General features: G+C 65.0%; 56 protein-coding genes (2 of these 56 cut by a window edge). 31 read left to right on the forward strand and 25 right to left on the reverse strand.

Features of this window, described 5'->3' with window-relative positions; genetic code table 11:
- A protein-coding gene (locus tag AC066S_RS00530; RefSeq protein ID WP_478268670.1) for a glycogen/starch/alpha-glucan phosphorylase crosses the window boundary here: on the reverse strand, window positions 1-2,213 show its 5' portion. The gene continues 313 nt to the left of window position 1, outside the view; only the first 2,213 of its 2,526 coding nucleotides appear in the window; it begins with the start codon at window positions 2,211-2,213; its stop codon lies beyond the left edge, outside the window.
- Window positions 2,214-2,398: 185 nt separating this feature from the next.
- Here AC066S_RS00530 and AC066S_RS00535 point away from each other — a divergent pair, with 185 nt between their 5' ends.
- The gene (locus AC066S_RS00535) at window positions 2,399-2,632 is read left to right on the forward strand and encodes a hypothetical protein (RefSeq protein WP_478268671.1); all 234 of its coding nucleotides are present in this window, start codon (window positions 2,399-2,401) and stop codon (window positions 2,630-2,632) included.
- Between the two features lie 21 nt (window positions 2,633-2,653).
- Here the strand turns inward: AC066S_RS00535 and AC066S_RS00540 are convergent, their stop codons facing one another.
- Complete coding sequence (locus tag AC066S_RS00540; protein ID WP_478268672.1) at window positions 2,654-3,517, reverse strand: LysR family transcriptional regulator; 864 nt, start codon at window positions 3,515-3,517, stop codon at window positions 2,654-2,656.
- A 112-nt stretch (window positions 3,518-3,629) separates the two neighbouring features.
- Here AC066S_RS00540 and AC066S_RS00545 point away from each other — a divergent pair, with 112 nt between their 5' ends.
- Window positions 3,630-4,541 (forward strand): DMT family transporter, encoded by a 912-nt coding sequence (locus AC066S_RS00545; RefSeq protein ID WP_478268935.1) that lies wholly within the window; start codon window positions 3,630-3,632, stop codon window positions 4,539-4,541.
- Between the two features lie 124 nt (window positions 4,542-4,665).
- Here the strand turns inward: AC066S_RS00545 and AC066S_RS00550 are convergent, their stop codons facing one another.
- From AC066S_RS00550 to AC066S_RS00565, 4 genes are all read right to left on the reverse strand, one after another.
- A complete protein-coding gene (locus tag AC066S_RS00550; RefSeq protein ID WP_126261053.1) occupies window positions 4,666-5,436 on the reverse strand; it encodes a TIGR02186 family protein in 771 nt (256 codons plus the stop codon).
- Complete coding sequence (locus tag AC066S_RS00555; protein ID WP_478268673.1) at window positions 5,433-6,350, reverse strand: sulfite exporter TauE/SafE family protein; 918 nt, start codon at window positions 6,348-6,350, stop codon at window positions 5,433-5,435. Before AC066S_RS00555 ends, AC066S_RS00550 begins: the two co-directional genes overlap by 4 nt.
- 274 nt (window positions 6,351-6,624) lie before the next feature.
- Window positions 6,625-10,032, reverse strand: a complete 3,408-nt coding sequence (locus AC066S_RS00560; protein ID WP_478268674.1) for a tetratricopeptide repeat protein — start codon at window positions 10,030-10,032, stop codon at window positions 6,625-6,627.
- 342 nt (window positions 10,033-10,374) lie between these two features.
- Window positions 10,375-10,965 (reverse strand): PadR family transcriptional regulator, encoded by a 591-nt coding sequence (locus AC066S_RS00565; protein ID WP_028134028.1) that lies wholly within the window; start codon window positions 10,963-10,965, stop codon window positions 10,375-10,377.
- Between the two features lie 205 nt (window positions 10,966-11,170).
- Between AC066S_RS00565 and AC066S_RS00570 the strand changes: the two genes are divergently transcribed.
- The 4 genes from AC066S_RS00570 to AC066S_RS00585 all read left to right on the forward strand — a co-directional run bounded on the left by AC066S_RS00570 (window position 11,171) and on the right by AC066S_RS00585 (window position 17,065).
- Window positions 11,171-11,554 carry a nuclear transport factor 2 family protein gene (locus AC066S_RS00570; protein WP_126261056.1) on the forward strand — a complete coding sequence of 128 codons (384 nt, stop codon included), beginning with the start codon at window positions 11,171-11,173 and terminating at the stop codon, window positions 11,552-11,554.
- 101 nt (window positions 11,555-11,655) lie between these two features.
- Window positions 11,656-13,446 carry an acyl-CoA dehydrogenase C-terminal domain-containing protein gene (locus AC066S_RS00575; protein ID WP_126261057.1) on the forward strand — a complete coding sequence of 597 codons (1,791 nt, stop codon included), beginning with the start codon at window positions 11,656-11,658 and terminating at the stop codon, window positions 13,444-13,446.
- Between the two features lie 55 nt (window positions 13,447-13,501).
- A complete protein-coding gene (locus AC066S_RS00580; protein WP_135170521.1) occupies window positions 13,502-14,710 on the forward strand; it encodes an acetyl-CoA C-acetyltransferase in 1,209 nt (402 codons plus the stop codon).
- Window positions 14,711-14,851: 141 nt separating this feature from the next.
- Window positions 14,852-17,065: an FAD-dependent oxidoreductase gene (locus tag AC066S_RS00585; protein ID WP_478268675.1), complete on the forward strand. Its 2,214-nt coding sequence runs from the start codon at window positions 14,852-14,854 to the stop codon at window positions 17,063-17,065.
- A gap of 310 nt (window positions 17,066-17,375) precedes the next feature.
- On the opposite strand, the gene AC066S_RS00590 is transcribed toward AC066S_RS00585, so the two are convergent.
- Together AC066S_RS00590 and gstA are read right to left on the reverse strand one after the other, a co-directional pair.
- Complete coding sequence (locus AC066S_RS00590; protein WP_235885175.1) at window positions 17,376-17,684, reverse strand: hypothetical protein; 309 nt, start codon at window positions 17,682-17,684, stop codon at window positions 17,376-17,378.
- 243 nt (window positions 17,685-17,927) lie between these two features.
- The gene (gene gstA, locus AC066S_RS00595) at window positions 17,928-18,542 is read right to left on the reverse strand and encodes a glutathione transferase GstA (RefSeq protein WP_126261060.1); all 615 of its coding nucleotides are present in this window, start codon (window positions 18,540-18,542) and stop codon (window positions 17,928-17,930) included.
- A 126-nt stretch (window positions 18,543-18,668) separates the two neighbouring features.
- Here gstA and AC066S_RS00600 point away from each other — a divergent pair, with 126 nt between their 5' ends.
- From AC066S_RS00600 to AC066S_RS00610, 3 genes are all read left to right on the forward strand, one after another.
- Window positions 18,669-19,166 carry a MarR family winged helix-turn-helix transcriptional regulator gene (locus AC066S_RS00600; RefSeq protein ID WP_126261061.1) on the forward strand — a complete coding sequence of 166 codons (498 nt, stop codon included), beginning with the start codon at window positions 18,669-18,671 and terminating at the stop codon, window positions 19,164-19,166.
- A 99-nt stretch (window positions 19,167-19,265) separates the two neighbouring features.
- Entirely contained in the window at window positions 19,266-20,636 is a 1,371-nt protein-coding gene (locus AC066S_RS00605) for a glutamate--cysteine ligase (RefSeq protein ID WP_478268676.1), read from the forward strand.
- A gap of 206 nt (window positions 20,637-20,842) precedes the next feature.
- On the forward strand, window positions 20,843-21,433 hold the full coding sequence (locus AC066S_RS00610; RefSeq protein WP_478268677.1) for a PAN domain-containing protein: 591 nt from the start codon (window positions 20,843-20,845) through the stop codon (window positions 21,431-21,433).
- 156 nt (window positions 21,434-21,589) lie between these two features.
- Here the strand turns inward: AC066S_RS00610 and AC066S_RS00615 are convergent, their stop codons facing one another.
- The 3 genes from AC066S_RS00615 to tldD are packed head-to-tail and all read right to left on the reverse strand — an operon-like array spanning window position 21,590 to window position 24,372.
- Window positions 21,590-22,156 (reverse strand): nucleotidyltransferase family protein, encoded by a 567-nt coding sequence (locus tag AC066S_RS00615; RefSeq protein ID WP_478268678.1) that lies wholly within the window; start codon window positions 22,154-22,156, stop codon window positions 21,590-21,592.
- Window positions 22,157-22,171: 15 nt separating this feature from the next.
- Window positions 22,172-22,948 (reverse strand): signal peptidase I, encoded by a 777-nt coding sequence (gene lepB, locus AC066S_RS00620; RefSeq protein ID WP_126261065.1) that lies wholly within the window; start codon window positions 22,946-22,948, stop codon window positions 22,172-22,174.
- Window positions 22,945-24,372: a metalloprotease TldD gene (gene tldD, locus AC066S_RS00625; RefSeq protein ID WP_126261066.1), complete on the reverse strand. Its 1,428-nt coding sequence runs from the start codon at window positions 24,370-24,372 to the stop codon at window positions 22,945-22,947. The genes lepB and tldD overlap by 4 nt, the downstream gene beginning before the upstream one ends.
- A gap of 144 nt (window positions 24,373-24,516) precedes the next feature.
- On the opposite strand from tldD, the gene AC066S_RS00630 reads away from it, so the two are divergent.
- Both AC066S_RS00630 and AC066S_RS00635 read left to right on the forward strand, forming a co-directional pair.
- Window positions 24,517-24,747 (forward strand): DUF433 domain-containing protein, encoded by a 231-nt coding sequence (locus AC066S_RS00630; protein WP_478268679.1) that lies wholly within the window; start codon window positions 24,517-24,519, stop codon window positions 24,745-24,747.
- A 52-nt stretch (window positions 24,748-24,799) separates the two neighbouring features.
- Window positions 24,800-25,075 (forward strand): DUF5615 family PIN-like protein, encoded by a 276-nt coding sequence (locus AC066S_RS00635; protein WP_245481508.1) that lies wholly within the window; start codon window positions 24,800-24,802, stop codon window positions 25,073-25,075.
- A 15-nt stretch (window positions 25,076-25,090) separates the two neighbouring features.
- Here the strand turns inward: AC066S_RS00635 and AC066S_RS00640 are convergent, their stop codons facing one another.
- The gene (locus AC066S_RS00640) at window positions 25,091-25,636 is read right to left on the reverse strand and encodes an invasion associated locus B family protein (protein ID WP_126261068.1); all 546 of its coding nucleotides are present in this window, start codon (window positions 25,634-25,636) and stop codon (window positions 25,091-25,093) included.
- A 461-nt stretch (window positions 25,637-26,097) separates the two neighbouring features.
- On the opposite strand from AC066S_RS00640, the gene coxB reads away from it, so the two are divergent.
- The 9 genes from coxB to AC066S_RS00685 all read left to right on the forward strand — a co-directional run bounded on the left by coxB (window position 26,098) and on the right by AC066S_RS00685 (window position 33,200).
- Window positions 26,098-26,952: a cytochrome c oxidase subunit II gene (gene coxB / locus AC066S_RS00645; RefSeq protein ID WP_478268680.1), complete on the forward strand. Its 855-nt coding sequence runs from the start codon at window positions 26,098-26,100 to the stop codon at window positions 26,950-26,952.
- Between the two features lie 86 nt (window positions 26,953-27,038).
- A complete protein-coding gene (gene ctaD, locus AC066S_RS00650) occupies window positions 27,039-28,658 on the forward strand; it encodes a cytochrome c oxidase subunit I (RefSeq protein ID WP_126261070.1) in 1,620 nt (539 codons plus the stop codon).
- Between the two features lie 60 nt (window positions 28,659-28,718).
- Window positions 28,719-29,663 (forward strand): heme o synthase, encoded by a 945-nt coding sequence (locus tag AC066S_RS00655; RefSeq protein ID WP_135170527.1) that lies wholly within the window; start codon window positions 28,719-28,721, stop codon window positions 29,661-29,663.
- Window positions 29,660-29,836 (forward strand): hypothetical protein, encoded by a 177-nt coding sequence (locus AC066S_RS00660; protein WP_028134045.1) that lies wholly within the window; start codon window positions 29,660-29,662, stop codon window positions 29,834-29,836. The genes AC066S_RS00655 and AC066S_RS00660 overlap by 4 nt, the downstream gene beginning before the upstream one ends.
- 5 nt (window positions 29,837-29,841) lie before the next feature.
- Complete coding sequence (locus AC066S_RS00665; protein WP_126261072.1) at window positions 29,842-30,495, forward strand: cytochrome c oxidase assembly protein; 654 nt, start codon at window positions 29,842-29,844, stop codon at window positions 30,493-30,495.
- An 80-nt stretch (window positions 30,496-30,575) separates the two neighbouring features.
- Window positions 30,576-31,472, forward strand: coding sequence for a cytochrome c oxidase subunit 3 (locus tag AC066S_RS00670; RefSeq protein ID WP_126261073.1), 897 nt, complete (start codon window positions 30,576-30,578; stop codon window positions 31,470-31,472).
- A gap of 97 nt (window positions 31,473-31,569) precedes the next feature.
- A complete protein-coding gene (locus AC066S_RS00675; RefSeq protein WP_135166429.1) occupies window positions 31,570-31,971 on the forward strand; it encodes a DUF983 domain-containing protein in 402 nt (133 codons plus the stop codon).
- Window positions 31,968-32,720 (forward strand): SURF1 family protein, encoded by a 753-nt coding sequence (locus AC066S_RS00680; protein WP_478268681.1) that lies wholly within the window; start codon window positions 31,968-31,970, stop codon window positions 32,718-32,720. The genes AC066S_RS00675 and AC066S_RS00680 overlap by 4 nt, the downstream gene beginning before the upstream one ends.
- Before the next feature lie 114 nt (window positions 32,721-32,834).
- Window positions 32,835-33,200, forward strand: a complete 366-nt coding sequence (locus tag AC066S_RS00685; RefSeq protein WP_126261076.1) for a nuclear transport factor 2 family protein — start codon at window positions 32,835-32,837, stop codon at window positions 33,198-33,200.
- A gap of 97 nt (window positions 33,201-33,297) precedes the next feature.
- Here the strand turns inward: AC066S_RS00685 and AC066S_RS00690 are convergent, their stop codons facing one another.
- The gene (locus AC066S_RS00690) at window positions 33,298-34,638 is read right to left on the reverse strand and encodes a histidine kinase (RefSeq protein ID WP_478268682.1); all 1,341 of its coding nucleotides are present in this window, start codon (window positions 34,636-34,638) and stop codon (window positions 33,298-33,300) included.
- 86 nt (window positions 34,639-34,724) lie between these two features.
- Here AC066S_RS00690 and AC066S_RS00695 point away from each other — a divergent pair, with 86 nt between their 5' ends.
- The 5 genes from AC066S_RS00695 to AC066S_RS00715 all read left to right on the forward strand — a co-directional run bounded on the left by AC066S_RS00695 (window position 34,725) and on the right by AC066S_RS00715 (window position 40,118).
- Complete coding sequence (locus AC066S_RS00695; protein ID WP_126261078.1) at window positions 34,725-35,369, forward strand: response regulator transcription factor; 645 nt, start codon at window positions 34,725-34,727, stop codon at window positions 35,367-35,369.
- Between the two features lie 645 nt (window positions 35,370-36,014).
- Window positions 36,015-37,433: a threonine synthase gene (thrC, locus tag AC066S_RS00700; protein ID WP_164719018.1), complete on the forward strand. Its 1,419-nt coding sequence runs from the start codon at window positions 36,015-36,017 to the stop codon at window positions 37,431-37,433.
- Window positions 37,430-38,719, forward strand: coding sequence for a M16 family metallopeptidase (locus AC066S_RS00705; protein WP_126261080.1), 1,290 nt, complete (start codon window positions 37,430-37,432; stop codon window positions 38,717-38,719). Before thrC ends, AC066S_RS00705 begins: the two co-directional genes overlap by 4 nt.
- A 39-nt stretch (window positions 38,720-38,758) precedes the next feature.
- A complete protein-coding gene (locus AC066S_RS00710) occupies window positions 38,759-39,346 on the forward strand; it encodes a GNAT family N-acetyltransferase (RefSeq protein WP_128920349.1) in 588 nt (195 codons plus the stop codon).
- Window positions 39,347-39,467: 121 nt separating this feature from the next.
- Complete coding sequence (locus AC066S_RS00715) at window positions 39,468-40,118, forward strand: hypothetical protein (protein WP_126261082.1); 651 nt, start codon at window positions 39,468-39,470, stop codon at window positions 40,116-40,118.
- A gap of 132 nt (window positions 40,119-40,250) precedes the next feature.
- On the opposite strand, the gene AC066S_RS00720 is transcribed toward AC066S_RS00715, so the two are convergent.
- The 5 genes from AC066S_RS00720 to AC066S_RS00740 all read right to left on the reverse strand — a co-directional run bounded on the left by AC066S_RS00720 (window position 40,251) and on the right by AC066S_RS00740 (window position 42,890).
- Window positions 40,251-40,736 (reverse strand): F0F1 ATP synthase subunit B family protein, encoded by a 486-nt coding sequence (locus AC066S_RS00720; RefSeq protein WP_126261083.1) that lies wholly within the window; start codon window positions 40,734-40,736, stop codon window positions 40,251-40,253.
- A gap of 5 nt (window positions 40,737-40,741) precedes the next feature.
- Window positions 40,742-41,308 carry a F0F1 ATP synthase subunit B gene (locus AC066S_RS00725; RefSeq protein ID WP_126261084.1) on the reverse strand — a complete coding sequence of 189 codons (567 nt, stop codon included), beginning with the start codon at window positions 41,306-41,308 and terminating at the stop codon, window positions 40,742-40,744.
- Window positions 41,309-41,373: 65 nt separating this feature from the next.
- Window positions 41,374-41,604 carry a F0F1 ATP synthase subunit C gene (locus AC066S_RS00730; RefSeq protein ID WP_007599451.1) on the reverse strand — a complete coding sequence of 77 codons (231 nt, stop codon included), beginning with the start codon at window positions 41,602-41,604 and terminating at the stop codon, window positions 41,374-41,376.
- Window positions 41,605-41,657: 53 nt separating this feature from the next.
- A complete protein-coding gene (locus AC066S_RS00735) occupies window positions 41,658-42,407 on the reverse strand; it encodes a F0F1 ATP synthase subunit A (RefSeq protein ID WP_126261085.1) in 750 nt (249 codons plus the stop codon).
- 108 nt (window positions 42,408-42,515) lie between these two features.
- Window positions 42,516-42,890: an AtpZ/AtpI family protein gene (locus AC066S_RS00740; protein ID WP_126261086.1), complete on the reverse strand. Its 375-nt coding sequence runs from the start codon at window positions 42,888-42,890 to the stop codon at window positions 42,516-42,518.
- On the opposite strand from AC066S_RS00740, the gene AC066S_RS00745 reads away from it, so the two are divergent.
- The 3 genes from AC066S_RS00745 (at window position 42,798) to AC066S_RS00755 (ending at window position 44,386) form a co-directional block, all read left to right on the forward strand.
- Window positions 42,798-43,253, forward strand: coding sequence for a hypothetical protein (locus AC066S_RS00745; RefSeq protein WP_478268948.1), 456 nt, complete (start codon window positions 42,798-42,800; stop codon window positions 43,251-43,253). The genes AC066S_RS00740 and AC066S_RS00745 overlap by 93 nt on opposite strands.
- Window positions 43,250-43,771 (forward strand): hypothetical protein, encoded by a 522-nt coding sequence (locus tag AC066S_RS00750; protein ID WP_478268683.1) that lies wholly within the window; start codon window positions 43,250-43,252, stop codon window positions 43,769-43,771. The genes AC066S_RS00745 and AC066S_RS00750 overlap by 4 nt, the downstream gene beginning before the upstream one ends.
- Before the next feature lie 141 nt (window positions 43,772-43,912).
- Window positions 43,913-44,386: a secondary thiamine-phosphate synthase enzyme YjbQ gene (locus AC066S_RS00755; protein WP_478268684.1), complete on the forward strand. Its 474-nt coding sequence runs from the start codon at window positions 43,913-43,915 to the stop codon at window positions 44,384-44,386.
- Between the two features lie 123 nt (window positions 44,387-44,509).
- On the opposite strand, the gene AC066S_RS00760 is transcribed toward AC066S_RS00755, so the two are convergent.
- The 6 genes from AC066S_RS00760 to AC066S_RS00785 form a co-directional block, all read right to left on the reverse strand.
- Window positions 44,510-46,135, reverse strand: a complete 1,626-nt coding sequence (locus tag AC066S_RS00760) for an MFS transporter (protein WP_209311873.1) — start codon at window positions 46,133-46,135, stop codon at window positions 44,510-44,512.
- A 245-nt stretch (window positions 46,136-46,380) separates the two neighbouring features.
- Window positions 46,381-46,749, reverse strand: coding sequence for a hypothetical protein (locus tag AC066S_RS00765; RefSeq protein ID WP_135170535.1), 369 nt, complete (start codon window positions 46,747-46,749; stop codon window positions 46,381-46,383).
- 98 nt (window positions 46,750-46,847) lie between these two features.
- Window positions 46,848-47,171, reverse strand: a complete 324-nt coding sequence (locus AC066S_RS00770) for a hypothetical protein (protein WP_135170536.1) — start codon at window positions 47,169-47,171, stop codon at window positions 46,848-46,850.
- Window positions 47,168-47,569, reverse strand: coding sequence for a hypothetical protein (locus tag AC066S_RS00775; protein ID WP_478268685.1), 402 nt, complete (start codon window positions 47,567-47,569; stop codon window positions 47,168-47,170). The genes AC066S_RS00770 and AC066S_RS00775 overlap by 4 nt, the downstream gene beginning before the upstream one ends.
- Window positions 47,570-47,691: 122 nt before the next feature.
- Complete coding sequence (locus AC066S_RS00780) at window positions 47,692-49,671, reverse strand: sodium:solute symporter family protein (RefSeq protein ID WP_135170537.1); 1,980 nt, start codon at window positions 49,669-49,671, stop codon at window positions 47,692-47,694.
- 12 nt (window positions 49,672-49,683) lie between these two features.
- Window positions 49,684-49,962, reverse strand: coding sequence for a DUF4212 domain-containing protein (locus AC066S_RS00785; RefSeq protein WP_135170538.1), 279 nt, complete (start codon window positions 49,960-49,962; stop codon window positions 49,684-49,686).
- A 268-nt stretch (window positions 49,963-50,230) separates the two neighbouring features.
- Between AC066S_RS00785 and AC066S_RS00790 the strand changes: the two genes are divergently transcribed.
- From AC066S_RS00790 to AC066S_RS00800, 3 genes are all read left to right on the forward strand, one after another.
- Window positions 50,231-50,839, forward strand: coding sequence for a hypothetical protein (locus tag AC066S_RS00790; protein WP_135170539.1), 609 nt, complete (start codon window positions 50,231-50,233; stop codon window positions 50,837-50,839).
- A 72-nt stretch (window positions 50,840-50,911) separates the two neighbouring features.
- Window positions 50,912-53,047, forward strand: coding sequence for a DUF294 nucleotidyltransferase-like domain-containing protein (locus AC066S_RS00795; protein ID WP_478268686.1), 2,136 nt, complete (start codon window positions 50,912-50,914; stop codon window positions 53,045-53,047).
- A gap of 185 nt (window positions 53,048-53,232) precedes the next feature.
- Entirely contained in the window at window positions 53,233-53,913 is a 681-nt protein-coding gene (locus AC066S_RS00800) for a response regulator transcription factor (RefSeq protein WP_478268687.1), read from the forward strand.
- A 1,004-nt stretch (window positions 53,914-54,917) separates the two neighbouring features.
- Here AC066S_RS00800 and AC066S_RS00805 read toward each other — a convergent pair.
- Window positions 54,918-55,284, reverse strand: the 3' portion of a protein-coding gene (locus tag AC066S_RS00805) for a PAS domain-containing hybrid sensor histidine kinase/response regulator (RefSeq protein ID WP_135170542.1). The gene runs 3,143 nt beyond the window's last position; 367 of the gene's 3,510 nt are visible here — the last part of the coding sequence; the start codon falls outside the window, past its right edge; the stop codon is at window positions 54,918-54,920.

A 55,284-nucleotide genomic window follows, 5' to 3' on the forward strand; every position in this document is an offset into this window, starting at 1 on the left:
GCGCGCTGCAGCTTCGGCGAACTGCGGATCACGTCGGAGGCGTCGAGCCCCTGCTTGCGGCGGATCATCACGTCGCCGGCCTCCATGCCGAAGATCGCGATGTTCTCCGCGCCGACATGGTCGCGGATTTCGATATTGGCGCCGTCGAGCGTGCCGATGGTGATGGCGCCGTTGAGCGCCAGCTTCATGTTGCCGGTGCCGGATGCTTCCATGCCCGCGGTCGAGATCTGCTCGGAGAGGTCCGCGGCGGGGATAATCACCTCGGCGAGGCTGACATTGTAGTCGGGCAGGAACACGACCTTGAGCTTGCCGGCGATCGCGGGGTCGTTGTTGACGATTTCGGCGACGTCGTTGATCAGCTTGATGATCAGCTTGGCGTAACGGTAGCTCGCCGCCGCCTTGCCGGCGAAGATCTTCACCCGCGGCACCCAATTGCCGTTGGGATCGTCCTTGATCGCCTGGTACAGCGCGACCGTCTCGATGACGTTGAGCAGCTGGCGCTTGTATTCGTGGATGCGCTTGATCTGCACGTCGAACAGCGCGCTCGGATCGACCTTGATGCCGAGCCGCTCGCCGATCAGGCGCGCCAGGGCCGTCTTGTTGTGGTGCTTGACACTGCGGAATTTCTTCTGGAATTCGACGTCGCTGGCACGGGCCTCGATCAGCGAGAGCTGCGAGGGATCGTCGAGCACGGCCTCGCCGCAGGTCTCGCGCAACAGATCGGTCAGCTTCGGGTTCGCCAGCATCAGCCAGCGGCGGAAGGTGATGCCGTTGGTCTTGTTGGTGATGCGGCCCGGATAGAGATGGTTGAGGTCGTGGAACACGGTCTCGCGCATCAGGTCGGAATGCATCCCCGAGACACCGTTGATGCGGTGCGAGCCGACGAAGGCGAGCTGGCCCATGCGCACGCGGCGCCCGCTCTTCTCGTCGATCAGGGAGACCGAGGCGCGGAAGTCGATGTCGCCGGGGCAGCGCGCCTCGGCGAGCGCCAGGTGCTGCACGTTGATGCGGTAGATGATCTCGAGGTGCCGCGGCAGCAGCCGCTCGAACAGCTCGACCGGCCAGGTCTCCAGCGCCTCGGGCAGCAGCGTGTGGTTGGTGTAGGAGAGGGTGGCGACGGTGATCTTCCAGGCCTCGTCCCAGCGGAAATTGTGCAGATCGACGAGGATCCGCATCAGCTCGGTGACGGCAAGGCTCGGATGGGTGTCGTTGAGCTGCACCGCGACCTTGCTCGCGAGGCTGCGCAGCTGGCCGTCGGAGGCGAGATGCCGCTTCACCAGATCCTGCAGCGAGGCCGAGACGAAGAAATATTCCTGGCGCAGCCGCAGCTCGCGACCCGCCGGGCTCTCGTCGTTCGGGTAGAGGAACTTGCAGATCGCCTCCGCGCGCGACTGCTCGGCGCTGGCGCTGACATAATCGCCCTTGTTGAAGGCATCGAGCTTGAGCGGATCGGGCGAGCGCGCCGACCACAGCCGCAGCGCGTTGACGTGCTGGCCGCGCCAGCCGACGATCGGCGTGTCATAGGCGATCGCCTGCACCGTCTCGGCGGGATGCCAGATCGCGCGGTCGCGGCCCCTGTCGTCGACATGCTCGACGCCGCCGCCGAAATTGATGTCGTAGATCACCTCGGGCCGCTGCAATTCCCAAGGGTTGCCGAAGCTCAGCCATTCGTCCGGATATTCCTGCTGCCAGCCCTGGTTGATGATCTGGCGGAACAGGCCGTAATCGTAGCGGATGCCGTAGCCGATCGCGGGGATCGACAGCGTCGCCATGCTCTCCATGAAGCAGGCGGCGAGACGGCCGAGGCCGCCATTGCCGAGCGCGGCGTCCGGCTCGCATTTGCGCAGCTCCGGCAGCGAGACGCCGAGATCGCCGAGCGCGACCTCGAAGATCTTGAGCAGGCCCATATTGTTGAGCGCGTCGCTGAACAGGCGGCCGATCAAAAATTCGAGCGAGAGATAATAGACGCGCTTGCGGCCGGCGTCGTAGCTGTGCTTCTCCGCGGTGAGCCAGCGATGCACGATGCGGTCGCGCAGCGCCAGCGCCGCGGCCTGGTACCAGTCGTGCTTGGTCGCCATGCCGGCATCCTTGCCGATGGCAAGCCGCAGCTTCGCCAGGATCGCGCCCTTGATCTCAGCCAGCGCGAGTTCGTCGATGGGCTGCCCCGGGGCCGGAAAACTGGTCTGGAACGATGAATCCTGCAAAGCCGTCATTTCCTAGGTCGAACTCTTACCAATCTACGCGTCGTGCCCTTGCACTGGAACTGTGGCCGTGCGGTGCGTGGCGCTAATTTATGCAAGGAACGGGCCGGGTTGGGAACCCGGGCCAGCACGGAGAAACCGGGATTTAGTGCTAGATTACGAAAGAATTCAGCCATCAGTGTGGAGAGGAGGCGATCATGAGACTGTTGATTGAAATCGTCGCTGCAGCCCTGCTCGTCGTCTGCATCAGCGCCTCCAGTGCGGCGTTTGCCGCCGGCACATCCGGCCGCAGCGCCGATGGCCTCAGCTGCGGCTTCACGATCCCGCAAAAGGCGTCGCCCGCAGCTCGCTGCGCTGCGATCAAGCGCCAATGCGGCGGCAAGTTCTACGCGAGTGCGTGCGGCGACAAACTGATGTCTGCGGCGAAATGAGCGCCCTGGCCTCCAGCGGGCTCAAGCCGCCTTCGCCTGCACCGCATCGCAAAACTCGGCGAGACGATCCGCAAGCCGCAGCGTGGCCGGGCTCGCATCCGGCGCCGCCATCAGTGCAACCTCGGTCTTGTTGATCGGCGCAAAACCTTCCTTCGCCGTCAGCACGCGGTGGTCGGGCTGGATCGACATCTCCGACAGGATGCTCAGCCCCATGCCGGCGGCGACCGCGGCCTGGATGCCGGCGAGGCTCGACGAGGTATAGGCGGTGTGCCAGGCGCGGCCCGCGCTTTCCAGCGCATGGATCGCCCCGGCGCGGTAGATGCAGCCGAGCGGAAAGCCGATCAACGGCACCGAGGGAACGTCGACGTCGATCGGATGGCTCTTGCTGGTGACCCAGTGCACCCGCTCCGGCCACACCGCGATCGCGCCGTTCGCGCCGGCCTCGCGCTTGTAGAGCGCAAGGTCGAGCTCGCCGCGCTCGAGATCGCGCGCCAGATGCTTGCTCTGGTCGGCCCGCACGTCGAGCCGCAGGCCGGGATGCGAGCGCGCGAACGCGCCCAATAGCTTGGCCAGCCGGTACGCCGCGAAATCCTCGGGGATGCCGAGCCGGACCGCGCCTTCGCCATCCGGCTGGCGCAACACGTCGCGCGCCTCCTCGGCCAGCGAGAGCAGCCGGCGCGCATAGGAGAGCAGCCGCTCGCCGGCCTCGGTCGGCCGCACGCTCTTGCCGTCGCGATGCAGCAGCACCTGGCCGATGTCGTCTTCCAGCCGCTTGATCTGCTGGCTCACGGTCGATTGTGTGCGATGGACGCGTGCACCGGCGCGGGTGAAGCCGCCGGCCTCGACCACCGAGACGAAGCTGCGCAGCAGCTCGAGGTCGAGCATCGCCGCCTCCATTTGTAAAACAACTGATCGTAAGTTAATCATTTAATTTCCAAATGACAAGCGACGTCCCTAGATCGAGGGCCAGAAGAAAAAAGATCCGAGAATGCCCCTCATGTCGCTCGCCCCCTCGATTTCGGCCCCAAGCACCCGCTTCAACACGCTGCCGCTCGCCATCGGCCTGTTCTGCCTGCTTTGGAGCTACGCCTTCGTTGCCGGCAAGATCGGGGTCACCCATTGCCCGCCGCTGATCCTGCTCGCCGCGCGCTTCTCGCTCGCCGGCATTTTGATTCTGGGCGCAACGCTGATCCGCGGCGAGGCCTTCTCGCTCTCCTGGCGCGATGTCGCGATCTTCGCCGTGCTCGGCATCGCCAACAACGCGCTCTATCTCGGCCTCGGCTACACCGGCCTGCAATCGGTCTCCGCCGGCCTCGGCGGCCTGATTGTCTCAGCCAATCCGGTATTCACCGCGGCGCTCGCCGCGCTGCTGCTCGGCGAGGGCATGACCTGGCGCAAGGCCGGCGGCCTGCTGCTCGGCGTTATCGGCGTGACGGCGATCGTGTGGCATCGTCTCTCGGTTGGCACGGACTCGCTGCACGGCATCCTGTTCACGCTGGCCTCGCTGGCCTCGCTCGTCGCCGGCACCATCCTGTTCAAGCTGCTCGCGCCGAAAGGGTCGTTGTGGATCGGCAATGGCGTGCAGAACCTCGCCGCCGGCATCGCGCTGACGCCGGTCGCGCTCATCTTCGCCGACATTCACGCGATCGACTATACGCCAAGCCTGATCGGCGCCTTTGCCTTCCTCGTGCTCGGCGGCTCGATCCTCGCCTACTGGCTCTGGTTCCATCTCCTGAAAGTGTGCGGCGCCACCGCCGCCAGCGCCTATCATTTCCTGATGCCGCCGCTCGGCATGCTGTTCGCGTATCTCGTCCTCGGCGAGCACGTCGAGGCGCGCGATCTGCTCGGCATCATTCCGGTCGCACTCGGGATCTATCTGGTGACGCGGCCGGCGAAGGCGGCGTCGTGAGGTAGGCCGCTTACGTCTCTTCGTCATGCCCGGGCTTGTCCCGGGCATCCACGTTCTTACGGGTCGCGGCAAAGACGTGGATGGCCGGGACAAGCCCGGCCATGACGGCAAGTGGGCAGCTCCTTCAATCTTTGCGGAACACGATCGACGCCATCCATCCCGACATCAGCGCCATCGCGGCGGTGACGAGGCCGTAGAGCAGCCCGTTCTGCCGCGCGGTGGTGGCGACGAACTGCTCGAAGCCGACCTTGACGATCTCGAACGCGGTCTCGGTCTTGGCGATGAACGCGCCGTTCGCAAACAGCTTGATCTCCACCTCATAGGTGCCGATCGGCACCTCCGCCGGCAGTGGAATGCCGGTGCGGAACAGTGTGGGCGTCAGGAACGTGACGGCGCTTCCATCTTCGCGATAGAGCCCGCGCTGGGTGCGCAGGCGGATGAAGGCCGAGCGGAATGCGTCGTTCGGCACCACGTCGGCAAAATCGCCGCTGACGCGCTGCATCAGCAGCACGTTGTTCAGCCCGATCTGCTGCCGCCGCGCGATCTCGGGCGAGGTGATGGTTTCGAACGGACGGTTGGCGAACAGCGCCAGATAGCTCGGCACCTGCAGGAACTGCCGGTAGTCGGTGTTGATCCAGATCCCGAAGGTGCGTTCTTTCCGCCGCGTCACCATGTCGGCGCGCGGGCCCATCACGGTGACGACGAGATCGTAGGTCGTGCGGTCAGCGGGCGTGGTGGCATCCTTCTCCACCGAGCCGAACAGCACCAGCTCCTCGCCGGAATAGTTCGGCGTCACCGTGACGCGGTGGTTGGAGACCGACACGATCAGCCGCTCGGCGCGCGCAGCCGAGCCGAGCAGCAGGACGAGCAGGAATGCGAGCGCTGCGCGTCTCATCCGCTTACTCCCAGCTCGCGGATGGTGAAGAGGTCTGCGGGCCGGATCACCAGCTCGATCGCGAAGCGGATGCCGACCGAGAGGATGAGCAAGCCGAGCAGCAAGCGCAGCTGCTCGCCGCGGATCTTCTGCCCGGCGCGGACGCCGAATTGCGCGCCTGTGACGCCGCCGACCATCAGGATCAGCGCCAGCACGGCGTCGACGAGGTGATTGGTCACCGCATGCAGCATGGTCGCGACCAGCATGGTGACGAGCGTCAGCACCATCGAGGTTCCGATCACCGTCGAGGTCGGCACCCGCAAGAGATAGATCATGATCGGCACCAGGATGAAGCCGCCGCCGATGCCCATGATGGCGCCGATGAAGCCGATCATGATGCCGACGACCACCACGGGGATCACCGAGAGATAGATCTTCGAGCGCTTGAACCGCATCTTCAGCGGCAGGCCGTGGATCCAGTTGTGCGTGCGTCGCGGCGGCAACGCGCCGCGCCGGGTCCGCATCAGGGCGCGCAGGCCTTCCGAGAACATCAGGCTGCCGACGGTGCCGAGCAGCACCACGTAAGAGAGAGCGATCATCAGATCGAGCTGGCCGAGCGCGCGCAGCTGGGTGAAGGTCCACACGCCGAGCGCCGTGCCGGTCACCCCGCCGCAGAGCAGGACGCTCGCCAGCGCCGGATCGATCGCGCGCCGCCGCCAATAGGACAGCGCGCCGGAAAAGGAGGAGGCTGCGATGTGGCTGGTGACCGAGGCGACCGCGACCGCGGGCGTGATGCCGATGAAGATCAGCAACGGCGTCATCAGGAAGCCGCCGCCGATCCCGAACATGCCCGAGACGAAGCCGACCGCGGCACCCATCGCCAGCACCAGGATGACGTTGACGGGAAGATCGGCGATCGGGAGATAAAGCTGCATCGAAGGACCACGCTCCGGCGAGATGGATCGATTGCGCACATGCCCGCCGGACGGTCGGAACGATTGCCGCGCCCCTCAATAGCGGAATTTACGGGCCGGAGGGACCGGGAATTTCGGGCGTGGTGAATGGGTGGCGCGGCAGCGACGCTTATGCTCCTCACCCTGAGGAGCCTGCGCAGCAGGCGTCTCGAAGGGCGAGGCCCGGATCGGGAGGCGGGCCTGCATGGTTCGAGACGCGCGCTAGGGCGCGCTCCTCACCATGAGGGGAGAGATTTCAATGCGCCGCCGACGCCGAGCGCTTGGCCGCAACCGGCTTCGGCGCCGGCTTGGCGCTCGCCTGCGGCGCGCTGTCCCAGCCGCCGTTCGGGGCCGGAACATTGACGGCATCATCCGGCTGCGGCTCGGCGCTGAAAGTCTGGATCGCGAGCTTGGCGGCGGCGAGCGATTGCGGGTCGAGCCGCTTGGCGACGTCGTCGCGCTTGCCGGACGCGTCCGCGTCGCCCTGCGCGGCCGCCAGGCTAAACCATTTGTAGGACTCGGCGAGGTTCTGTTCGACGCCGATGCCGCGGGCATAGAGAATGCCGAGGTTGAACTGGCTGTCGGCGACGCCGCGATCGGCGGCCTTGCGGAACCACTGCGCCGCGCTCTTGTAGTTAGCGCCGCGTCCGCCGCCGTCGGCATCGAGCACCGCGAGATTGTGCATCGCCTTGGCGTTGCCGCGCTCGGCGGCCTGGGTGTAATAGCGGCGGGCGATGTCGGCGTCCTTCTTCACGCCCAAGCCCTTCTCATAGAGCGTGCCGAGGCGGAAGGTCGCGGGCACGACGCCGGCCTGTGCCGCGCGGTCGTACCATTTGGCGGCTTCGTCGTAGTTGGTCGCAACGCCCTTGCCCTCGGCAAAGCGCAAGCCGATCTCGTAGGCCGCGGTCGGATCGCCCTTCATCGCGGCGCTGCGCAAGGCGGGGCCACCGATGCCGTCGGGCAGCTTCTCGCTTGGCGGCACCTGGATCAGGCCGAGCTTGGCGCGGCTCGAGCCCGACAGCGCGCCGGTGACGTCGCTGTTCGCGGCCGGCGGCGGCACCGCTGCGGCGGGCGCCGGCGGAATTTCAACCGAGGCCGAATTGCCGGCGGGCGCCGGCGCGGAATTGTTCTGGGATTGCCGGCCGATTGGCGTCGGCGAGGTCATCGAGGGCGTGACCTGCTCGGGCGTGGCTGGCTTGTTCTCGATCGCCGGCGGAGGCGACGGGGCCTGCGGCGCGGGCTGACTGGAGGTATTGTCCATGGCCTGCGGCGCCGGCGGCGAGCTGCCGTCAAGCAGGTTCATCGCCATCTTGAAGGTGCCGAGCACGATCACGACCACGCTCGCGCCGACCAGCAGCGAGCGGATCTTCGAGGTGATGGTCGAACCGCCGTCCTTGCCCTTGACCTTGGCGCGATCGGCGCCGGTCTTGGCGCCGCGCGCCGGCTTTTCCGGCTGAGCGGCGGCGGCCTGGGCCGCGCGGCGGGCGGCCGCGATGAAGCTCGACGACGAGACCGGCTCTTTCGCAGCCGCAGGAATGCCGCTGATCGCACTCTCGGAGGCGGCGATGCGCTCCGACGGCGTGGCGGCGCGTCCACCCGGCCGTGTCCCCGGCTCGAGCGGATGATCCGGCGGCAATTCCGGTGCGAGCGCGGCGCGGGCGGGCGCCGTATGCGGCTCCAGGATCTCGCTGATCGCACGCGGCGGCACCGGCGGCGGCGCGGCGGGGGAGGCGGCATGGAATTCACGCGGCGCGGCGACGAAGGCGGCTTGCGCGCTCTGCGCCGCGGCGGGATTCGGCAGCTCGGGCTTCGGATCGTATTTCGGCTGCTGTGCTTGCGGCCGCGGCTCGCGCGCGACAGGCGCGGGCTCCATGGAAGCAGCAATGGGAGCGGCCATCGGCATGGCCATCGGCTGCGGCGCGGCGGCCGGCGGCGCCGTACGCACCGCGCGCAGATCGCCCTCGATCATGGACAGGCGGTCGACGACATGGCCGAGCGCGCTATGGACAGCGTCGAGCGAGTCCTGGGTGCTGCGGTTGGTCTCGACCTGGCTGAAGCGGATGTCGGACAGTTCGCGCTTGACCAGATCGACCACGCCGGAATCGATGGGGGCCGAATTGCGGCTCTCGGCCAGCGCGGAATAAGTCGCCTGCTGCCGCTCCAGGTGCCGCAGGATGTCGTGCAGCCCGTCCTCGACGCGGCTCAGATTGCCGTTGCGCGGGTCGGAGGCGGCTTCGATCCGCTCCAGCAGGTACGAGACGCGCTGTTCGAGATGCGCGAAGGTCGAGGCGGAATCGTTGCCGACCTGCATGCGGTCGAAACGGTCCGACAGCGCGCGGATCGCGGCTTCCAGATGCTCGGTGCTTTCGGACGGCTGCGGCCGCTCGCGCGTTTCCAGTGCCGCGGTGAGCGCGGCGATGCGCTGCTCCAGCACCGCAAAGCTGTCGCCCTGGCCGGAGGCGCGGGTGACCTGGTCGACCTTGGACGACAGCAGCTGCACGTCTTCGGACAGGCGGGCCAGCGCTTCGTTGGAGGCGACGTTGGAGACGATGCCGCGCAGCGCCGCGATCGCGCCCTCGAGCTGATGCACCGTCGAGGGATCGTCATTGGCGCGCAGGATCAGATCGAGCTTGGCGCCGAGATTGCGGATCGCCTCGTCATAGCCGGTGAGCTGCTCGGCCGGCGTCAGCGTGCGCAGCACCTGCTTGATGTCGGACAGCGCGTGCTCGATGCCCGAAAGCACCTGGCCGTCGGTGCCGTTGGACCGCGTCTCGTCGATGCGCCGATGCAGCGAGCGGATCTCGTTCTCGATCGATTCGATCGCGCGCCGCGGCATCGCCTCGGTGATGGCCGTGCGGATCTCGGCGAGCTCGCTGCGGAAGGCGTTGATCGCCTGCTCGGTATTGTCGGGGCGCTGCAGCGATTCGATCTGGCTCGTGATCTTGAGCAGATGGCGCTCGAGCGAGGAGAAATCCGGCCCCGGCGGCGGTGGCGGCGGAGCATAGGCAGGCGCGGGCGGCGCCATCGGAGGTACGTAAGGAGCAGCCGAAGGCGCAATCGACGGTGCGGCGCGCGGCGGCATCTGCCTCGGCGCAAAGCCGTCGAGCTCGCTCTGGCGCGCGGTGATCTCGGCGACGGCGACGTCGAACGAAGCCGGGCTCAAGGGCGGGGCGTTGCGATAGACTTGAGCTGCCGCACGCTCGACCGCATCGGCCTGGCGCTGGCGCGTCTCGACGGGTGAGGGCGCAGGTGCAGGCCGCGGCGCCTGAGGCTGCGGCGGGCGGGAGATTTGCGACAACCGCGCATCGAGCCGCGAGATCGCGTCGTTGAGCTGGCGTGCGACGCCCTGCTCGCGCGAGACATCCGGTCTCGACGAGTCCTGACGCGGCGCCGGCTTTGAAATCCGTTCGATCTGCTGGGTGATCGCGTCGAGCCGCTGGTGGATGTCGGCGACTTCGCGGCTCTCCTGGCTCGGAACGTGGGGGGCTTGTGGGGGTTGCGGACGCTGGTCGTAAGGGCCGCGAAAGTTGGGTGGCGCGGTGTCGCCGAGCGTGGAGTTCAGCCAATCGTTCAGCGACATGCCCGCGCGACGCGCAGCAGCTTCGGCCCGCTCCCTGACGGATGGATCGATGCCGTCCACACTCCACGATACGCGCGAATTCATGACTCTGTCCGGTTCCGACTCCGGCGCCCCACCCGGCGCCTCCAGCCGCCCCACGCGCCCCGGTTGTAAAGACAATCGAATTTGGCGCGGGTCGTCTGCCTCGTAAACCGACTTTTTCCTGTTACGGTAAATAACGAGTTAAGGAACGCGGCGCGGGTGTCTTAAAGTTGGGCGGGGGCCGCCAGCCAGGGAACCACTGCGCTCCCTCCCCCGCTTGCGGGGGAGGGCTGGGGAGAGGGTGTCTCCGCGATGGGACAGTCCCCAAGAGGAGAAAGCCCTCACCCGCGCCTTCGGCGCGACCTCTCCCGCAAGCGGGAGAGGCGAGGGCACCGCCGATGCCGCTCAGCCCTTCCCCTCGCGCTTGCCCTCGTCCAGCGGCACCACGGTGGCCTTGCCGCTCATCGCCGACAGCGCATCGAGCGCCTCTTCGCAGAAGTCGGCCACCATCTGCTCGTGCCGGGCCCCAAGGCGGAGCAGGAGCAGGTTGCCGAGATCGAGCCGGCCCTCGGCGGTGCCGTCGGGAAAGCGCTTCTTCAGGATGCGCTCGTAGTTGGCGTGGCGGTCGCGGTGGTGCTCCAGGCGGGCCATCAGGTCGGTGCGCAGCGGCTCGATGTCGATGCTGTCGAGGGCGTGGAGGCGGACCAGGAGGTCGTCCTTGGTCGAGGCTGGCGTGCTTGGCCGCGCGGCCCAGTGCCGCAGCGCTGTTCGCCCCTCCGGAGTGAGCGTATAAACCAGCTTGTTGGGCTTGCCCGATTGCACGACCTCGCGGCCCTGGATGTGGCCGCGGTCGCGCAGCTTGGAGAGCTCGCGGTAGATCTGCTGATGGTCGGCCTTCCAGAAGAAGCCGATCGAGGAATCGAACGTCTTGGCGAGCTCGTAGCCCGTCATCGGACGCTCCGTCAGGCATGCGAGGATTGCGTCGCCCAGGGCCATGATCGGCCTCCTTCGTCTTCTTCGACCTCGACCAACTCGCTTGACTTTATGCGCATTGGCGCATATGCGTCAATGTGCATATGCGGTGCGCGGGAGACGGGCCGAAGATCCGACCCGAAAAACCCAGCGGAATCAATCGGCACGCTACTGTGCATGGGGTTGTTTTCGCGTTTTCTTGTCCAGGCCTTTAGGGAGGCAGCTGAGAATGACCGGCCTCGATTCCTGGTATGCCTACATGAGGTCTCACGACCGCACCGCGCTCTGGGATCTCCTGCATCCCGATGCCGTGTTCGAGAGCCCCGTGGTCCATACGCCGCAGCGCGGCCGCGACATTACCTTCAAATACCTCTCCAGCGCCGAGCAGGTGCTCGGCGGCCCGACCTTCACCTATGTCGGCGAATGGAAGAGCGCCGATGGCGCCGTGCTCGAATTCAAGACCGAGATCGACGGCATCGAGATCAACGGCGTCGACATCATCACGTTCGACAGCGAGGGACGCATCACGCATTTCAAGGTGATGGTGCGTCCGCTCAAGGCGATCAACATGCTGCACCGCCTGATGGCGGAGCAGCTGGCCGCCCAATCATGACCCTGCCCTGAGGTTGCAGAACCCGCTAAGCTCGCGGGGAAGGCTGCGTCGCAGGAAACACTGAATCGCCACTTTCGAAGGCCCATTGCCGGGAGAACCCCATGCCGATCTACAAAGCCCCCGTCGAAGACGTGAACTTCCTGCTCAACGACGTCTTCCAGATCGACCGCTACGACAATCTCGCCGGCTTCTCCGACGCATCGAGCGACGTGCGCGAAGCCATCCTCGGTGAAGCCGCCAAGCTCGCCGAAGAGGTGCTGCAGCCGCTGAACCGCGTCGGCGATCTCGAAGGCTGCAAGCGCGCGGACGACGGCAGCGTCACCACGCCGAAAGGCTTCAAGGAGGCGTTCAAGCAGGTCGCCGAGGGCGGCTGGCTCGGCCTGTCGGCGCCGACCGAGTTCGGCGGCCAGGGCCTGCCGGTGACGCTCTCGCAAGCCGTCAACGAATTCCAGATCTCCGCCAACATGGCGTTCTCGATGTATGGCGGCCTCACCATGGGTGCGACCGCGGCGTTGATCGTTCACGGCTCGCCCGAGCAGAAGCAGACCTACGTGCCGAAGATGGTGGCGGGCGAATGGACCGGCACCATGAACCTCACCGAGCCGCATTGCGGCACCGATCTCGGCATGCTCCGCACCAAGGCGGTGCGCCAGGCGGACGGCAGCTTCAGGATCACGGGCACCAAGATCTTCATCTCGGCCGGCGAGCATGACCTGGCCTCCAACATCATCCACCTCGTGCTGGCCCGCATCGAGGGCGCACCCGCCGGCATCAAGGGCGTGTCGCTGTTCGTGGTGCCGAAATTCCTGGTCAATGCCGACGGTTCGCCCGGCGCGCGCAACGGCGTCGTCTGCGGCTCGCTAGAGCACAAGATGGGGATCCACGGCAATTCGACCTGCGTGATGAACTACGACAACGCCACCGGCTGGCTGATCGGGGAAGAGAACAAGGGCATGCAGGGCATGTTCGTGATGATGAACGAGGCGAGGCTCGGCGTCGCCGTGCAGGGCCTCGCGCAGTCGGAAGTTGCCTATCAGAACGCGGTCGCCTATGCCCGCGAGCGCATCCAGGGCCGCTCGCTCACCGGCGCCAAGGCGCCGGACAAGCAGGCCGACCCGATCATCGTGCACCCCGACGTGCGCCGCACGCTGCTGTCGATCCGCGCCTTCAACGAGGCCGCGCGCGCCTTCGTGATGTGGACCGCGCTGAAGAGCGACGTCGCCCACCGCTCCGAAGACCCGAAGGATCGCCAGGCCGCCGACGACCACATGGGCCTGATGACCCCGGTGCTGAAGGGCTTCCTGACCGATTACGGCTTCGCCAACGCGGTGCAGGCACAGCAGATGTATGGCGGCCACGGCTACATCGCCGAACAGGGCATGGAGCAGTTCGTGCGCGATGCGCGCATCGCGATGATCTATGAAGGCGCCAACGGCATTCAGGCGCTCGACCTCGTCGGCCGCAAGCTGCCGCGCGACGGCGGCCGCGCCATCATGGCCTTCTTCGGCGAGGTCATGGCCTTCGCCAAGGAGAACGGCGGCGACGAGGCGCTGAAGCCGTTCATCACCCCGCTCTCGGCCTCGCTCGGTCATCTGCAGCAGGCCACGACGTGGCTGATGCAGAACGCGATGGCGAAGCCGGACAATGCCGGCGCCGCCGCAACCGATTACCTGCATCTCTTCGGCTTCGTCGCGCTCGGCTACATGTGGGCGAAGATGGCCAAGGTGACGAATGCCAAGATTGCCGAGAGCGGGGCGACGCCCTATCTCTCGACCAAGCTGGTCACCGGCCGCTTCTTCATGGAGCGGATGCTGCCGGAGACCGCGGCCAATCTCGCGCGCATCCAGGCCGGCTGCGCCACCATCATGGAATTGCCGGCGGAAGCGTTCTGAGCCTGCTTCCGCTGCCCGCTCCCAATCGCATCGAACATCACATCAGGAGGGCGTCATGCCTGAGGCATTCATCTACGACCACGTTCGCACCCCCCGCGGCCGCGGCAAGGCGGACGGCGCGCTGCACGAAGTCACGGCGCTCGCGCTCGCGACCGTGCCGCTGAAGGCGCTGAAGGACCGCAACAATCTGCCGGAAGATTCCGTCGACGACGTCATCCTCGGCGTGGTCGATCCGGTCGGAGAAGCAGGCTCCGACATCGCGCGCTTCGCCGCGCTGAAGGCCGGTCTCGGCGAGGCCGTCCCGGGCGTGCAGATCAGCCGCTTCTGTGCCTCAGGCCTCGATGCGGTGAACTTCGCCGCCGCGCAGGTGATGAGCGGCCAGCACGAGCTGGTGATCGGCGGCGGCGCCGAATCCATGAGCCGCGTCGGCATCGGCGCGTCCGGCGGCGCCTGGCCGATGGATCCCTCGATGGCGGTGCCGGCCTATTTCATGCCGCAGGGCGTCTCGGCCGATCTGATCGCCACCAAATACGGCTTCTCGCGCGACGATGTCGACGCTTACGCCGTGCAGAGCCAGCAGCGCGCGGCCAAGGCCTGGGACGAGGGCCGCTTCAACAAGTCCGTGGTGCCGGTGAAGGACATCAACGGCCTCACCATCCTCGCCAAGGACGAGCATATGCGTCCCTCGACGACGATGCAGTCGCTGGCGCAGCTGCAGCCCTCGTTCACGATGATGGCGCAGATGGGCGGCTTCGACGGCGTCGCAATTCAGTCGCATCCCGAGATCGAGCGCGTCAATTACGTGCACCATGCCGGCAATTCCTCCGGCATCGTCGACGGCGCCGGCGCCGTGCTGCTCGGCAGCAAGGAGGCGGGTGCGAAATACGGCATGAAGCCGCGTGCAAAAATCCGCGCCTTCGCCAATATCGGCTCGGAGCCGGCGATGATGCTGACCGGTCCGGTCGACGTCACCGAGAAGCTGTTCGCGCGATCCGGTATGAAGAAGTCGGACATCGACCTGTTCGAGCTGAACGAAGCCTTTGCCTCCGTCGTGCTGCGCTACATCCAGGCCTTCGACATCGACAGCGCCAAGATCAACGTCAATGGCGGCGCCATCGCGCTCGGCCATCCGTTGGGGGCCACCGGCGCGATGATCCTCGGCACCGTGCTCGACGAGCTCGAGCGCACCAACAAGTCCACCGCCCTCGTCACGCTGTGCATCGGCGGCGGCATGGGCACCGCGACCATCATCGAGCGGGTGTAGGTCCGTAGGGTGGGTTAGCCGAAGGCGTAACCCACCGTGCCACGTCAACAAAGTTGGTGGGTTACGCTTCGCTAACCCACCCTACGAGACCCCCATCAACCGCCGCGCCTGGCATGGCTGCGGCACCGAGGAGCAACCAACATGTCGTACAAGAATTTCAAGGTCGAGACCGACGCAGACGGCATCGCGCTCGTCACCTGGGACATTCCGGGCCGTTCCATGAACGTGCTCGACGAGACCTCGACCAACGAGCTCGATGCGATCGTCAAGGCGACCACGACTGACGCCGCGGTGAAGGGCGTCGTCATCACTTCGGCAAAAGAAGCGTTCTGCGCCGGCGCGGATCTGTCGATGCTCGAAGGCATGAACCAGGCCTACGCCAAGGTCTTCAAGGAGCAGGGCGAGACCGCGGCGAACCAGATGCTGTTCGACCAGAGCCGCCGCTTCTCGCAGGTTTTGCGTTCGATCGAGACCTCGGGCAAGCCGTGGGCGGCCGCGATCAACGGCCTCGCGCTCGGCGGCGGCTTCGAGATCACGCTGTGCTGCCATTACCGCGTCGCCGCGGAGAATCCCAAGACCCGCCTCGGTCTGCCCGAGGTCAAGGTTGGCCTGTTCCCGGGCGCCGGCGGCACGCAGCGCGTGCCGCGCCTGGTGCCGCCGCAGGATGCGATGACGATCCTGCTCAAGGGCGATCCCGTCACGATCGAGAAGGCCAAGGCGCTGAACCTGATCCACGCCATCGTTCCGGCCGCCGATCTCATCAAGGCCGCGAAGGACTGGATCAAGGGCGGCGGCAAGGCGATCGCGCCCTGGGACGAGAAAGGCTTCAAGCTGCCCGGCGGTCCGGTGTTCTCCAAGGCCGGCATGATGATGTTCCCCGCCGGCAACGCGATCTATCGCCGCGAGACCTACGACAATTATCCGGCCGCGCGCGCGATCATGAGCTGCGTCTATGAGGGCCTGCAGCTGCCGATCGACGCTGGCTTGCGCGTCGAGTCGCGCTACTTCACCTCGGTGCTGCGCTCGAAGGAAGCGGCCGCGATGATCCGCAGCCTGTTCCTGTCGATGCAGGAGCTCAACAAGGGCGCCCGCCGTCCGAAGGATGTGCCCGCAACCAAGGTGAAGAAGATCGCCGTGATCGGCGCCGGCTTCATGGGCGCCAGCGTCGGCTATGTCTCGGCACGCGCCGGCCTCGACGTCGTCCTGATCGATCGCGACCAGGAGAGCGCCGACAAGGGCAAGGCGCACGCGCAGAAGGTGATCGAGGAGCAGATCAAGAAGGGCCGCGCCAAGCCTGCGGATGCCGAAGCGCTGCTCGCGCGCATCACGCCGACGGCCGACTATGCTGCTCTGAAGGACGTCGACCTCGTCATCGAGGCCGTGTTCGAGGATCGCAAGGTCAAGGCCGAGACCTTCGCCAAGGCGCAGGAATATCTGAAGCCGGACGTGGTCTTCGCGTCGAACACCTCGACGCTGCCGATCACCTCGCTGGCCGAGAGCTTCAAGGACCAGGGCAAGTTCGTCGGCATCCACTTCTTCTCGCCGGTCGAGAAGATGATGCTGGTCGAGATCATCCTCGGCAAGAACACCGGCGACGTCGCGCTGGCGACCGCGCTCGACTACGTCCGGCAGATCGGCAAGACGCCGATCGTCGTCAACGATTCGCGCGGCTTCTTCGCCAACCGCTGCGTCGGCCGCTATGTCGCCGAAGGCAACGAGATGTTCCTCGAAGGCGTGCCGCCGGCGATGATCGAGAACTGCGCCAAGATGGCCGGAATGCCGGTCGGCCCGCTCTCGCTCTCGGATGAAGTCGCGCTCGACCTCGGCCTCAAGATCATGAAGGCGACGGAAGCCGATCTCGGCCCCAACGCCATCAATCCCGACCAGAAGAAGCTGATGGTGGAGATGGTCGAGAAGCAGGGCCGCCTGGGGCGCAAGAACAGCAAGGGCTTCTACGACTATCCCGAGAAGGGCAAGGGCCAGAAGAGCCTGTGGCCGGGCCTCTCGGCCTTGCAGCCGAAGCAGCTCGACCCCGATACGCTCGACATCGAGGAGCTGAAGCAGCGCTTCCTGGTGGTGCAGGCGGTGGAGGCCGCGCGCACGGTGGAGGACCACGTCATCACCGATCCGCGCGAGGCGGATGTCGGCTCGATCCTCGGCTTCGGCTTCGCGCCGTTCACGGGCGGCACGCTGTCCTACATCGATTTCATGGGCACGAAGAAGTTCGTCGAGCTCTGCCACAAGCTTGAGGCGAAGTATGGCTCGCGCTTCACCCCGCCGAAACTGCTCGAGGAGATGGCGGCGAAGGGCGAAACCTTCTACGGCCGATTCGCGCCGAAGAAGGCGGCGGCCTGACGGGGCCCGCAGCCCCGGATTGCGCTGCACGCCATACGGGCTACGCACAGATGAAAGGCCGGATCATTGATCCGGCCTTTTTTGTTTTCCATCGCCGAATGGGGAGATCGCGCTGGCACCGCTCTTGCTAACGGATCCAACGGATGGCCATTCGCATTGAAAGTGTCCCGCAATGATCCCGACGGTGTCTCAACTCAACGCAGCCGGCGTTGTTGTAAGATACGCTCCCCTGTCTCTGATGGGGCGGCCGTGGCCCCGCCGCAGGCTCTTCAGGCTGCGCAGAAAAATCCCCTCATGGGCCGGCCTGGCCCTACTCGTTCTCATCGTCGATGTGGCGATGGCCGCGCTTGCCTGGGTCGCCGTCGATGTCGTCCTGCATTGAGAGATCGCCTCTGTGGACGTAGAGCGTGGCCGCCAGATAGGCGACCTGGCCGGCAATCAGGCAGGCGGCGACGATTGGAATGCCCGTCAAAAATCCGAAGCCCGAGGTCTGAAGCACTATTGCGGCAAGGATCGCGGTCGCCGGCGAAATCAACAACAGAGTCCAGACACGGAAGAAGAGTCCCGTCGATAATCCGGCGATCATGCTCGCGAGCAAGAGCAGGAATATGGTTGTCACCAGAGCTTCCCGGTTCGCAGGTCCTTATCGCGGTCCATGGCTGAACTTGGGCCAGCTGGATCGCTGTCACAACGATGCTGACCTCCGGCGAGCATATCACGCGGAATTATTGTTAACTCCGACAATGCTCGTAAAATTGATGTCCAGGACATCTCGCACGTCCGGGCTTCCGCAACCGGTTCAAGCAGAAAGAGCCGGATCATCGATCCGGCTCTTCCATCATCTCGCCTGTTGAGTCGCGCCTTACTTCGCCTGGACCAGCCCTTCCTTCTTCAGTGCTTCCTGCACCTGCGGCCGCGCCGCGACGCGGGCCTTGTAGGCGGCAAGGTTCGGCATCGCCGAGAGGTCGAACTTCATCCGGTCTGCCCAGGTCAGCATCGTGAAGAGATAGCCGTCGGCCACCGTGAACTGCTTGCCCATGAGGTAGTCGCGGCCGACGAGCTGGCTGTCGATATATTTCAGCTTGCCCATGACGCGGTCTTTGAAGAAAGCCTTGGCCTCGTCGTTCAGGGCCGGCGCGAATAGCGGACCAAAGCTCTTGTGCACCTCGGAGGTGAGGAAGTTGAGCCATTCAAGCAGCTTGTAGCGCTCCGAACTGTCGCGGGCCGGCGCCAGCGCCTTGGCCGAAGCCTGATCGGCGATCATCTGGACAATCACGGGGCCTTCGGTCACGATCTCGCCGCTGTCGAGGCCCAGCGCAGGCACCTGACCCTTGGGGTTCAGCTTCAGATAATCCTCACCATTTTCGAGCTTCTTGGCCCGAATATCGACCTTGACCAGCTCATAGGGCAGGCCGGCTTCCAGGAGCGCGATGTGGGGGGACAGCGAGCAGGCACCGGGCGAATAGTACAGTTTCATGGAATTTCCTTCTCTTGAAGCTTGGTTCGGCCGAAAGAGCGATTACATGCAACTGCTTGGAATAGTCAAGATTGATGCAGCTGCATCAAATGGGGTAAGAGACGGGCGACGAGCTTGAGCGGGACCATGAAACGCAAACCATCGACCGAGGCGACTGCCGCCTGGATCCGCCTGATGCGGGTGCAGAGCCGCGTGCTCGATTGCGTCGAGCAGGACTTGAAGCGAGCCGGTTTCCCACCGCTGGCCTGGTATGACGCGCTGCTCGAATTGTCGCGGGCGCCGTCGGGCGAGCTGCGGCCGGTGGAGCTCGAACGGCAGATGCTGATTCCGCAATATTCCACCTCGCGCCTGATCGACCGCCTGGTCGACGAGGGCCTCGCCTCCCGGCGCGAATGCAAGATCGACAAGCGCGGCCAATTCGTCGAGATCACGGAAGCCGGCCGCGAGCTGCAGAAGCGGATGTGGAGCGCCTATTCGGCCGCGATCGAGAAATATGTCGGTTCGAAACTGTCCGATGCCGATGCCGTCAAGCTCAGCGATCTGCTCGACCGCCTGGGCTGCTCCTGCGGCGAGATGAAACTGCCGCCCGCCGCCAGCGTCAACGAAAGCACGCCGTCGCGATGACCGCGCGGCACACCCGTTCGTCCGTGCGCCCGGTGGGTTCGCGGACCATCCCCGTCACCCGCGCGCATTCGACCGAAGCGCCTTTGATTAGAGTTTGATATGGCGCGAGACCAGATCGATATGACGCCGCTGCAATCGCGCGACGAACTCGTGGCGTGGTTCGAGGCCGGTTGCAAGGACCCGTCCGAATTCCGCATGGGCACCGAGCATGAGAAGACGCCGTTCACGCTCGAAGGACATCGTCCGGTGCCTTACGAAGGCGCGCGAGGCATCGGTGCATTGCTCGAGGGCATGAAGCTCCTGCTCGGCTGGGAGCCGATCATGGAGAAGGGCAACATCATCGGCCTCTACGACGTCACCGGTGGCGGTGCGATCTCGCTCGAGCCCGGCGGGCAGTTCGAGCTCTCCGGCGCCCCGGTCGAGAATGTGCACCAGACCCAGAGCGAGCTGATGGCGCATCTTGCGCAGGTGCGCGAGATCGCAGCGCCGCTCGGCATCGGCTTTCTCGGCCTCGGCATGACGCCGTCCTGGTCGCGCGCCGAGATCCCGATGATGCCCAAGGGCCGCTACAAGATCATGACCAATTACATGCCGAAGGTCGGCCAATACGGCCTCGACATGATGTACCGGACCTGCACGGTGCAGACCAATCTCGACTTCTCCTCCGAAGCCGACATGGTCAAGAAGCTGCGGGTGTCGCTGGCGCTTCAGCCGGTCGCAACCGCGCTGTTCGCCAACTCGCCGTTCACCGAAGGCAGGCCGAACGGCTTCCTCTCCTTCCGCTCAGAAATCTGGCGCGACACCGACAATGCGCGGTCGGGCATGATGCCGTGGGCGTTCGAGGACGGCATGGGCTTCGAGCGCTATGTCGATTACGCGCTCGATGTGCCCATGTATTTCGTCAAGCGCGGCGAGGAGTACATCGACGTGTCGGGCTCCTCGTTCCGCGCCTTCTTCGACGGCCGCAACAACAACCTTCCCGGCGAGCGTCCGACGCTGTCGGACTGGGCCAATCATCTGTCGACCATCTTCCCGGAAGTGCGGCTCAAGCGTTATCTCGAGATGCGCGGCTCCGACGGCGGTCCGTGGGGCCGGTTGCCGGCGCTGCCGGCGTTCTGGGTCGGGCTGCTCTATGACGACATCGCGCTCGATGCGGCCTGGGAGATCGTCAAGCACTGGACCGCGCAGGAGCGTCAGGCCCTGCGCGACGACGTGCCGCGCATGGGCTTCAAGGCGCGGATCAAGGATCGCTATCTGTTCGAGATCGCCAAGGAATGCCTCGTTCTGGCACATTCCGGCCTGCGCCGGCGGGGACGGATCGACCAGCTCGGCCGCGACGAAACGCGGCATCTGGAGCCGCTCGACCGCATCATCGATTCCGGCCGGACGCCGGCCGAGGAAATGTTGGACAAGTTCAACGGTCCCTGGAAGGGCTCGGTGGAACCGGCCTACGCGGAATACGCGTTCTAAAGCGCGATGCGATTAGGATGAATCATCATCGCGCTTTAGGTTGTTGTTTAAGCATGATCTTTTCGGAAAACCGCTGCGCACTTTTCCGGATCATGCGTTAGGACACTGATCGGGAGTTCAGCCGTTCATCGCCCATACAGGTTTGCGGCGATCAAATGATCGGCTGAAAAAACCTGAGCGTCCTCAATAACTCGAAAGCTGTTCCGATGGGGAAGGGCCACCTGTCCGGCGCCGTCATGGCAGAGGTCCTGGCAAAGGCCCTGGCAAGCGTCGTGACATGTGTCACGCTGCTCTCGCTCGCACTCGCGGGCGTGCCGGCGCGCGCCCAGACCGCGTTCGACCGCCCCGGCGGCGACTATTTCAGCTCACCGGTTACGTCGGGCGATCCGGAAGATTGCGCGCTGCTGTGCGAGCGCGACCGGCGCTGCCGCTCGTGGAGTTTCAACTATCCCGACGTCGAAGGCGGCTCGGCGGTGTGCTGGCTGAAGAACACCGTGCCGGCGCGCGTGCCGGGAAGCTGCTGCATCTCCGGCGTGCGCGGCGCCGGCGTGATCGAGCCGCGGGTCGAGGGCGTGGAGACGTCGATCGACCGCCCCGGCGGCGACCTGCGCAATTTCGAACTGAAGGACGGCGAGGGCGTGGAGGTCTGCAAGGCCGCATGCACCGCCGACAACAAATGCCGCGCCTTCACCTATGCCCGCCCCGGCTACACCGGGCGCGAGGCGCGCTGCTTCCTGAAAAAGGAAATCAAGCCGCCGCGCCGCAAGGCGGGCTTCACGTCGGGCGTGGTGCGGTAGCGCTCGGTCTCGTGCCCCGGACGCAGCTGCCGTAGGGTGGGCAAAGGCGCGAAGCGCCGTGCCCACCATCTTTCCGCGATCGCGAGAAGTGATGGGCACGCTTCCGCCTTCGCGCTGCGAGCTACGGCGGACAAGTCGCTTTGCCCACCCTACATCTCACTCCGCCGCAATCACCGTGAGCTCCGGCCACAGCTCCTTCCATCGCGCGGCTTTCACCGCGTAATTCGCCGCGGAAAAATTCGGTCCTGGATTTGGCCGCGCGATCAGGGCTGCAACGTCGTCAAATCCGTGCGGCGCGTAGACATCGTAGCTATCTCGAGCGCGCCTGATGCCGATCTGCGTGTTCTGCGTGAGGAAGCGGTCGATGCCTTCTCGCGAGCTTCTCAGGGGCGGATAGGGCAGGCCGTGCTTGGCCGGGTACCACAGATGCACGCGGGCCTGGTTGCGGGTCTCGACCTTGATGCCGAGATGCGCGAGCCGCGCCTGCAGCTTGCGGATGACCGCGTCCTCCGCCTCCCACGAGGTGTCGGGATCGAAATAGAACACGTCGTAATCGGCGATGCCGTGGTTGATCGGACGGCGCGTGAGCACGTTCCACACGGTCTGCACCAGGCATCCCGAGACCAGCCAGGCATCGGGAAGGGTGAGGCGATCGAGTTCATCGATGATCGCCACGTTGACGGGATTTCTCAGCGCGAGCGCGAGGAATTCGTCACGGTTCATCGTGAGTGAGAAGTGTCAATGCACGGCGGTGAAGAACCGCGCCAGCCGGAAGCCGGACAGCCAGGTCCACACCGGCTGGCTTCGCATGCCGAGATCCCAGGAGCCGAGCACCGCATCCGCACGGCCGATCAGATTGTCGATCGGCAACAGGCCGACGCCGCCGGAGCGCAGCGGCACGCGGCTGTCGGAGGAATTGTCACGGTTGTCGCCGAGCACGAAGAGGTGACCGGCCGGCACCGTCACTTCCGGCGTGTTGTCGAGCGGGCCGTTGTCGCGCATCTTGAAGATCAGATGCGAGACGCCGTTCGGCAGCGTCTCGACATAACGGTAGGCGGGCTGGTTGCCGCCATTGTCGTCCTCGGCAGCGCCGACGCCGTCCGGCTTGAGCTCGGCGGCGCGGTCGTTGATGAAGAGCTGGCCCTGCCGCATCTGAATGCGATCGCCGGGCAGCCCCACGACGCGCTTGACCCAGGCCTGCGAGCGATCGCCGGGCCAGCGGAACACGACGACGTCGCCGAGCTTCGGCGTTTCCGCGAACACGCGGCCGGTCTCGGGCAGGCTGATCTGGATCGGCAGCGACGAGCTGCCGTAGCCGTAGGGGAATTTCGAGGCGAGCAGCGCATCGCCGATCAGCAGCGTCGGCTCCATCGAGCCCGACGGCACGTAGAACGGCTCGGCAAGCGCGCCCTTGGCGATGAACACGGCGACGACGATGCCGGCGAGCTGAACGATCTGCCCGCCCCAGCCGCTGCCCTTCTGCTTGGAGGTGACAGTCACTTTCTCAACGCTCATGCGCCCGTTCCACCCACGGTAATGCGCTCCATCAGCAGCGACGGCTGGCCGACGCCGACAGGCACGCCCTGTCCGTTCTTGCCGCAGGTGCCGATGCCGGTATCGAGCGCGAGATCGTTGCCGATCATGCGGATGCGATGCAGGTCGGTCGGCCCGTTGCCGATCAGCATGGCGCCCTTGAGCGGGGCCCCTAACTTGCCGTTCTCGATCTTGTAGGCCTCGGTGCACTGGAACACGTACTTGCCCGAGGTGATGTCGACCTGGCCGCCGCCGAAATTCGCGGCGAAGACGCCATTCTTCACCGAGGCGAGGATCTCGCCCGGATCGCGGTCGCCAGCGAGCATGTAGGTATTGGTCATGCGCGGCATCGGCACATGGGCATAGCCCTGGCGGCGGCCGTTGCCGGTCGGCTTCATGTTCATCAGCCGCGCGTTCTGACGGTCCTGCATGTAGCCGACCAGGACGCCGTCCTCGATCAGCACGGTGCGATTGGTCGGCGTGCCCTCGTCGTCGATCGACAGCGAGCCGCGGCGCGAGGCAATGGTGCCGTCGTCGACCACGGTGACGCCCTTGGCCGCGACCTGCTGGCCCATCAGGCCGGCGAATGCAGAGGTCTTCTTGCGGTTGAAATCGCCCTCCAGGCCGTGGCCGACCGCTTCGTGCAGCATCACGCCGGGCCAGCCGGCCCCTAACACGACGTCCATCTCGCCGGCGGGGGCGGGAATCGATTCCAGATTGACCAGCGCCTCGCGCAGCGCGCCGTCGGCGGCGTCGCGCCAATTCCGGCTCTCGATGAATTCGGCATAGCCGGCACGGCCGCCATAACCCTTGCTGCCGCTCTCCTGGCGGTCGCCCTGGCCGGCCACAACGGAGATGTTGACGCGCACGAGCGGACGGATGTCGCGATAGCTCTCGCCGTCCGGCCGCAGGATCTCGACCACCTGCCAGGTCGCGCCGAGGCTGACGCTGACCTGCCGCACCCGCGGATCCTTGTCGCGCAGGTAGGCGTCGATCTCGGCGAGCAGCTTGACCTTGGTCTCGAAGCCCGGTGCGTCGAGCGGATTGTCGTCGCCATAGAGCCGCACATTGGTGTGCGGAGGCGGCGCGGCAAAACTGCCGGAATAGCCGCCGCGCACGGCCGCGACGGCGTCCGCGGCGCGCATCAGCGCCGGCAGCGAGACGTCGGAGGAATGCGCGTAGCCCACGGCATCATCCTTGACTGCGCGTAGGCCAAAACCTTGCGAGGTGTCGTAGGTCGCCTGCTTCAGCCGCCCATTGTCGAACATCAGCGCTTCGGTCTGGCTGTACTCCAGGAACAGCTCGCCGTCGTCGGCGCCGGAAAGCCCGCGCGCGACCTCGTGGCGAACCTGGTCGCGGTCGAGATTGGCGCGGTCGAGCAGGGAAGTCGTGGCAGGATTGGTCATGCGTCCGTCCATTAGCCGAAGATCTAGGGCAAGATAATGGTTTCGGATCGGTTCCGCGAGGGGCGGGGCGTCACATTACGGAAACGATAGGATGGGGCGAGACGCCACGCCGATGCTGCATCCGGCACGGATCAATGCTAACCTATGCCCATGGATTACCGAGACATCATTTCGATTGAGCCCGGCAAGCGTGGAGGGCGTCCATGCATCCGCCACATGCGGATCGCCGTGGCGGATGTGCTCGGTTGGCTGGCTGCCGGTCAGTCCCATGCTCAGATCCTCGATGACTTCCCTGAATTGACCGAGGACGATATTCGCGCTTGCCTGGCTTATGCCGCCGACCGCGAGAGGCGATTGGTGACTGCGCCGATATGAGGCTGCTGTTCGATCAGAATCTCAGCTTCAAGCTTGCCAGATCGTTGCCGACCTGTTTCCGCAATCCAGTCACGTTCGGTCTCACGGGCTATCGGAGGTCGCGGACCGTGCACTTTGGGAGTTCGCGAAGGCAAATGGCTTTGCGATCGTGACTCAGGACGCCGATTTTGCCGAACTGGCCGCTCTCCTGGGCCCTCCGCCTAAGGTGATCTGGCTCCGGACGGGCAACCAAATGACTGCGGCGATCGCCGACCTCCTTCGCCGACACGCAGAGACGATTCAGTCCTTCGAGCGCGATGACGGCACGGCATGCCTTGAGATCTACTAGGCCGCCGCCGTATCCCTACGGCAGCTTGTCATAGCCCTCGCCGAGGCCGTTCAGGCTGAGCGGGAAGCCGATGCCTTCTTCCGGTGTCTCGAAGATGATGAAGGTGGCGGTCTTAGCGCTGCGGAGCTGGCCGAGCAGCTTGTCGTCCATGACGACCTCGGCGACGCAGCCATTGGGCAGGCAGCGGACGAAGCCGGCTCGGCCGACGTCCTGGTTGTCGAGCTTGAGGCCGAGACCGGAGGGCAGCAGCACACCCAGCGGCGCCACCACGCGCATCAGGCGGCTCTTCTGGTCGGCGGTCTTCAGCACGATCACGGTCAGGCCGGCATTGGAGCGGTCTTCCGCCACCACGCTCTGGATCAGGGCGCATTGCTCGGTCTGGGCGCCGGGCGGCGTGTCGCAGCGAATCTGCCAGTCGCCATGGACGGAGCGCACCGCGCCCTGCGCATGGGCAAGGCCGGGGAGCGCCAGGAGGACGAGCGCAGCCAGCAGGGCAGTCAGCGCCGGGAGGCGGTTAGGCTGCCTTGTGGCCGGCCTTGCCATCGATTTCGAAAGCCCCATCGGGTCGGTCCCTCTGCTCGCCTTCCTCGCTCGCGCTTGGCGGACTCATCTGGCGGACTGATACGGGAATGACGGCGTCTTGAAGGCGATTGCCAAGCAAATTCCGCGCCGTCTCGCACCGCCGCCGCCCGCACGAATCAGGTTCCTGCGCGGCCATCTGCCAGTGCCTAACGCGGGCAATTCCGCTGTCAAGCGGCAGCATCCCGGCCAACGGTATTTTTGTCCGATGTTACTAGGAATTATCCTGCGGGTGATGGCTGGCAGATCAGGTTCAAGACTGCATTGCGATAGATCAAGAATTATGGTTTGAGAGGCTAGATTTCGGCGTTCTAGCGATCTGGCCCGAATTCCTCTTAGAGGTATTCTTGCGCGGCGGTTTGTCAGGCGGGCGGATCGAATAAGCGTTGCCCGGACACAGGGGAGCGCACTTGGGGTGATTTCGTAAGGGGAGCGCGAACGGCATGAGGATGTCGATGGGTCGGGTGGGCCAGCATCTGCTGGGATTGGCCACCATCGCCGTGGTGGCGGCTGGCGTCACGCTGGCGACGGGTGGCGCGGCATTCGCCGAGGTCGGGCAGCCGGCTCCGTGGGAGTGGACGCTCCAGCAGTCCGGTTCTCCGGTGATGGACAACATCGTCTGGTTCCACAACTTCCTGTTCGTGCTGATCACGCTGATCACGCTGTTCGTTCTGGCGCTGCTCGTGGTCGTGGTCGTCAAGTTCAACGCGCGGGCCAATCCGGTGCCGTCGCGGACCACTCACAACACGCTGATCGAGGTGGCCTGGACGCTCGTTCCGGTGCTGATCCTGGTCGGCATCTCGGTGCCGTCGTTCCGGCTTCTGTTCCTCCAGCTCGACATTCCGAAGGCTGACCTGACCGTCAAGGCGACGGGCAAGCAGTGGTACTGGTCCTACGCCTATCCCGACAACGGCAAGTTCGAGTTCGACTCGCTGATGGCCCAGGACAAGCAGCCTCGCCTGCTCGGCGTCGATAACGAGATGGTGGTTCCGGTCAACAAGGTGATTCGGGTCCAGACCACGGGCGCGGACGTCATCCACGCCTTCGCGCTGCCGGCTTTCGGCGTCAAGATCGACGCCATTCCGGGTCGGCTGAACGAGACCTGGTTCAAGGCCACCAAGACCGGCATGTATTACGGCCAGTGCTCGGAATTGTGCGGCAAGGATCACGCCTTCATGCCGATTGCGATCCGCGTGGTCAACGACCAGGAGTTCGCCTCCTGGGTCGAGGCGGCCAAGAAGAAATTTGCGAGCGGCGGCGCCAGCACCTACGCCTCCGCGGCCGGCCCGACGCAGTAAGCGTCGGGTGACGGCTTGAGGCACTGGAAGCGATATAAGGGCGGGACCTCCAAAGGTCCGAATGGGACGCAAGGCAGGATTTGAAAATGGCAACGAGCGCAGCGGCACACGGCGATCACGCCCACGGACATGACGAGCATGCCCATCCGACCGGATGGCGCCGCTACGTCTATTCGACCAACCACAAGGACATCGGCACGATGTACCTGGTCTTCGCGGTCATCGCCGGCGTCATCGGCGCCGCGATGTCGATCGCGATCCGTGCCGAGCTGATGTATCCGGGCGTGCAGGTCTTCCACGAGACCCACACCTATAACGTGTTCGTGACCTCGCACGGTCTGATCATGATCTTCTTCATGGTCATGCCCGCGATGATCGGCGGCTTCGGCAACTGGTTCGTGCCGCTGATGATCGGCGCGCCCGACATGGCGTTCCCGCGCATGAACAACATCTCGTTCTGGCTGCTGCCGGCGTCCTTCGCGCTGCTCCTGATGTCGACCTTCGTCGAGGGCGAGCCGGGCGCCAACGGCGTCGGCGCCGGCTGGACCATGTACGTGCCGCTGTCGAGCTCCGGCCATCCGGGCCCGGCCGTCGACTTCGCGATCCTGTCGCTGCATCTGGCGGGCGCCTCGTCGATCCTCGGTGCCATCAACTTCATCACCACCATCTTCAACATGCGCGCGCCGGGCATGACCCTGCACAAGATGCCGCTGTTCGTGTGGTCGATCCTGGTGACGGTGTTCCTGCTGCTGCTGTCGCTGCCGGTGCTCGCCGGCGCGATCACCATGCTGCTCACCGACCGCAATTTCGGCACGACGTTCTTCGCGCCCGACGGCGGCGGCGACCCCGTGCTGTTCCAGCATCTGTTCTGGTTCTTCGGCCATCCCGAGGTGTACATCCTGATCCTGCCCGGCTTCGGCATGATCAGCCAGATCGTCTCGACCTTCTCGCGCAAGCCCGTGTTCGGCTATCTCGGCATGGCCTACGCCATGGTCGCGATCGGCGGCATCGGCTTCGTGGTGTGGGCGCACCACATGTACACGGTCGGCATGTCCTCGGCGACGCAGGCCTATTTCGTCGCCGCGACGATGGTCATCGCGGTTCCGACCGGCGTGAAGATCTTCTCGTGGATCGCCACCATGTGGGGCGGCTCGATCGAATTCCGCGCCCCGATGATCTGGGCCGTGGGTTTCATCTTCCTGTTCACGATCGGCGGCGTCACCGGCGTCGTGCTGGCGAACGCCGGCGTCGACCGCGTGCTGCAGGAGACCTATTACGTCGTCGCGCACTTCCACTACGTGCTCTCGCTCGGCGCGGTGTTCGCGATCTTCGCCGGCTGGTACTACTGGTTCCCGAAGATGTCGGGCTACATGTACAATGAAGGGCTCGCGAAGGCGCACTTCTGGGTCACCTTCATCGGCGTCAACCTGGTGTTCTTCCCGCAGCACTTCCTCGGCCTGTCCGGCATGCCGCGCCGCTATGTCGACTATCCCGATGCGTTCGCGGGCTGGAACCTGGTCTCGTCGCTCGGCTCCTACATCTCCGGCTTCGGCGTGCTGATCTTCCTGTACTGCGTGGTCGACGCCTTCATGAAGAAGGTGCCGGCGGGCGACAATCCGTGGGGTGCGGGCGCGACCACGCTGGAATGGACGCTGCCTTCGCCGCCGCCCTTCCATCAGTTCGAAGTGCTGCCCCGCGTGCAGTAAGCGATCACCGCGGCGCCCGTGACGGGCGCCGCGGCTCTTATAACGAAGCGAGTTGAATTCGTGTCCGTCCTCGACCAGAACGCCATCGACATCAATCCCCGCATCTCCGAGGCGGAGGTGGGCGACTACATCGCGCTCTTGAAGCCGCGGGTGATGTCGCTGGTGATCTTCACCGCGCTGGTCGGGATGGCGATGGCGCCGGGACACTTCCACCCCGTGCTCGCGTTCACCTCGCTGCTCTGCATCGCCGTCGGTGCCGGCGCCTCCGGCGCGCTCAACATGGCGCTCGAAGGCGACATCGACTCCAAGATGTCGCGCACGGCGAACCGGCCGATCCCGCGCGGCCGCATCACCCGCCCCGAGGCGATGGCGTTCGGCCTGACGCTGTCCTTCTTCTCGGTGATGACGCTCGGCATCCTCGTCAACTGGATCGCAGGCAGCCTGCTCGCCTTCACCATCTTCTTCTACGTCGTGATCTACACGATGGTCCTGAAGCGCTGGACCGCGCAGAACATCGTGATCGGCGGCGCCGCCGGCGCGCTGCCGCCGGTGGTGGCCTGGGCCGCCGTCACGGGCACGGTCGACGTCGAGCCGCTGCTGCTGTTCGCCATCATCTTCTTCTGGACCCCGCCGCATTTCTGGGCGCTGGCGCTGTTCCGCTCCGACGACTACGCGCGCGCCGGCATTCCGATGCTGCCCAACGTCGCCGGTCCCGATGCGACGCGGCTTCAGATCCTGCTCTACACCGTCGTGCTGATCGCGGTCGCCGCCGCGCCCTGGGCGCTCGGCTATTTCGACGCCGTCTACGGCATCGTTTCGCTGATCCTGGGGGCCGGCATGCTGGCGCTCGCGATCAACGTCTATCTGCGCCGCGAGCGAGCTGCGTCGCTGCGCGCGACCCGCAAGCTGTTTGCCTTTTCGATCCTCTATCTGTTCGTGCTGTTCGCGACCCTGCTGGTCGAGGTCGTGGTCCGGGCGCTGGCTCCGATGGTAGGGGGCGCATGATCACAGCGATGGCCGACAAACCCGAGACAGGTGGAATCGTCCTCACCGAGGCGCAGAAGAAGAGCCGTCGTCAGCGCTCGATTGCGATCGCCCTCGCGCTCGGCGTGCTCGTGGTGCTGTTCTTCGCCGTCACCATGGTCAAGGGACCGGCAGTTCTCGTGCGGCCGATGTAGCAAAGATGAATCAGGAGCCGACCATATCGCAGGATGAGCGCGCCAGGCCGGCCGATCGTAAGCCTGGCACGCGCCGCGGGCTGGGTCGCGATGCGGTGGTTGCTTCCATCTGCGGCGGCGTTGTCGCGCTGATGGTCGGTGCCTCCTACGCGGCGGTGCCGTTCTACGATTGGTTCTGCCGCGCCACCGGTTTCAACGGCACGACGCAAGTGGCGACCTCCGCGCCGGCCACCGGGCCGATCGCGCGGAAGATCTCGGTGCGCTTCGATTCCAACGTCGCGCCTGGCCTGCCCTGGAAATTCGAGCCGGAGCAGAACGAGATCGAGGTCAATATCGGAGAGGTCACGACCGTCTTCTATACCGTGACCAACCAGGCCGCGCGCACCACGGCCGCGCAGGCTGCCTACAACGTCGCGCCGCTGACGGTCGGCGCCTATTTCCAGAAGATCAACTGCTTCTGCTTCACCGAGCAGACCATGGCGCCGGGCGAGAAGCGCGAGATGCCGGTCGTGTTCTACGTCGATCCGTCGATCGCCGACGATCACGAGAACGACGGCCTGAACACGATAACGCTGTCCTACACCTTCTATCCGGTGAAGGATCCCGTGGTGAAGCCGCTGGCATCGGGCGAAAGCGACAAGCGCAAGGGTAATCTCTGACCGCCGGGCTCGCGCTCGAAAGGTTCGGAAACAAGGGGATAAGTGCCTGACAGGCACGGGATTGAGGAGAGAGACCGCAAATGGCAACGGCGCACACCAAGCATCACGACTATCACCTGGTCGATCCCTCTCCGTGGCCGGCCGTCGGTTCGCTCTCGGCCTTCATCATGGCGGTCGGCGCGATCGCCTGGATGCATCACATGTTCTCGGCCGCGCCGATCGTGTTCGGCGTCGGCACCGTCGGCGTGCTCTACACCATGGCGAGCTGGTGGGGCGACGTGATCAAGGAAGCCCAGTACAAGGGCGACCACACCCGCGTCGTGCAGCTGCATCACCGCTACGGCATGATCCTGTTCATCGCCTCCGAAGTGATGTTCTTCGTCGCCTGGTTCTGGGCCTATTTCAACGCGGCGCTGTTTCCGGCCGACGCCGTCCACGCCACCCGCGACGCCGTGTTCGGCTGCGGCCTCGGCACCCAGCCCGGCGCCTGCGCGGTCCCCGGCACCTGGCCGCCGAAGGGCATCGAGACCTTCGATCCCTGGCACCTGCCGCTCCTGAACACGCTGATCCTGCTGACATCGGGCACCACCGTGACCTGGGCGCACCACGCACTGCTGGAGAACGACCGCCAGGGCCTGAAATACGGCCTGATCCTCACCGTCGTGCTGGGCGCGCTCTTCACCTGCGTGCAGGCCTATGAGTACAGCCACGCGGCGTTCTCCTTCGCCGGCAACGTCTATGGCGCGACCTTCTTCATGGCGACCGGCTTCCACGGCTTCCACGTGCTGGTCGGCACCATCTTCCTGCTGGTCTGCCTGTTTCGCGCCTATGCCGGCCACTTCACGCCGAAGCAGCACCTCGGCTTCGAGTTCGCCGCCTGGTACTGGCACTTCGTCGACGTGGTCTGGCTGTTCCTGTTCCTCTGCATCTACGTCTGGGGACGCGGCGCCGAGAGCATGGCCCACGCCGCGCACTGAGCCGCGAGAAATCGACCAGAAGGGGCGGCCGCAGGGCCGCCCTTCGTTTTTGGACCGCCGGAAAGTTTCGGCGAAAACTGTGCTAGAGTCCGCCATCATGAACGAGACCGCCGGCAAGTCCGAGCCAGAGACCACTGTCCTGCAGAGCGCGCTGCGCGGGCTTGCCTGTAGATGTCCGCGCTGCGGCCAGGGCAAGCTCTATGCAGGCTTCCTGACACTCGCGCCCGCCTGCGACCGCTGCGGTCTCGACTACGCCTTCATCGATACCGGCGACGGTCCGGCGATCTTCATCATCATGCTGGCCGGTGGGATCGTCGTTGCGGCAGCGCTCATCGTCGAGGTCAAATATCAGCCGCCGTATTGGCTGCATGCGGTGCTGTGGTTGCCGCTGATCCTGGCCACCACGCTCCTGCCGCTGCGTGCGATGAAGTCGCTGCTGATCGCGCTGCAATTCCATCACAAGGCGGCGCCGGGCCGGTTGGTCGACCGCGCGAAATGAACCCCCCTGCGCGCAAGCCACGCGTGGCCGGCTTCGCGCTGTTCACGCTATTCCTGACGGCTGTCTTCGTCGCACTTGGCGTCTGGCAGTTGCAGCGGCGGGCCGCCAAGCACGAGCTGGTCGCGGCGCTCACCGAGCGCCTGGCCACAGCGCCGGTCCCGCTGCCGCCGCCGGCGCTATGGGCCGGCCTCAATCCCGCGCGCGATGAATTCCGCCGCGTCAGCTTCACCGCGACCTACGCAGCCCTGCCGGATGCGATGGTCTATTCGTCCGGCTCGGCGGTGCGCAAGGACGCCTCCGGCCCCGGCACCTGGGCGTTCCTGCCGGCGCGACTTCCGAGCGGCGAGACGGTCGTGATCGACGCGGGCTTCGTCGAGAACACGATGCAGGACCGCGGCGTCGAGGATCGCGCGGTGAAGAAGCTCGTGACCGGGCAGCCGGTCGCGCTGACTGGTTATCTGCGCTTTCCCGAGGCGCCCGGCTGGCTGACGCCCGCCGAAAACCGTGACAAGCGGCTCTGGTTCGTGCGCGATCATCGGGCCATCGCAAGCGCGCTCGGCTGGGGCACGGTGGCGCCGTTCTACGTCGATCTCGAGCAGCCGGCGCCCGAGAACGGAATTCCGCGTCCGGGGCCGCTCGACGTGCATCTGAAGGACGACCACCTGCAATACGCCGTCACCTGGTTCCTGCTCGCCGGCGCCGTGCTGATCGCCTTCGCCGTGTGGGCCAGAGGCCGGCAACGGAGCTGAGATGGTCGGTTTCCGAGCCGGAACCCGGTATCGCCCGGGGTTTATTATTCAGCGCACATTCACGAGTGTGGCCCTAAGCCGCCGGTGGTTTTCCGCGGCAGACAGGATTGCGGCGTGAGTGATTTCGATCAGATGGGAATCGTCGTCGACTGGGTGGACGCCTGCCGGAATGGCGACCTCGCGACGTTGCTCGACCTCTATGCCGACGACGCCCACGTCGACTGCATGTGTAACGGCGCGCGGCGTTACCGCGGGCGGAGCGAGCTCGAGGCCTATTGGCAGCCGCGGCTCAGCGCGTTCTCGCTGGCGGGTTTCGGGCTGGAGGAGATCCACCCAATGCCCCATGGCGTCGATCTCGAATATTCGGTCGCCGGTGCGCTGCGCATTCGCGCCTCGTTTCGCTTCAGTCCGGAAGGCAAGATCCACAGCACGCTGTGCGAGCCCGCGCGGCAGAACGCGCATGACGGCTGCGCGTGCTAAAGCATGATCCGGAAAAGTGCCCAGCGGTTTGCCGAAGAAATCATGCTTGGACGGCAACCTAAAGCGCGATGACGATTCATCCTAGTCGCATCGCGCTCTAGCGGTTGACCGGCGCCTCGCGCGTCGGTGCGGACGGAAGGCGGCAGCGTACATAGGTTCGCTCGTCCACCCTCAGCAGCGACAGTGATCCGCTGAGCGCGCGCACGCGCTCGTGCATGCCGGTCAGGCCGCGGCCGAAGACATTGTCGGCGGGGAAGCCGCCGCCGTCGTCCGAGATCTCGACGACCAGCGTCTCACCGGCGATGGTCGCCTGGACATGGGCGCTGCCGGCCTTGGCGTGGCGCAGCACGTTGGTCAGTGCCTCCTGGATCACCCGATAGACGGTCCGGGCCAGCGGTCCGTCGATCACGTTGAGATCCGGATCGATCGTATCCGTCAGGTTGATATGGGGTGCCTGCTTGCGAAAATTCCGGAGCAGCGTCTGCACGCTGGTCGCGAGGCCCAGCTCCTCGATGTAAAGCGGCCGCAGCCGGTCGAGGATGCGGCGGTTGGTCTGCTGGAGCGCTTCGACCGATTGCAGCACTTGCTGGGCCGGGTTGCCGAGATTTCCCTCGGACGGCGAGGCCTCCACCAGTGCGATCGTGCCCGCGCGGATGCTGAACAGCAGCGGCCCGAGCTCGTCGTGCAGCTCGCGGGCGAGATCGCGCCGCTCGTCGTCCTGGAGCGACACCAGGCGATGCATCAGATCGCGATTGTCCTGGCTCAATTGTGCAAGCGTTGCAGCCAGCGCATTTGCTTCCGTACAGCTCTGCCGAATCTCCGGCGGTCCCCCGACCGGGATCGGCTTTGCGTAATCGCCACGCCGCATCCGCGTCAGGCCTTCGCCGAGATGCCGCAGGGGTCGCAGCGCCGATCCTGCGAAGATGTAGGCGATGATTCCGGTGAGCATCATCAGCACGGCGACGAGGCTGGTCAGCGCGAGGAAGCCGATCCACTTCTCGAACAGGTCGGCTGACAGGTCCGGTAAGAACACGATATCGCCGATATGTCTGCCGTCGATCAGCACCGGCGCCGCAGCGTCCGTGTCCGGCACCATGAGCAGGTCGACAAACCACTGCGGTACCCCTTGCGGATTTCGCATGGTGTCCTTTGGCGAAGGCGCAGGAACGCCTTCCGCAGAACGGAAGTGGATGTCCGAGGATCCGGCCAGGGATTGGACGAAGGCATCCAGCGTCTTCTGCGGATTGTCTGACGCCCGCAAAGTGTCGTTGAGTGCGGTGGCGATCGTTCGGATGGAACGTCGAGCGGGCTCGTGCTCGTCGTCGAGCTGCCCGGTTGCAAATATCTGCAGCAATATGCCCCCCAGGATCAGCGCTGCCAGAAAACTCGCGCCGAGCGGAAGAAACAGTTGCGTTCTGAACGAGAGTCGTTGCCACATTAGGTCAATTCTAACGCGCATCGGCGGAATTTGCTCTTTCCATTTGTTCCCGCCGGTCTATGAATCGAGAAACAAGAGAGCGCGCGATGCAAGAGACTGCCAAGCAGGGGACCAGGGTCCTGATTGTCGACGACCATCCCGTGGTGCTGTCCGGTTGCCGCACCCTGTTCGCTTCCGACCATTCGATCCGTATCGAGGAGGCAACGGACGCCAAATCCGGGCATCGCGCCTATGTCAGCAAGCGGCCCGACGTCGCCGTGATCGACATCAGCCTGCCGGATGTCTCCGGTTTCGAGCTGATGCGACGAATCCGCAAGGACGATCCTGACGCCAAGATCATCATGTTCAGCATGAACGACGATCCTGCCTTCGTGGTGCGGGCCGTCGAGCTTGGGGCGCAAGGCTATGTTTCCAAGGGCGACGATCCCAGGATCCTGCTGAAAGCGGTGCGCAAGGTGGTCGCAGGCGACAATTTCATCTCACCGCAACTCGCGGAAGCCGTGACGTTTTCCGGCGCGGCAATCAAGGCGAACCCTGCCTCGCAGATGACGCCACGGGAGCTCGAGATCCTCCGCCTGCTCGGACGCGGCGACAAGATCGTGGAAGTCGCGAAGGCGCTTGGCATCTCCTACAAGACGGTCGCCAACACCACGTCCCTGCTCAAGCAGAAGCTGGGGGCCAAGAACCATTCCGACCTGATCAGGATCGCAGTGGAAATCGGGATGAATTGACGTCCTGGATGCTGGCGGCCCGGGGCACTGTCGGCGCGGGGCACTGTCGGCGCGGGGCACTGGCGGCCCGGGCACTGTCGGCCCGGGCACTGTCGGCCCGGCAGCACCGAACCGGCCGCTCCAGGACGCAGCCGGTTCGGCGGAACGGATCGGTGTCAGCGTGCAGCCGGGCAATGCATGGACACAGTCGACACCCATCCGCCGATCCCAATGGAGGGAGGGCGGCATTGGTTCCGGAGATCTCCGAGAGTTCGGGAAATAACGGCAATGCGCGGCGTGTCGCTGCCTGGCTGCGCCTGCGGGGAGACGGATCTTTGTCGGGAAAAATAGGAACATTTTCTCTTCCGCAATCGTTTTCACCCTTGACGGTTTCGTGACAGGCGACGAAAGGTTGCGCGAACAGTTTTGACGGGGCGGCGACCCCGACAGGCAAACCGGTCTGCACACATCAACGACAGACCTTCCAAGAGAGGGGCTGCGGTTCGACCGCAGCCCCTTTTCGTTGGACCGGGTCAAGGCGGGAAGCGGTTTCCTGATGCCGCAAAACACTTTATGGTGGCTCAAAGCCTCTGGCCGCTAACAAGTAATTTCGTAAAATCAAAGGCTTAACGGGCGGCTCAGGCCGCCCGGCCTTTGGAGGGCAGTTTGACTCGTTATATCTCGACCCGGGGCGAGGCCCCCGAACTCGGCTTCTGCGACGTGATGCTGACCGGGCTCGCGCGCGATGGCGGCCTGTATGTGCCAACCATCTGGCCGCAGCTCTCCACCGAGACCATCGCCGGTTTCTTCGGCCGTCCCTATTGGGAGGTCGCGGTCGATGTGATTCGTCCCTTCACCGGCGGCGAGATCACCGACGCCGAGCTCGGCCGCATGGCGAACGAGGCCTATGCGACCTTCCGCCACCCGGCGGTGGTGCCGCTGCGCCAGATGTCGCCGCACCAGTTCGTGCTGGAGCTGTTCCACGGTCCGACGCTCGCCTTCAAGGACGTGGCGATGCAGCTCATCTCGCGGCTGATGGACCATGTGCTCGCCAAGCGCGGCCAGCGCACCACCATCGTGGTCGCGACGTCAGGCGATACCGGCGGCGCCGCTGTGGAGGCTTTCGCCGGCCTCGAGAACGTGGACCTCATCGTGCTGTTTCCGCACGGCCGCATCTCCGAGGTGCAGCGGCGGATGATGACGACGACGGGCGCGGCCAACGTCCATGCGCTGGCCATCGAGGGCAATTTCGACGATTGCCAGGCGCTCGTGAAAGGGATGTTCAACAACCATCGCTTCCGCGATGCCACCTCTCTGTCCGGCGTCAATTCCATCAACTGGGCGCGCATCGTCGCCCAAGTGGTCTACTATTTCACCTCGGCCGTTGCCGTTGGTGCGCCGGCGCGCGCGGTGGATTTCGTGGTGCCGACCGGCAATTTCGGCGACATCTTTGCCGGCTACGTCGCCAAGCGGATGGGATTGCCGGTGCGGACCCTGCGCATCGCCGCCAACGTCAACGACATCCTGGCGCGTACGCTGAAGACGGGGATCTACGAAGTGCGCGAGGTGCACGCGACCGCGTCGCCGTCGATGGACATCCAGATCTCGTCGAATTTCGAGCGGCTGCTGTTCGAGGCCGGCCGGCGCGATGCGGCGGGCGTGCGCCGCCTGATGGATTCGCTGAAGCAGTCCGGGCGTTTCGTGCTGCCCGATGCGACGCTGGCCGCCATCCGCGAGGAGTTCGACGCCGGGCGCGCCGACGAGACCGAGACCGCGGCCGCGATCCGCGCCGGCTGGCGCGAGGCGGGCGAGCTGGTCGATCCCCATACGGCGGTGGCGCTCGCTGTCGCCGACCGCGACACCACGGACACGCGGGTGCCGAGCATCGTGCTCTCCACCGCCCATCCGGCCAAATTCCCCGACGCCGTCGAAGCGGCCTGCGGCCAGCGGCCGCAACTGCCGGCCTGGCTCGACGGTTTGATGACCAAATCCGAACACATGAAGGTGATGAAGAACGATCAGGCCGAGGTCGAGCGCTTTGTGCTGTCGGTCAGCCGCGCCGCAAAGCAGGGAGTTGCCGGATGAGTGTCGAGATTTCCAAGCTTGCCTCCGGCCTCACCGTCGTCACCGACAAGATGCCGCAACTCGAGACCGCGGCGCTCGGCGTCTGGGCCGGCGTCGGCGGCCGTGACGAGAAGCCCAACGAGCATGGCATTTCGCATCTGCTCGAGCACATGGCGTTCAAGGGCACCACGAAGCGCTCCTCGCGCGAGATCGTCGAGGAGATCGAGGCGGTCGGCGGCGACCTCAATGCCGGCACCTCGACCGAGACCACGTCCTATTATGCGCGGGTGCTGAAGGCCGACGTGCCGCTCGCGCTCGACGTGCTCGCCGACATCCTTGCCAATCCCGCCTTCGAGCCCGACGAGCTGGAACGCGAGAAGAACGTCATCGTGCAGGAGATCGGAGCCGCACAGGATACGCCCGACGACGTCGTGTTCGAGCATCTCAACGAGCTCTGCTATCCCGACCAGCCGATGGGCCGCTCGCTGCTCGGCACGGCCAAGACGCTGCGCAGCTTCAACCGCGACATGCTGCGCGGTTACCTCTCGACGCATTATCGCGGGCCCGACATGGTGGTGGCAGCGGCCGGCGCGGTCGATCACGATCAGGTGGTCGCCGAGGCCGAGAAGCGCTTTGCCAGTTTCGAGGCGACGCCTGGCCCGAAGCCGCAAACCGCTCAATTCGGCAAGGGCGGCGCCAAGGTGGTGCATCGCGAGCTGGAGCAGGCGCATCTGACGCTGGCGCTGGAAGGCGTGCCGCAAAGCGATTTGTCGCTGTTCTCGCTCCAGGTCTTCACCAACGTCCTCGGCGGCGGAATGTCGTCGCGCCTGTTTCAGGAGGTGCGCGAGAAGCGCGGCCTCTGCTACTCCATCTATTCGTTCCACGCGCCCTATACCGATACCGGCTTTTTCGGCCTCTACACCGGCACCGATCCGGCCGATGCGCCGGAGATGATGGAGGTCGTGGTCGACATCATGAATGATTCGGTGGAAACGCTGACCGAGGCAGAGATCGCGCGGGCCAAGGCGCAGATGAAGGCAGGTCTGCTGATGGCGCTGGAGAGCTGCTCTTCCCGCGCCGAGCAGCTCGCCCGGCACGTCCTCGCCTATGGCCGGCCGCAGACGGTCGAGGAACTGGTCGGGCGGATCGACGCCGTCAGCGTCGAATCGACCCGGGACGCCGCGCGTGCGCTGTTGTCACGGAGCCGGCCTGCCGTTGTCGCATTAGGCAGTGGCAGGGGTCTGGACACGGCGGTGTCTTTTGCGGAAGGATTGACCCGGGCGCGCGCCAAGGCCCGGCTGCACTAGGAGCCGCGCAAGGGCGGGACCGCCCCGGAAAGCATCACCATGGCCCTCTTTCGCCTGCCGTCCAGTGGACCCGCCGCCCTCGCACCGCGCGGCAACGGGCTGTTGTTGCGCGCGCCGCAGATGTCGGACTTCCTGCAATGGGCTCATCTGCGCGAGTCCAGCCGCGACTACCTGACGCCCTGGGAGCCGATCTGGCCGTCGGACGATCTCACCCGCTCGGGCTTCCGCCGCCGCCTGCGCCGCTATTCCGAGGACATCGCCGCGGATCGTTCCTATCCTTTTCTGATCTTCCGCGAGCTCGACGGCGCCATGGTCGGCGGCATCACGCTGGCCAATGTCCGCCGCGGCATCGTGCAGGCCGGCACCATCGGCTATTGGATCGGGCAGCCTCATGCCCATCGCGGCTACATGACGGCCGCGCTGCGGGTGCTGCTGCCGACATTGTTCGGCGAGCTCAATCTGCACCGGGTCGAGGCCGCCTGCATCCCCACCAATGCGCCGTCGATCCGGGTGCTGGAAAAGTGCGGCTTCTCACGCGAGGGGCTCGCCCGCCGCTATCTCTGCATCAACGGGGTCTGGCAGGATCATTTGCTGTTCGGCCTGCTCCATGAGGATTTCCGCGGCTGAGCCGCGATATCGGTGCGGCCAAGTCCCCCTTTTTGCTGCCTTGGGTTCGCCGATTTTGGCGATATAACCGCATGCCCGGACGGCGATCGGCCGGGCAATTGTCATTGGAGTATGAGCGTCGATGGTGCAGCAGCTTCGGTCATCGCGGAATGCGTTGCGGCTGGGAGGGGGAGTCGCGCTGGCATTGTCGGTTGTGCTCGCCTCGGTCTCACCGGTGAAGGCCCAGTCACTGACCGACCGCTTCAAGAGCCTGTTCGGCGGCACGTCCGACGAGCCGGCCCAGCCCAAGCCACCGCCTGCGCCCGGCCAGTCGGCCGAAGACGAGCTCGATTGCCCGCAGGTCACGGTGCGTTCGGGGGCCTCGACCTACGCGGTTGGCGCCGCCGGCAAGCCGGCCGCCGGCAACGAGGTTCGCTTCCAGGCCTCGATCACCAAGATGGCGCGCGAATGTGTCCGTAGCAGCGACGGCATCACAGCCCGGATTGGCATCCAAGGCCGCGTGATCGCCGGTCCCGCCGGTGCGCCTGCTTCCGTCGAGGTGCCCCTGCGCTTCGCCGTCGTGCAGGGCGGCGTCGGCGAGAAGGTGATTGCCTCGAAGGCCTACCGAACCACGGTCGACATGACCCCGGGGGGCAGCGTGCCCTTTACCTTCGTTATCGAGGATATGACCTATCCGGTGCCGTCACCCGCGGTCGCCGACAACTACATTTTCTATGTCGGCTTCGACCCGCAGGCGCTCTCGCCCGAGCCGAAGGGGCGGAAGAAGAAGTAGGCGAGGTGTTGCGGCAATCTCAGCTGTCATTGCCCGCCTTCGCGGGCGATGACACCCAGTTTGCGCTCCAGATCGACCAACAAAAAAGCCGGCGCTCATCGCGCCGGCTTTTTGATTGGTGAGGCAAGATCGTCAGTTCAGCTTCTGCCTGACTTCGCTGATGCCCTTGGCCAGCAGATCGTCGGCGACCTGGCCCTTGACCGACTGCGACAGGATCGTCGAGGCGGCCTGGACGGCGGCTTCCGCGGCTGCGGCGCGGACATCGGCCAGCGCCTGGGCCTCGGCGAGCGCGATCTTGCTCTCCGCGGTCTTGGTCCGGCGGGCGACGAAGTCTTCCATCTTCGCCTTGGCCTCAGTCGCGATGCGCTCGGCTTCGCTTCTGGCGTTGGCGATGATCTCGGCGGCCTCGCGTTCGGCCGAGGCGGTGCGCGCCTTGTAGTCGGCAAGCACCTTGGCGGCTTCCTGCTTGAGGCGCTGGGCGTCGTCGAGCTCGGCCTTGATGCGGGCGGCACGATGATCGAGCGCGGTCATCGCCGTCTTGAAGACCCCGAGATAGCCGAGCACGACCATCAGGATCACGAAGGCGACGGCGACCCAAAATTCAGGTTCGAAGACCATCTCGACTAACCTTTCAGGGACGCATCGACCGCGGCATTGACCGACGCGGCGTCGGGAACGACGCCGGTCAGCTGCTGCACGATCTGGCCGGCCGCATCGGCCGCGATGCCGCGGACGTTGCTCATGGCGGCGGCGCGGGTCGAGGCGATGGTCTTCTCCGCCCCGGCGAGCTTGGCCGCCAATTGCTCTTCCAGCGCCTTGCGCTCGACCTCGGCCTGCGCATTCGCCTTGTCGCGGGATTCGTTGCCGATCGCCTGCGCCCGCGAGCGCGCCGCAGCGAGCTCGTTTTCGTAGGCCTTCAGCGCCGCCTCGGACTGATCCTTCAGCTTCTGCGCCTCGGCGAGGTCACCCTCGATCTTGTTCTGACGCGCCTCGATCGCACCGCCGATGCGCGGCAGGGCGAGCTTGGACACGATCACGTAAAGCAGGACGAAGAAGATCGCGAGCGACACCAGCTGTGAAGCGTAGGTGCTGCTCTCGAACGGCGGAAAGCCGCCACCGTGGTGACCACCGTCAGCCGCGGTATGAGCGCCCGCCGCCGGACCTTTTGCGCCGCCATGACTCTCAGCCATGGAGTTCTCCTGTTGCTGTCACACGCGCCGTCCCAGGGATTGGAACGGCGCGAAAAACGTCGTCCTCAGAGCGGAACGAACAGCAGCAACAGTGCGATCAGCAGCGAGAAGATGCCGAGCGCTTCGGTCACGGCGAAGCCGAAGATCAGGTTGCCGAACTGGCCCTGAGCGGCCGACGGGTTGCGGACGGCTGCGGCCAGGTAGTTGCCGAAGATCACGCCCACGCCGACGCCCGCACCGCCCATGCCGATGCACGCGATGCCCGCGCCGATAAGTTTTGCTGCTGCCGGATCCATTTTAGACTCCTTGGAAGAAAGATTGGGTTGTGGGTGGAAATTCCCCGGACCGTTCAGTGTCCCGGATGAATGGCGTCGTTGAGGTAGATGCAGGTCAGGATCGCGAACACGTAGGCCTGGAGGAACGCGACCAGGATTTCCAGCGAGGTCAGCGCGACCGTGAGCGCCAGCGGCAGCACGCCGCCGACCCAGCCGAGGGCGCCGAGCGAGAAGCCGAGCATGGCGACGAAGCCCGCGAAGACCTTCAGCGCGATGTGGCCGGCCAGCATGTTGGCGAAGAGACGGACGCTGTGGGAGACCGGCCGCAGGAAGAACGACAGGATCTCGATGAACATGACCAGCGGCAGGATGTAGATGGGGACGCCGTGGGGAACGAAAATCTTGAAGAACTTCAGGCCGTTCTTGTAGAGGCCGTAGATCAGGACCGTGAAGAAGACCAGCAGCGCGAGCGCTGCGGTGACGATCAGGTGGCTCGACACCGTGAAGGTGTAGGGGATGATGCCGACCAGGTTCGAGACGCAGATGAACATGAACAGCGAGAAGATCAGCGGGAAGAACTTCATGCCTTCCGTGCCGGCCGTCGAACGGATGGTCGAGGCGACGAATTCGTAGGAGATCTCGGCGACCGACTGCAGGCGCCCGGGAACCAGCTGCGTGCCGCTGGCGAGCATCAGGAGCGAGATGATCGCCACGGCCACCAGCATATAAAGCGACGAATTGGTGAAGGCGATCGTGTGATTGCCGATATGGCCCAGGGTGAAGAGAGGCTCGATGTTGAACTGGTGGATCGGATCGATTTTCATCAGCGCGGCATCTCTTGTCTGCCGGGCAATGCCGGCGGGTCTCGGTCTGCCGGCCGGGCCGGCCCGTACCGGCGAGGCCGGCACGATCACTCTCCTGGTACGGATCGGCTAAGATCCCCCGCGCCTGTTCTGACCCGCGCCTGCCGTTCTCACCACATTCACTACGCCGGCGACGAAGCCCAGCAACAGGAACACGATAAACCCGAAAGGCGAGGTCGACAGCAAGCGGTCGAAACCCCAGCCAATCCCCCCTCCGACAGCGACGCCGGCGATCAACTCCGAGGATAGTCGGAAACCAAGCGCCATCGCCGAGGCTCTGGCCGCTCCGTCTCCACCGTCACCTGCGGGTTGCTCGGTCTTGATCCGGCGGTCGCGAAGTTCGGACAACCTGTGATCAAGACTCCCGAGCCGTTCGGAAAGCTCAGCTTCCTCGGACGATCTATCGCGATCTCCATTCTCGCCGTGCCCCGTGCCCTGTGTCATGCAACGAAGACCCGAAACGCCGCGGCTGAATGGAAATTACGCCCGCCACCCTCAAAAGCCGCGCGGACCATACTGATGGCCTATAATCAAGTCAAGCCAAGTCACGATTGCGTCGCTTTCGGTTATGTGGCTGATTTATTTGGCAATATTGACGCGAACGGCAGCGCTGCGCACAGCGTGACGCCGCACCGCAGCAGCTCGCCGCCTGATCGGCGGATGCTGTCGCCGTTTCGCCGCACAGCCGGGATCGTAGACGCCGCCGCGATCGTTGATGTCGGTGTGCGTTTTGGGCGGCGGATCACCTCGCCGGGGTGTAGAATTTGCCAGATTGCCACCTGCACGCCGTGGCGGAGAGCGCGATGAGACCAGCAACGTCATCCACAACATCCTGGCTTGCGGCGGCGGCGTTTGCCGCGGCGATGGCGATCGGCGGTGATCTTGTGGCTGCGCAATCCGCGCCCGACGGCGAAACCGGCCGCTACAGCATGACGCCCATCCCCGACGGCGTGCTGCGGCTCGACACCCGCACCGGCACGGTCTCGACCTGCACCAAGAACGGCGCCGGCTGGGCCTGCTATGCGGTGCCCGACGAACGGTCCGCGCTCGACGCCGAGATCGGCAGGCTCCAGGCCGAGGTCGAGAAGCTGAAGGGGCAACTCGCGGCGGGGCCGACGGTGTCGGGCAAGGTCGACGAGGCGCTGCCGAAATCCGACCCGCTGAAGAAAGCCGAGCCCAGGAGCGCCGAGGGCGAGCGCAAGATCGAGATCCCGCTGCCGAGCGACCAGGACGTCGATCGCGTGATGTCGTTTCTGGAAAAGGCCTGGCGGCGGCTGATCGACATCGCCAACCGCGTGCAAAAGGACGTGTCGGGAAGGATTTGAGGCGCAGCGAGATGCCATAGTGCCGTAGGGTGGGCAAAGGCGCAAAGCGCCGTGCCCACCATCTTGATATTGTCGCACGGATTGGTGGGCACGCTTCGCTTTGCCCACCCTACGGCGGCTTTCCGAGTTGAGAGACCTTCCATGACATCAGGCAAATCCGTCACACGCTCGGCGCCATCGACGGTGCAAGCCACCACCATCTCATCCTCACTGCTGGCGGTGCAGACATCGGGCCATGGCTTCACCGATCTCACCAGCGAAGCTGCCAAATTCATCGATGAGGTTCGCGCGCGCGACGGTGCCTTGACGCTGTTCATCCGCCATACCTCGGCTTCGCTGACGATCCAGGAGAACGCCGACCCTTCCGTGCTCGTCGACCTCGCCACGGCGCTGTCCCGGCTCGCGCCGGAGAATGCCGGGTGGACTCACGACACCGAAGGACCGGACGACATGCCGGCCCACGTCAAGACGATGTTGACCGGGAGCTCGCTTCAGGTCCCGGTTCTGAACGGCAGGCTCGCGCTCGGCACCTGGCAGGGGATCTATCTGATCGAGCATCGCAAGCGTCCGCACCGGCGCGAGGTCGTGCTGCAATTCGTCGGCAGCAATCAGTAGAGCGTTTTCGAGCCAGGCGGGCGCCGGTTCGCGTCAAGAAAGCGCGTCAAAGCAAAGAACTGACACAAAACAAAACCGGCCGCGGAGACCGCGGCCGGTTGGTGTCGGTTGAGATCGGTTCGATCAGGTGCCCTTGATGTCGACGTCCTTGGTCTCGGGCAGGAAGAAGAAGCCGATCACGACGGTAATCGAGGCGAAGATGATCGGGTACCAGAGGCCGGCATAGATGTCGCCGGTCGAGGCCACGATGGCAAAGGCGGTCGCCGGCAACAGGCCGCCGAACCAGCCGTTACCAATGTGGTAGGGCAGCGACATCGAGGTGTAGCGGATGCGGGTCGGGAACAGTTCGACCAGCATCGCCGCGATCGGGCCGTACACCATGGTCACGTAGACCACGAGCACGAACAACAGGCCGATGATCGCCGCCACCTGCGGACGGAAGATGTCGAGCGGATGCGCCATCTTCACGATGCCGGCATCGCCGGGCTTCGGATAGCCGGCCGCCTGCACCGCGGCGAGGATTGCCGGGTTGCTGTCCTTGGCGTTGGTGTAGGCGATTTCCTTGCCGTTGACCGTCACCTTCACGCCCGAGCCGGCCGCGCCTGGCGTGGTCGTGTACTTGACCGACGACTGCGACAGGAACGCACGTGCGGTGTCGCAAGGCGCACTGAAGACACGGGTGCCGACCGGGTTGAACAGGTCGCCGCAGCCCGCGGGATCGGCCACCACCTCGACCTTGGTCTGCTCGATGGCCTTCTCCAGCGCCGGGTTGGCGTTGGTGGTGATCATCTTGAAGATCGGGAAGAAGGTCAGTGCCGCGATCAGGCAGCCGCCGAGGATGATCGGCTTGCGGCCGATCTTGTCGGACAGCATGCCGAACACGATGAAGAAGCCGGTGCCGAGCAGCAGCGACCAGGCGATCAGCAGGTTGGCGGTATAGCCGTCCACCTTCAGGATCGATTGCAGGAAGAACAGCGCGTAGAACTGGCCGGTGTACCAGACCACGCCCTGGCCCATCACGCCGCCAAGCAGCGCGAGCAGCACGAGCTTGCCGTTCTGCCAGTTGCCGAAGGCTTCGGTCAGCGGCGCTTTCGAGCTCTTTCCCTCGTCCTTCATCTTCTGGAAGATCGGGGATTCATTGAGGCGGAGCCGGATCCAGACCGAGATGCCGAGCAGCAGCACCGAGACCAGGAACGGAATGCGCCAGCCCCAGGCGGCGAAGTCCGGTTCGCCGAGGGCGCTGCGGGTGAACAGAATCACCAGCAGCGACAGGAACAGGCCGAGCGTCGCGGTGGTCTGAATGAAGGAGGTGTAGTAGCCGCGCTTGCCGTTCGGAGCGTGCTCCGCGACATAGGTCGCCGCGCCGCCATACTCACCGCCGAGGGCCAGGCCCTGGGCGAGGCGCAGCACGATCAGGATGATCGGAGCCGCGATGCCGATGGTCGCCGCGTTCGGCAACAGGCCGACGATGAAGGTCGACAGACCCATGATCAGGATGGTGACGAGGAAGGTGTATTTGCGGCCGACGATGTCGCCGATGCGGCCGAACACGATCGCGCCGAACGGACGCACCAGGAAGCCGGCTGCGAACGCAAGCAGCGCGAAGATGTCGCGGGTTGCCGGCGGATAGGCCGAGAAGAACTGCGCGCCGATGATGCTGGCCAGCGAGCCGTAGAGGTAAAAATCGTACCATTCGAAAACGGTACCGAGCGAGGAAGCGAGAATGACGAACCGTTCGTCCTTCGTCATCCCGGCGCCGGCAGATGGTGCAGATGTTGCAGTTACTGTCGTCATACAGATTCGCTCCCGCTTGTTTTCTTGTTCAAGAATCGATTCGCGCCACGCAGGCGCGCCATCAATAGGGGGCGAGCAATTACATGCCTACCGCGTCCGGCCCAATAGTACTTTCGACGCGAATCGGAAGGACCGCGGAGATATCGGCCAGAAATCACGGAACCGCAGGAGCGCAATACCGTGGGGTCTGCAGCCTCAAACTAAAGTTCAAGGACGGAAAAGCCCATCGCGACGATCCACATCACGACGGACACCAGCGCAGACCAGTATGCAAACACCAGATAGGTCTCTCGCATCACCGCCGAGACTGTTTTTTGGGCATGCGGCTGCGGCGGACGTCGGTCTTTTGGGAGATACAGCCACATCTCGGTGCGGCGATGGTCTTTGGTCCGCGCCTCCTCCGCCTTCAGGAGCAGCACCAGTGTCATAATCAGGCTCAGGAAGCCTCCCGCCTGAAACGCGGAGCGCGGCAGAAACGAAAGGCCGATCATGACGCAGAATATGGCGAGGGAGGCAAATCCGCACGCGCGCAGGACCGTTTCAAAGGCGATGCGGCGCATTTCTTCCATGAGGGGCTCCGTCGCCTGGCTCATTGGGATCGAGAGGATTGAGATGCGGCTCAGGGTAGTCCCTGCGGGGCCTGCCTTCAATGGTTCCCGCCCGCCGTTCAGAGGCCGATGCTGATGAAATTGCCGGCGGCGGGGAGCGCCAGAATGGCCGTGCCGGCCAGCCAGATCCAAAGCGAGACGCCGTTCGACTCCTGTGCGCCGGTGACGCGTTCGTAGATGGCGGCGGGAATGCCGCCCAGGATGACGGTAGCGGTCGAGACCATCAGCGAGGCGAACATCAGCGTCAGCGACATGCTTCCGAACAGAAGAGGGCCTGCGAGCGGCTGGACGTAGAGCAAGGCGAAGATCAGCCAAAGCTGGTTGAAGAGGCCGTTGATCATTCCGAAGAAGGCAATACCGATCAGGAAGAAGTTGCGGCTCATGATCCTCCTCCGGCAAGTCGCGGCGCGAGATTGAGCACGAGCAACGTGTAGTGGAACACGATCCGCAACCAGAACATCCAGACAAAACCGAACAACCACACGACGGCTGGAGGAACTGCCTTCGGCGTGACGGTTGCAATGGCGGTGAGCACCGGATCGGTGAAGCGGCAGAAGAAGCGCCAGATGTAGTTTGGCGAGTCGGCGTCGACGAAGAGGCCAAGCAGGAAGCGGCCGAGCATGGTGTACATCAGAGCCGCCAGAACGAAGTTCGGCAGGTGAAAATACCAGTATCTGACGAACGAGTCGGCAATGTCCAAAATCGGTCCTCCTCCCGGGCGTCGCTGTGGAAGCAGCATGGTCTTGCGAGGGTCGCTCGCTCCGCCCGGGCCGTCGGGCATTCTGCACCAGCCTCCGCACGCAACAATGTCAAGGCAGGCGGTTCGGGGCAAGCGAGCGCCACCGGTCGCAAACAAAAACGGGGCCTCGCAAGGCCCCGTTTGTCGCGATCTATCCGATCCGCTCAGGTCGTTTTCTCTTCGAGCACCGTGCGGCCTCGCGGCTTGCGGATCTCGTCGACATAGGCCTGCATTTCCCGCGACGGCGCCCGTCCCAGCAGGCTCACGATGATGATCACCGCGAAGCCGAAGGGCGCACCCAGCAAACCGCATGCGATGTTGTTGAGGTTGAACCAACCCACCTTGTTGGCCAGCGGGTGGGCCAGCGTCGGCCAACTCTCCATGGCGTTGGGCAATGCCATGGCCTTGACGATGTCGACCAGCGGTGCGCCGGTGGCCGGATTGAGCAGCGACGTCATGCCGAAGTACTGGACGCCGGCGCCCGGGAAATAGCGCGTGGTCACGAGGTAGAACAGGCAGAGCCCGAACCCGGCGATGATGCCGCAGACCGCGCCCGCGGACGTCGTGCGCTTCCACCAGACGCCCATCACGAGTGCCGGGAAGTTGCCCGCCATCGCCAGGGAGAACGCCCAGCCGACCATGGCCAGGATATCCCCGGGCTTGGTGGCGGCCGTCGCCGCGGCAATGACCGCGACCGCCAGCAGCAACACGCGCGCGATGATCAGCCGGCGCGCCGTCGGCGCGTTCGGATCGATCATCTTGTAGTAGACGTCGTGCGACAATGCATTGGCGATCGCGAGCAGCAGCCCGTCGGCGGTGGACAGAGCCGCAGCCAGGCCGCCGGCCGCGACGAGGCCGGAGATCACGTAGGGAAGCCCCGCGATCTCCGGTGTCGAGAGCACGATCACGTCCGTGTTGATGACGAAGTCCTGCAGCCGGACCACACCGGGGTGACCGGCAACGGCCTTGCATGCGGCAATGACGGCGTCGATGTTGACGGCGTTCTTGCCGCAGATCTGGATCAGCCCGAGCTCGCCCCAGCTGAACAGCCAGGGTCTGATCGCGGACAGATCGCGCCCGATGATGTTCGTGTACACCTCCAGCTTGGAGAACGCTGCGTAGGCAGGCGCCGAGAAGTACAGGAGGAAGATGAACAGCAGCGACCATGCCACGGATTGCCGCGCCTCACGCACCGACGGTGTCGTGAAGTATCGCATCAGGATGTGCGGCAGCGAGGCCGTGCCGACCATCATGCAGAGGATGATCGCAAAGAAGTTCAGCGGACTGTAGCTGAGGAACGGCTGAATGTGCGGCTTGAGGCTTGCCGCCGCCGCCAGTCCGTTGGCGAGCATCTCCTGTTCGCGCGCCGTGATGGCCGCGATCGCGTGTCCATAGGTCAGCTGCGGAATCGGTATCCCGTAGATCTTGGTCGACAGGATCACGATCGGCGTCAGGTAGGCTATGATCAGCACGATGTATTGGGCCACCTGCGTCCAGGTCACCGCGCGCATGCCGCCCAGCATCGAGCAGACCAGGATGCCGACCAGCCCCGCGAAAACCGCGAGCTCGAACTGCATTCCGAGGAAGCGCGAGGCGATGATGCCGGTGCCGTAGATCTGCGCCGTCACATAGGTGAACGAGCAGGCGACGAGCACGATGACGCCGAGCCCCCGGGCGAAATTGCCGCCATAACGGAAGGACAGGAAGTCGGGCACCGTATAGGCGCCGAATTTTCGCAGATAAGGCCCGATCAGGATGGAGACCAGCACGAAGCCGCCGGTCCATCCGAGCACCCAGGCAAGCCCGTCATAGCCGAGCAGGAACAGCGTGCCCGCCATGCCCACGAAGGACGCTGCCGACATCCAGTCGGCACCGGTGGCCATGCCGTTGTAGAACGCCGGCACGCTGCGGCCCGCCACGTAATATTCCGAAACTTGTGCCGTTCGCGACAGAACGCCGATGATGGCGTAGACCGCGAGCGTGAAGAACACGAACAGATAGCCTAGAACCTTGTTCGGCACCCCGATCATCTCGAGGGCGGCGAGCAGAAGGACAAACGCGACGAATCCACCGGTGTAGAAGCCGTAGATCCGCCCAAGGTTGCTGAGAAAGTCGGAGCCGCCGGTTGAGGCCTGCGTAGCCATGTTCCATCCCCCCTAGTCGTCTTCTGCAAAACCGTATTCGCGGTCGATCTTGTCCTGCTGTCTGGCGAACACGAACAGGATGACCACGAAGGCGATCAGCGAACCCTGCGCGGCCATATAGAAACCGAGCGGGAAGCCAAGGATCGGCAACTGGATGGTGTTGAGCGGAACCACGAACATGTGGATGACGTATCCGAAGAAGAACCAGATGCCGAGGTTGGTCAGCATCAGGCGCGAGGTCTTGCGCCAGTGGGCTTCTTCTCGTTCTCTGAGATTCTGGGAGTCAGGCATGGGCTGCATTTCCTCTGTCAGCGCTCCGGCATGTGAGCCGGAGGAATCGAGGGGTTGCATACCCATCGCTGCGGCCCCCCCGTGCCGCCTTCCAACCGGTCTTTGGCCAGTTTGGAATGTCGGAGGCTAACATCAGGAGTACCGAGGTCTTTATAATACTTTCGGAGGGAACCGATGCTGCGGATGCGAACGGAGTTCGGCCGTTGACAATTCGGGCGCGGCGAGCGCGGGATAGCACGGCGTTTCCGTCTGGCAGGATCGGACTGCGATGAAGCTGCTGCAAAAATTCTTTCGACCCCGGCCGCCGATTGGCGACCGCGAGGCGCTTGCCGACTTCATCGATGCGCAGTCGGCGTTCATCGTGCAAAAGGGAATCTACGAGTATTCGCGTGCCCGCGCCGGCCACTACGCCAAGGTGCTGTTTGCCGAGGAAGGGTTTGCACAGGCCGTCGAACGTTCGCGCTGGCAGGCTTATCCGCTCGGGCTTGCGATGGTCGGCGAGATGGTCGACGGGGTATTGCGCCCACATGCCGGCACGCAGCGCCGGGCGGTTCTCGACCGGATGATCCTCGTCGTCCTCTCGGTTTTCGACCGTTATCCAGTGCCGCCGTCGATCGGCGAGGACGCCTGGCTTCAGGCCCGGCGCGAGCTGGAGCAGCGGCTCGACCTCGTTGGCGGGCATGCGCCCAAGCGCGTGATGGACATTCCCGAGCCGCTGGCGGAAACGTATTTTGCGATGATGCCGATCCACGAAAAACTGCGCGGACGGGATTTCGAGACGATACGCAATTATCTGCGCGTCAGCCTGTGCAACATCCATGACGAATTGGTCGATCGCATCGATGCGGCTGCGGTGACCAACACGCTGCTGGCGTAGGATCGCCCGGCCTCTGCCAATGCCCGGTTTGCCGGCCGGCATCGCACGGCCCGGGTCTTCCGAGGGGGGACAATGGATACGACAAGTGGTGCGGCCCCGCTTCTGTCGCTCGACGCCGTTGTCATCGATGCCGAAACGACCGGGCTCGATCCGCGCAAGGCGCGGGTGATTGAGCTTGCCGGCGTGCGTCTGTCGGCCGGAAAGCTGGGCGACGGCGGTTCGTTCGTTCAATTGCTGCGGCCGGCCGATCAACCGATCCCCGCCGAGACGACGCGCATTCACGGCATCGATGATGCCACGGTCGCTGAATCGCCGCTGTTCGTGGACGTCTGGCCGCGTTTCGAGGCGTTTCTCGGCCGGGCTGTCGTCATCGGGCACATGATCGGTTTCGATCTGGCGGTCTTGAAGCGCGAATGCGATCTGGCGGGATTGCCATGGTCCCGGCCCCGAACGCTCGATACCAGACTGCTCGCGGAGATCGTTGCGCCGGACCTCGGCGGATACCAGCTGGAGAATCTTGCGGCCTGGCTTGGCATTGACGTCACCGGTCGGCATTCCGCTCTCGGCGATGCGATCACGACGGCACGGATCTTCCTGGCGCTGCTTCCGAGGCTGCGCGAGCACGGCATCCGGACCGTTGCTCAAGCCGAGCGGGTCTGTCGCGCGCTCACCGCCGTGCTCGACGATCAGGTGCGGATGGGCTGGATCGAGGCGGTCGAAGCGACAGCCCGCAGCGATGCAGAGCAAACGCTGGAGCGGTTCGACGCCTATCCCTATCGCCACCGCAACCGCGACATCATGCGATATCCCGCCATTTTCGTCGGTGCAGACGTGTCGGTGGGCAGCGCCCTGGCGCGAATGACGAGCGAGAGAATATCGGCTGTGTACGTCGGCGCGCCGGATGCGGCCGCAGACGACGTCAAGGCCGTCGAGGCCGGGATCGTCACCGAGCGCGACGTGCTGCGGGCGATCGCCCGGTTCGGTGCCCCGGCGCTGGAGCTGCCGGTGCACCGGATCATGAGCAGGCCGCTGGCGTCGATTCCCGACGACGCGCTCGTCTATCGCGCGATTGGCCGGATGAATCGGCTCAAGACCCGTCATCTCGGTGTCGTCGATGAGGCTGGCCGCGTGGTCGGTGCGTTGTCCGCGCGGGACCTGCTGCGTCTGCGGGCGGGGGAGGCCATATCGCTCGGGGACGAGATCGAGGATGCCGCGGATACGCAGGCCTTGGCGCGGGCCTGGGCGAAGCTGCCGCGGGTTGCGGAGGTGCTCCTGGCGGAAGGATTGTCCGGCCGCCAGGTCGCAGACGTGATTTCCAGTGAGCTCTGCGCCCTCGCCCGTCAGGCCGCCGTGATTGCCGAGCGGCTCATGCAGGAGCGCGGCGAGGGCGCCCCCCCGACGCCATACACGCTGGTCGTGCTGGGGTCTGCCGGACGCGGCGAGAGCCTGCTGGCGATGGATCAGGACAATGCCGTGATCTTCGAGCAAGGCGAACCGGGAGGCGACGAGGATCGCTGGTTCGCGACGTTCGGAGCGCACGTTGCAGATATTCTGCACGAGGCCGGTGTACCCTATTGCAAGGGGGGCGTCATGGCGAAGAACGCGCCCTGGCGCGGCTCTGTTGCAACGTGGCGGGACCGCATCGAGCACTGGGTCTGGCGCGCCAGTCCAAGGGATCTGCTGTCGGTGGATATCTTCTTCGATCTCCGGGCCGTTCATGGCGACGGCAGCCTCGCCGTCTCCGTCAGGCAGGCGGCCTTCGCGGCCGCCGAGGGGCAGGTCGCATTCGCCAAGCTTCTGGTCGAAGGGATTAGTGTCCCTGCGAGCCTGAAATTCTTCGGCGGCATCCGTACTGAAGGCGGTCGCATCGACCTCAAGGCGGCAGGGCTGTTCAGCCTGGTCGCTGCAGCGCGTGCGATGGCGATTCGCTACCATGTGATGGGCCGGTCGACATCGCAGCGACTCGCGGGCGTGAAGGCCGTGGTTGGCCGTGGCGAGACCGATCTCGATGCGCTCGACGAGGCCCATGGTGTCTTTCTGGAGCTGATCGTGTCGCAACAGATTGCGGATGTGGCGCAGGGAACGCCGCCCTCCAATGCGGTGCTGGTCAAGCGATTGTCGACCCGTGACCGCGAGCGATTGAGGGCAGCGCTCCAAGCGGTCGCCGTGATCGATGATTTGACCCGGGACCTGTTGTTCAGGGATTGATGAGCCCCGTCAGCGGTTTTTTGCGCTGCAGCATCGACCGGTTCGCGCCCGTGATTAACTGCCTTGCGATTGCGGGCGGAAGGTTACCTTGCAAGACGGCTCCAGTCGGTGAACAATCGTCAATTGTTGCTTGACCGGCAACGAGTTGAAATTCTTTCCCGATCTTTCGTCGGCCTGCGGAACAGATGACTGCAACAGCCAATGCAAACACCCATCTCGTCATCGCCGACGACCATCCCTTGTTCCGCGATGCGCTGCGACAGGCGGTGGCGGGTGTCCTCCCGTCGGCCAGGATCGACGAGGCCGGATCCTTCGAGGACCTGACGGGGCTGCTGGAACAGACCTCCGAGGTCGACCTGATCCTGCTCGATCTCTCGATGCCCGGGATCTCGGGCTTTTCTGGCCTGATCTATCTGCGCGCGCAATACCCGGCGATCCCGGTGGTGATCGTCTCGGCGTCCGACGACAGCGCCACGATCCGCCGCTCGCTCGATTTCGGCGCCTCCGGCTTCATCCCGAAGCGTTTCGGCGTCGAGACCTTGCGCGATGCCATCCTCAAGGTGATGGAGGGCGACGTCTGGGTTCCCGCTGACACCGACCTGTCCGCGGCCAGCGATCCCGACATGACGCGCCTGCGCGACCGCCTGGTGACGCTGACCCCGCAGCAGGTCCGGGTCCTGATGATGCTGTCGGAGGGGCTCCTCAACAAGCAGATCGCCTACGAGCTCGGGGTCTCCGAGGCCACCATCAAGGCGCATGTCTCGGCGATCCTGCAAAAGCTCGGCGTCGAAAGCCGCACCCAGGCGGTGATCGCGGCCGCCAAGATCGCCGGCGGCCAGTGGAAGCAGGGCACCCCGGCGGGGTAAGGCGTTTTACTCGCCAACTCGCGGATGTCGGGTCTTGGGAGATAAGCGGACATCATGTGCGCGTTCTTCGAAGCATGATTTTGCAGTGACATGCCCGAGGCCCCCCAAGGGATTGCATCGTCGCGCAAAACAGCAACGGCTGGCTCGATCGAGCGGCGGATAATGATTCTGCTTTACAGAAATTCGGATTCAGCGTAGATATCACACACTCCGATCCGGCGAAAAGGGGCGGTCGTACGTCGTCACGAGCCGCGGATCGGGCTGCGGTGGACCCATTGGCGCCGTCGCGGATGCGAGATGCAGGGCGGGGTGATGGATTGAGCCGATCCCCGTGAGCTTTTCGCAAGCCGCGTTGTACGAACGGCGCGCAAGCGTACGGCAAAACCGTGTGGTCCTGGCCGTCGTTGCTACGGTCAAGTCTTGCGGAGGCGACATGGCGCCAACCGGCGCAATGCCGGCGACTTCCGTGAGGCGAGGGAGGCCAGAAGGAAAGTTCGGCTCCCGGGAGAGCACGGCATAAGCCGTCCGACCATCGCGCAGGGAAGGCCGTGTGTTCGGCTACACCTGTATGCTGCTGTGCGGTTCTTCCTGCGTGTGTATTTCGCGCAGCGGACCGCGGGTGCCGGCCGGCACCCGGCCTTCCCTGCGCCCTTTTCTCCAAGGAGGGCGTGACGAGAAGCGCAAAACTCGGGCGAATCGCGCCGCGAGAACGCGAAGGCGTGTCTGCGAGAGGAAATACGAATTGGATGACGACGCTGTTGCGTCACTGACGCGTCAAATGGTGCGGAGAGAGCAATTACATCTCACTCTCGTGCCCCGGACGCAGCGCAGCGTCCCCCCGGCGATGCGAAGCATCGGCCGGTGCGGTGCGCTGCAGAGCCGGGGCCCATCTCGCCGCGCAGTGCCGTGCCACGCTGGGTCCCGGCTCGGCGCCGCAACGCTGGCGCGTTCCGGCTTGTCCGGGACACGGAGTGCTCACGTGGGGGCGCTCGCAATTGCGCGCTTCACTCCGCCGCCACCATCTGCTGCGTGCGCCACTGGCCGAGCAGGGCGCGGAGCGAGGCCGGCTTGACCGGCTTGTTGAGCACCGCGACCTTCTCGTCGCGGGCGGCGATCTGCACGGCGGGGCTGCGGTCGGCCGTGATCAGGATCGCGGGGATGCCGTCGCCGAAACGGCGGCGGATCTCGCGGATCGCGGCGATGCCGTTGCCGCGATCGAGATGATAGTCGACCAAGAGGCCGGTGACGCGGCGGCCGGCGGTTTCGATCGCGGCGATCGCGCCTTCGGGATCGGCGACCGCGATCACCTCGGCGTCCCACGCCTTCAGCAGCGTACGCATGCCGTCGAGGATCGCCGGGTCGTTCTCGATG

It is taken from the genome of Bradyrhizobium sp. CFUWI, from assembly GCF_056429085.1.

Excerpts from the sequence above, each read along its gene's own strand:
- AC066S_RS00730 (WP_007599451.1), bottom strand. The coding sequence starts at position 41,604 with ATGGATCCGGCAGCAGCAAAACTTATCGGCGCGGGCATCGCGTGCATC.
- AC066S_RS00600 (WP_126261061.1), top strand. The coding sequence starts at position 18,669 with ATGAAACGCAAACCATCGACCGAGGCGACTGCCGCCTGGATCCGCCTG.
- AC066S_RS00715 (WP_126261082.1), top strand. The coding sequence starts at position 39,468 with ATGGTGCAGCAGCTTCGGTCATCGCGGAATGCGTTGCGGCTGGGAGGG.
- AC066S_RS00790 (WP_135170539.1), top strand. The coding sequence starts at position 50,231 with ATGAAGCTGCTGCAAAAATTCTTTCGACCCCGGCCGCCGATTGGCGAC.
- AC066S_RS00705 (WP_126261080.1), top strand. The coding sequence starts at position 37,430 with ATGAGTGTCGAGATTTCCAAGCTTGCCTCCGGCCTCACCGTCGTCACC.
- AC066S_RS00560 (WP_478268674.1), bottom strand. The coding sequence starts at position 10,032 with ATGAATTCGCGCGTATCGTGGAGTGTGGACGGCATCGATCCATCCGTC.
- coxB (WP_478268680.1), top strand. The coding sequence starts at position 26,098 with ATGAGGATGTCGATGGGTCGGGTGGGCCAGCATCTGCTGGGATTGGCC.
- AC066S_RS00535 (WP_478268671.1), top strand. The coding sequence starts at position 2,399 with ATGAGACTGTTGATTGAAATCGTCGCTGCAGCCCTGCTCGTCGTCTGC.
- AC066S_RS00665 (WP_126261072.1), top strand. The coding sequence starts at position 29,842 with ATGAATCAGGAGCCGACCATATCGCAGGATGAGCGCGCCAGGCCGGCC.
- AC066S_RS00585 (WP_478268675.1), top strand. The coding sequence starts at position 14,852 with ATGTCGTACAAGAATTTCAAGGTCGAGACCGACGCAGACGGCATCGCG.
- AC066S_RS00640 (WP_126261068.1), bottom strand. The coding sequence starts at position 25,636 with ATGGGGCTTTCGAAATCGATGGCAAGGCCGGCCACAAGGCAGCCTAAC.
- AC066S_RS00740 (WP_126261086.1), bottom strand. The coding sequence starts at position 42,890 with ATGACACAGGGCACGGGGCACGGCGAGAATGGAGATCGCGATAGATCG.
- AC066S_RS00540 (WP_478268672.1), bottom strand. The coding sequence starts at position 3,517 with ATGCTCGACCTCGAGCTGCTGCGCAGCTTCGTCTCGGTGGTCGAGGCC.
- AC066S_RS00775 (WP_478268685.1), bottom strand. The coding sequence starts at position 47,569 with ATGCCCGACGGCCCGGGCGGAGCGAGCGACCCTCGCAAGACCATGCTG.
- AC066S_RS00555 (WP_478268673.1), bottom strand. The coding sequence starts at position 6,350 with ATGCAGCTTTATCTCCCGATCGCCGATCTTCCCGTCAACGTCATCCTG.
- AC066S_RS00735 (WP_126261085.1), bottom strand. The coding sequence starts at position 42,407 with ATGAAAATCGATCCGATCCACCAGTTCAACATCGAGCCTCTCTTCACC.
- AC066S_RS00800 (WP_478268687.1), top strand. The coding sequence starts at position 53,233 with ATGACTGCAACAGCCAATGCAAACACCCATCTCGTCATCGCCGACGAC.
- AC066S_RS00695 (WP_126261078.1), top strand. The coding sequence starts at position 34,725 with ATGCAAGAGACTGCCAAGCAGGGGACCAGGGTCCTGATTGTCGACGAC.
- AC066S_RS00675 (WP_135166429.1), top strand. The coding sequence starts at position 31,570 with ATGAACGAGACCGCCGGCAAGTCCGAGCCAGAGACCACTGTCCTGCAG.
- AC066S_RS00720 (WP_126261083.1), bottom strand. The coding sequence starts at position 40,736 with ATGGTCTTCGAACCTGAATTTTGGGTCGCCGTCGCCTTCGTGATCCTG.
- AC066S_RS00765 (WP_135170535.1), bottom strand. The coding sequence starts at position 46,749 with ATGGAAGAAATGCGCCGCATCGCCTTTGAAACGGTCCTGCGCGCGTGC.
- AC066S_RS00785 (WP_135170538.1), bottom strand. The coding sequence starts at position 49,962 with ATGCCTGACTCCCAGAATCTCAGAGAACGAGAAGAAGCCCACTGGCGC.
- AC066S_RS00605 (WP_478268676.1), top strand. The coding sequence starts at position 19,266 with ATGGCGCGAGACCAGATCGATATGACGCCGCTGCAATCGCGCGACGAA.
- AC066S_RS00575 (WP_126261057.1), top strand. The coding sequence starts at position 11,656 with ATGCCGATCTACAAAGCCCCCGTCGAAGACGTGAACTTCCTGCTCAAC.
- lepB (WP_126261065.1), bottom strand. The coding sequence starts at position 22,948 with ATGAGCGTTGAGAAAGTGACTGTCACCTCCAAGCAGAAGGGCAGCGGC.
- ctaD (WP_126261070.1), top strand. The coding sequence starts at position 27,039 with ATGGCAACGAGCGCAGCGGCACACGGCGATCACGCCCACGGACATGAC.
- AC066S_RS00570 (WP_126261056.1), top strand. The coding sequence starts at position 11,171 with ATGACCGGCCTCGATTCCTGGTATGCCTACATGAGGTCTCACGACCGC.
- AC066S_RS00670 (WP_126261073.1), top strand. The coding sequence starts at position 30,576 with ATGGCAACGGCGCACACCAAGCATCACGACTATCACCTGGTCGATCCC.
- AC066S_RS00770 (WP_135170536.1), bottom strand. The coding sequence starts at position 47,171 with ATGAGCCGCAACTTCTTCCTGATCGGTATTGCCTTCTTCGGAATGATC.
- AC066S_RS00550 (WP_126261053.1), bottom strand. The coding sequence starts at position 5,436 with ATGAGACGCGCAGCGCTCGCATTCCTGCTCGTCCTGCTGCTCGGCTCG.
- AC066S_RS00545 (WP_478268935.1), top strand. The coding sequence starts at position 3,630 with ATGTCGCTCGCCCCCTCGATTTCGGCCCCAAGCACCCGCTTCAACACG.
- AC066S_RS00780 (WP_135170537.1), bottom strand. The coding sequence starts at position 49,671 with ATGGCTACGCAGGCCTCAACCGGCGGCTCCGACTTTCTCAGCAACCTT.
- AC066S_RS00610 (WP_478268677.1), top strand. The coding sequence starts at position 20,843 with ATGGGGAAGGGCCACCTGTCCGGCGCCGTCATGGCAGAGGTCCTGGCA.
- AC066S_RS00710 (WP_128920349.1), top strand. The coding sequence starts at position 38,759 with ATGGCCCTCTTTCGCCTGCCGTCCAGTGGACCCGCCGCCCTCGCACCG.
- gstA (WP_126261060.1), bottom strand. The coding sequence starts at position 18,542 with ATGAAACTGTACTATTCGCCCGGTGCCTGCTCGCTGTCCCCCCACATC.
- AC066S_RS00760 (WP_209311873.1), bottom strand. The coding sequence starts at position 46,135 with ATGACGAAGGACGAACGGTTCGTCATTCTCGCTTCCTCGCTCGGTACC.
- AC066S_RS00795 (WP_478268686.1), top strand. The coding sequence starts at position 50,912 with ATGGATACGACAAGTGGTGCGGCCCCGCTTCTGTCGCTCGACGCCGTT.
- AC066S_RS00580 (WP_135170521.1), top strand. The coding sequence starts at position 13,502 with ATGCCTGAGGCATTCATCTACGACCACGTTCGCACCCCCCGCGGCCGC.
- AC066S_RS00660 (WP_028134045.1), top strand. The coding sequence starts at position 29,660 with ATGATCACAGCGATGGCCGACAAACCCGAGACAGGTGGAATCGTCCTC.
- AC066S_RS00680 (WP_478268681.1), top strand. The coding sequence starts at position 31,968 with ATGAACCCCCCTGCGCGCAAGCCACGCGTGGCCGGCTTCGCGCTGTTC.
- AC066S_RS00755 (WP_478268684.1), top strand. The coding sequence starts at position 43,913 with ATGACATCAGGCAAATCCGTCACACGCTCGGCGCCATCGACGGTGCAA.
- AC066S_RS00725 (WP_126261084.1), bottom strand. The coding sequence starts at position 41,308 with ATGGCTGAGAGTCATGGCGGCGCAAAAGGTCCGGCGGCGGGCGCTCAT.
- AC066S_RS00750 (WP_478268683.1), top strand. The coding sequence starts at position 43,250 with ATGAGACCAGCAACGTCATCCACAACATCCTGGCTTGCGGCGGCGGCG.
- tldD (WP_126261066.1), bottom strand. The coding sequence starts at position 24,372 with ATGACCAATCCTGCCACGACTTCCCTGCTCGACCGCGCCAATCTCGAC.
- AC066S_RS00690 (WP_478268682.1), bottom strand. The coding sequence starts at position 34,638 with ATGTGGCAACGACTCTCGTTCAGAACGCAACTGTTTCTTCCGCTCGGC.
- AC066S_RS00565 (WP_028134028.1), bottom strand. The coding sequence starts at position 10,965 with ATGGCCCTGGGCGACGCAATCCTCGCATGCCTGACGGAGCGTCCGATG.
- AC066S_RS00615 (WP_478268678.1), bottom strand. The coding sequence starts at position 22,156 with ATGAACCGTGACGAATTCCTCGCGCTCGCGCTGAGAAATCCCGTCAAC.
- AC066S_RS00630 (WP_478268679.1), top strand. The coding sequence starts at position 24,517 with ATGCCCATGGATTACCGAGACATCATTTCGATTGAGCCCGGCAAGCGT.